Source organism: Photobacterium arenosum, assembly GCF_014841115.1.
Classification (GTDB): Bacteria; Pseudomonadota; Gammaproteobacteria; order Enterobacterales; family Vibrionaceae; genus Photobacterium; species Photobacterium arenosum.
Window position 1 is genome coordinate 344,202 of the sequence record NZ_JACYTP010000002.1, and the last position, 57,671, is coordinate 401,872.

At 50.3% G+C, this 57,671-nt stretch carries 51 protein-coding genes (2 of these 51 cut by a window edge); 31 read left to right on the top strand and 20 right to left on the bottom strand.

Annotated features, from left to right (window positions below; all coding sequences use genetic code 11):
* A protein-coding gene (gene gnd, locus IFO68_RS04830; RefSeq protein WP_192014830.1) for a decarboxylating NADP(+)-dependent phosphogluconate dehydrogenase crosses the window boundary here: on the top strand, positions 1 to 453 show its 3' end. 996 nt of this gene lie to the left of the window's left edge; the window shows 453 of its 1,449 coding nt (coding positions 997–1,449); the start codon falls outside the window, past its left edge; it ends in the stop codon at positions 451 to 453.
* A gap of 294 nt (positions 454 to 747) precedes the next feature.
* Here gnd and asnB read toward each other — a convergent pair whose 3' ends face one another.
* From asnB to nagB, 5 genes are all read right to left on the bottom strand, one after another.
* Positions 748 to 2,433 (bottom strand): asparagine synthase B, encoded by a 1,686-nt coding sequence (gene asnB, locus IFO68_RS04835; RefSeq protein ID WP_192014831.1) that lies wholly within the window; start codon positions 2,431 to 2,433, stop codon positions 748 to 750.
* Positions 2,434 to 2,708: 275 nt separating this feature from the next.
* Positions 2,709 to 4,295 carry a cation:proton antiporter family protein gene (locus IFO68_RS04840; RefSeq protein ID WP_192015054.1) on the bottom strand — a complete coding sequence of 529 codons (1,587 nt, stop codon included), beginning with the start codon at positions 4,293 to 4,295 and terminating at the stop codon, positions 2,709 to 2,711.
* A 155-nt stretch (positions 4,296 to 4,450) separates the two neighbouring features.
* Positions 4,451 to 5,665, bottom strand: coding sequence for a DNA-binding transcriptional regulator NagC (nagC, locus tag IFO68_RS04845; protein WP_192014832.1), 1,215 nt, complete (start codon positions 5,663 to 5,665; stop codon positions 4,451 to 4,453).
* 2 nt (positions 5,666 to 5,667) lie between these two features.
* Complete coding sequence (gene nagA / locus IFO68_RS04850; RefSeq protein WP_192014833.1) at positions 5,668 to 6,804, bottom strand: N-acetylglucosamine-6-phosphate deacetylase; 1,137 nt, start codon at positions 6,802 to 6,804, stop codon at positions 5,668 to 5,670.
* A 16-nt stretch (positions 6,805 to 6,820) separates the two neighbouring features.
* Complete coding sequence (gene nagB / locus IFO68_RS04855) at positions 6,821 to 7,621, bottom strand: glucosamine-6-phosphate deaminase (RefSeq protein WP_192014834.1); 801 nt, start codon at positions 7,619 to 7,621, stop codon at positions 6,821 to 6,823.
* 255 nt (positions 7,622 to 7,876) lie between these two features.
* Between nagB and nagE the strand changes: the two genes are divergently transcribed.
* Positions 7,877 to 9,367 carry an N-acetylglucosamine-specific PTS transporter subunit IIBC gene (nagE, locus tag IFO68_RS04860; protein WP_192014835.1) on the top strand — a complete coding sequence of 497 codons (1,491 nt, stop codon included), beginning with the start codon at positions 7,877 to 7,879 and terminating at the stop codon, positions 9,365 to 9,367.
* A gap of 168 nt (positions 9,368 to 9,535) precedes the next feature.
* Positions 9,536 to 11,197, top strand: coding sequence for a glutamine--tRNA ligase (glnS, locus tag IFO68_RS04865; RefSeq protein WP_192014836.1), 1,662 nt, complete (start codon positions 9,536 to 9,538; stop codon positions 11,195 to 11,197).
* Positions 11,198 to 11,277: 80 nt separating this feature from the next.
* On the opposite strand, the gene fur is transcribed toward glnS, so the two are convergent.
* Positions 11,278 to 11,727 carry a ferric iron uptake transcriptional regulator gene (fur, locus tag IFO68_RS04870; protein ID WP_192014837.1) on the bottom strand — a complete coding sequence of 150 codons (450 nt, stop codon included), beginning with the start codon at positions 11,725 to 11,727 and terminating at the stop codon, positions 11,278 to 11,280.
* Between the two features lie 202 nt (positions 11,728 to 11,929).
* Between fur and IFO68_RS04875 the strand changes: the two genes are divergently transcribed.
* On the top strand, positions 11,930 to 12,448 hold the full coding sequence (locus tag IFO68_RS04875) for a DUF4442 domain-containing protein (protein WP_192014838.1): 519 nt from the start codon (positions 11,930 to 11,932) through the stop codon (positions 12,446 to 12,448).
* 46 nt (positions 12,449 to 12,494) lie between these two features.
* Here IFO68_RS04875 and fldA read toward each other — a convergent pair whose 3' ends face one another.
* The 3 genes from fldA to IFO68_RS04890 form a co-directional block, all read right to left on the bottom strand.
* Positions 12,495 to 13,022, bottom strand: a complete 528-nt coding sequence (fldA, locus tag IFO68_RS04880) for a flavodoxin FldA (protein ID WP_192014839.1) — start codon at positions 13,020 to 13,022, stop codon at positions 12,495 to 12,497.
* A gap of 210 nt (positions 13,023 to 13,232) precedes the next feature.
* Positions 13,233 to 13,454 (bottom strand): DUF2788 domain-containing protein, encoded by a 222-nt coding sequence (locus IFO68_RS04885; RefSeq protein WP_027252641.1) that lies wholly within the window; start codon positions 13,452 to 13,454, stop codon positions 13,233 to 13,235.
* A gap of 65 nt (positions 13,455 to 13,519) precedes the next feature.
* On the bottom strand, positions 13,520 to 14,299 hold the full coding sequence (locus tag IFO68_RS04890) for an alpha/beta fold hydrolase (protein ID WP_192014840.1): 780 nt from the start codon (positions 14,297 to 14,299) through the stop codon (positions 13,520 to 13,522).
* Between the two features lie 101 nt (positions 14,300 to 14,400).
* On the opposite strand from IFO68_RS04890, the gene seqA reads away from it, so the two are divergent.
* Positions 14,401 to 14,943 (top strand): replication initiation negative regulator SeqA, encoded by a 543-nt coding sequence (gene seqA, locus IFO68_RS04895; RefSeq protein WP_192014841.1) that lies wholly within the window; start codon positions 14,401 to 14,403, stop codon positions 14,941 to 14,943.
* Between the two features lie 41 nt (positions 14,944 to 14,984).
* Positions 14,985 to 16,631 carry a phosphoglucomutase (alpha-D-glucose-1,6-bisphosphate-dependent) gene (pgm, locus tag IFO68_RS04900; RefSeq protein ID WP_192014842.1) on the top strand — a complete coding sequence of 549 codons (1,647 nt, stop codon included), beginning with the start codon at positions 14,985 to 14,987 and terminating at the stop codon, positions 16,629 to 16,631.
* Positions 16,632 to 16,702: 71 nt separating this feature from the next.
* On the opposite strand, the gene IFO68_RS04905 is transcribed toward pgm, so the two are convergent.
* The gene (locus IFO68_RS04905; RefSeq protein ID WP_192014843.1) at positions 16,703 to 17,536 is read right to left on the bottom strand and encodes a DUF1853 family protein; all 834 of its coding nucleotides are present in this window, start codon (positions 17,534 to 17,536) and stop codon (positions 16,703 to 16,705) included.
* A 124-nt stretch (positions 17,537 to 17,660) separates the two neighbouring features.
* Here IFO68_RS04905 and IFO68_RS04910 point away from each other — a divergent pair, with 124 nt between their 5' ends.
* Together IFO68_RS04910 and IFO68_RS04915 are read left to right on the top strand one after the other, a co-directional pair.
* Complete coding sequence (locus IFO68_RS04910; protein ID WP_192014844.1) at positions 17,661 to 17,867, top strand: DUF2517 family protein; 207 nt, start codon at positions 17,661 to 17,663, stop codon at positions 17,865 to 17,867.
* 165 nt (positions 17,868 to 18,032) lie between these two features.
* Entirely contained in the window at positions 18,033 to 18,791 is a 759-nt protein-coding gene (locus tag IFO68_RS04915; protein ID WP_192014845.1) for a Nif3-like dinuclear metal center hexameric protein, read from the top strand.
* An 81-nt stretch (positions 18,792 to 18,872) separates the two neighbouring features.
* Here the strand turns inward: IFO68_RS04915 and IFO68_RS04920 are convergent, their stop codons facing one another.
* Positions 18,873 to 20,162, bottom strand: a complete 1,290-nt coding sequence (locus tag IFO68_RS04920; protein WP_192014846.1) for a citrate synthase — start codon at positions 20,160 to 20,162, stop codon at positions 18,873 to 18,875.
* 417 nt (positions 20,163 to 20,579) lie between these two features.
* Between IFO68_RS04920 and sdhC the strand changes: the two genes are divergently transcribed.
* The 8 genes from sdhC (at position 20,580) to sucD (ending at position 30,127) form a co-directional block, all read left to right on the top strand.
* Positions 20,580 to 20,960 carry a succinate dehydrogenase cytochrome b556 subunit gene (gene sdhC, locus IFO68_RS04925; RefSeq protein WP_027252634.1) on the top strand — a complete coding sequence of 127 codons (381 nt, stop codon included), beginning with the start codon at positions 20,580 to 20,582 and terminating at the stop codon, positions 20,958 to 20,960.
* Complete coding sequence (gene sdhD / locus IFO68_RS04930; RefSeq protein WP_046219395.1) at positions 20,954 to 21,301, top strand: succinate dehydrogenase, hydrophobic membrane anchor protein; 348 nt, start codon at positions 20,954 to 20,956, stop codon at positions 21,299 to 21,301. The genes sdhC and sdhD overlap by 7 nt, the downstream gene beginning before the upstream one ends.
* On the top strand, positions 21,302 to 23,068 hold the full coding sequence (gene sdhA / locus IFO68_RS04935) for a succinate dehydrogenase flavoprotein subunit (RefSeq protein ID WP_192014848.1): 1,767 nt from the start codon (positions 21,302 to 21,304) through the stop codon (positions 23,066 to 23,068).
* 13 nt (positions 23,069 to 23,081) lie between these two features.
* A complete protein-coding gene (locus tag IFO68_RS04940; RefSeq protein WP_027252631.1) occupies positions 23,082 to 23,795 on the top strand; it encodes a succinate dehydrogenase iron-sulfur subunit in 714 nt (237 codons plus the stop codon).
* Between the two features lie 101 nt (positions 23,796 to 23,896).
* On the top strand, positions 23,897 to 26,710 hold the full coding sequence (sucA, locus tag IFO68_RS04945) for a 2-oxoglutarate dehydrogenase E1 component (protein WP_192014849.1): 2,814 nt from the start codon (positions 23,897 to 23,899) through the stop codon (positions 26,708 to 26,710).
* A 32-nt stretch (positions 26,711 to 26,742) separates the two neighbouring features.
* On the top strand, positions 26,743 to 27,954 hold the full coding sequence (odhB, locus tag IFO68_RS04950) for a 2-oxoglutarate dehydrogenase complex dihydrolipoyllysine-residue succinyltransferase (protein ID WP_192014850.1): 1,212 nt from the start codon (positions 26,743 to 26,745) through the stop codon (positions 27,952 to 27,954).
* Positions 27,955 to 28,085: 131 nt separating this feature from the next.
* On the top strand, positions 28,086 to 29,252 hold the full coding sequence (gene sucC, locus IFO68_RS04955) for an ADP-forming succinate--CoA ligase subunit beta (RefSeq protein WP_192014851.1): 1,167 nt from the start codon (positions 28,086 to 28,088) through the stop codon (positions 29,250 to 29,252).
* A gap of 2 nt (positions 29,253 to 29,254) precedes the next feature.
* Entirely contained in the window at positions 29,255 to 30,127 is an 873-nt protein-coding gene (gene sucD / locus IFO68_RS04960; protein WP_192014852.1) for a succinate--CoA ligase subunit alpha, read from the top strand.
* Positions 30,128 to 30,308: 181 nt separating this feature from the next.
* Here the strand turns inward: sucD and IFO68_RS04965 are convergent, their stop codons facing one another.
* A complete protein-coding gene (locus tag IFO68_RS04965) occupies positions 30,309 to 30,857 on the bottom strand; it encodes a hypothetical protein (RefSeq protein WP_192014853.1) in 549 nt (182 codons plus the stop codon).
* A gap of 191 nt (positions 30,858 to 31,048) precedes the next feature.
* Positions 31,049 to 32,041 carry a 2-hydroxyacid dehydrogenase gene (locus IFO68_RS04970; RefSeq protein WP_192014854.1) on the bottom strand — a complete coding sequence of 331 codons (993 nt, stop codon included), beginning with the start codon at positions 32,039 to 32,041 and terminating at the stop codon, positions 31,049 to 31,051.
* Between the two features lie 169 nt (positions 32,042 to 32,210).
* On the opposite strand from IFO68_RS04970, the gene IFO68_RS04975 reads away from it, so the two are divergent.
* From IFO68_RS04975 to udp, 4 genes are all read left to right on the top strand, one after another.
* Positions 32,211 to 33,530, top strand: a complete 1,320-nt coding sequence (locus IFO68_RS04975; RefSeq protein WP_192014855.1) for a DUF945 family protein — start codon at positions 32,211 to 32,213, stop codon at positions 33,528 to 33,530.
* Positions 33,531 to 33,690: 160 nt separating this feature from the next.
* A complete protein-coding gene (locus IFO68_RS04980) occupies positions 33,691 to 34,107 on the top strand; it encodes a CBS domain-containing protein (RefSeq protein WP_192014856.1) in 417 nt (138 codons plus the stop codon).
* 157 nt (positions 34,108 to 34,264) lie between these two features.
* Positions 34,265 to 36,742 carry a zinc/cadmium/mercury/lead-transporting ATPase gene (locus tag IFO68_RS04985; protein ID WP_192014857.1) on the top strand — a complete coding sequence of 826 codons (2,478 nt, stop codon included), beginning with the start codon at positions 34,265 to 34,267 and terminating at the stop codon, positions 36,740 to 36,742.
* Positions 36,743 to 37,111: 369 nt separating this feature from the next.
* On the top strand, positions 37,112 to 37,879 hold the full coding sequence (gene udp / locus IFO68_RS04990; RefSeq protein ID WP_027252621.1) for a uridine phosphorylase: 768 nt from the start codon (positions 37,112 to 37,114) through the stop codon (positions 37,877 to 37,879).
* Positions 37,880 to 37,943: 64 nt separating this feature from the next.
* Here udp and IFO68_RS04995 read toward each other — a convergent pair whose 3' ends face one another.
* Positions 37,944 to 39,110: a Card1-like endonuclease domain-containing protein gene (locus tag IFO68_RS04995; protein ID WP_192014858.1), complete on the bottom strand. Its 1,167-nt coding sequence runs from the start codon at positions 39,108 to 39,110 to the stop codon at positions 37,944 to 37,946.
* A gap of 304 nt (positions 39,111 to 39,414) precedes the next feature.
* Here IFO68_RS04995 and treR point away from each other — a divergent pair, with 304 nt between their 5' ends.
* The 3 genes from treR to treC all read left to right on the top strand — a co-directional run bounded on the left by treR (position 39,415) and on the right by treC (position 43,765).
* Complete coding sequence (gene treR / locus IFO68_RS05000; protein ID WP_192014859.1) at positions 39,415 to 40,377, top strand: trehalose operon repressor TreR; 963 nt, start codon at positions 39,415 to 39,417, stop codon at positions 40,375 to 40,377.
* A gap of 214 nt (positions 40,378 to 40,591) precedes the next feature.
* Entirely contained in the window at positions 40,592 to 42,022 is a 1,431-nt protein-coding gene (gene treB, locus IFO68_RS05005) for a PTS trehalose transporter subunit IIBC (protein WP_192014860.1), read from the top strand.
* Positions 42,023 to 42,082: 60 nt separating this feature from the next.
* On the top strand, positions 42,083 to 43,765 hold the full coding sequence (gene treC, locus IFO68_RS05010) for an alpha,alpha-phosphotrehalase (RefSeq protein WP_192014861.1): 1,683 nt from the start codon (positions 42,083 to 42,085) through the stop codon (positions 43,763 to 43,765).
* Positions 43,766 to 43,857: 92 nt separating this feature from the next.
* On the opposite strand, the gene IFO68_RS05015 is transcribed toward treC, so the two are convergent.
* Both IFO68_RS05015 and yccS read right to left on the bottom strand, forming a co-directional pair.
* On the bottom strand, positions 43,858 to 44,496 hold the full coding sequence (locus IFO68_RS05015; RefSeq protein WP_192014862.1) for a LysE family translocator: 639 nt from the start codon (positions 44,494 to 44,496) through the stop codon (positions 43,858 to 43,860).
* A gap of 124 nt (positions 44,497 to 44,620) precedes the next feature.
* Complete coding sequence (yccS, locus tag IFO68_RS05020; RefSeq protein WP_192014863.1) at positions 44,621 to 46,816, bottom strand: YccS family putative transporter; 2,196 nt, start codon at positions 46,814 to 46,816, stop codon at positions 44,621 to 44,623.
* A gap of 157 nt (positions 46,817 to 46,973) precedes the next feature.
* Between yccS and helD the strand changes: the two genes are divergently transcribed.
* Positions 46,974 to 49,058 (top strand): DNA helicase IV, encoded by a 2,085-nt coding sequence (helD, locus tag IFO68_RS05025; RefSeq protein ID WP_192014864.1) that lies wholly within the window; start codon positions 46,974 to 46,976, stop codon positions 49,056 to 49,058.
* A 20-nt stretch (positions 49,059 to 49,078) separates the two neighbouring features.
* Here the strand turns inward: helD and IFO68_RS05030 are convergent, their stop codons facing one another.
* From IFO68_RS05030 to IFO68_RS05040, 3 genes are all read right to left on the bottom strand, one after another.
* Positions 49,079 to 50,059, bottom strand: a complete 981-nt coding sequence (locus tag IFO68_RS05030; protein WP_192014865.1) for an alcohol dehydrogenase catalytic domain-containing protein — start codon at positions 50,057 to 50,059, stop codon at positions 49,079 to 49,081.
* Between the two features lie 217 nt (positions 50,060 to 50,276).
* On the bottom strand, positions 50,277 to 50,735 hold the full coding sequence (locus IFO68_RS05035) for a methylglyoxal synthase (RefSeq protein WP_192014866.1): 459 nt from the start codon (positions 50,733 to 50,735) through the stop codon (positions 50,277 to 50,279).
* 106 nt (positions 50,736 to 50,841) lie between these two features.
* Entirely contained in the window at positions 50,842 to 51,702 is an 861-nt protein-coding gene (locus tag IFO68_RS05040) for a TPR end-of-group domain-containing protein (RefSeq protein WP_192014867.1), read from the bottom strand.
* 213 nt (positions 51,703 to 51,915) lie between these two features.
* On the opposite strand from IFO68_RS05040, the gene IFO68_RS05045 reads away from it, so the two are divergent.
* Positions 51,916 to 52,380: an RNA-binding S4 domain-containing protein gene (locus tag IFO68_RS05045; protein WP_192014868.1), complete on the top strand. Its 465-nt coding sequence runs from the start codon at positions 51,916 to 51,918 to the stop codon at positions 52,378 to 52,380.
* Positions 52,381 to 52,435: 55 nt separating this feature from the next.
* On the opposite strand, the gene mobB is transcribed toward IFO68_RS05045, so the two are convergent.
* Complete coding sequence (gene mobB, locus IFO68_RS05050) at positions 52,436 to 52,963, bottom strand: molybdopterin-guanine dinucleotide biosynthesis protein B (protein ID WP_192014869.1); 528 nt, start codon at positions 52,961 to 52,963, stop codon at positions 52,436 to 52,438.
* 120 nt (positions 52,964 to 53,083) lie between these two features.
* Here mobB and IFO68_RS05055 point away from each other — a divergent pair, with 120 nt between their 5' ends.
* From IFO68_RS05055 to IFO68_RS05080, 6 genes are all read left to right on the top strand, one after another.
* Positions 53,084 to 53,593, top strand: a complete 510-nt coding sequence (locus IFO68_RS05055) for an O-acetyl-ADP-ribose deacetylase (RefSeq protein ID WP_192014870.1) — start codon at positions 53,084 to 53,086, stop codon at positions 53,591 to 53,593.
* Between the two features lie 241 nt (positions 53,594 to 53,834).
* Positions 53,835 to 54,329, top strand: coding sequence for a 3'-5' exonuclease family protein (locus IFO68_RS05060; protein WP_192014871.1), 495 nt, complete (start codon positions 53,835 to 53,837; stop codon positions 54,327 to 54,329).
* A 79-nt stretch (positions 54,330 to 54,408) separates the two neighbouring features.
* Positions 54,409 to 55,530: an endonuclease/exonuclease/phosphatase family protein gene (locus tag IFO68_RS05065; RefSeq protein ID WP_237794310.1), complete on the top strand. Its 1,122-nt coding sequence runs from the start codon at positions 54,409 to 54,411 to the stop codon at positions 55,528 to 55,530.
* A gap of 8 nt (positions 55,531 to 55,538) precedes the next feature.
* Positions 55,539 to 56,150 (top strand): alpha-ketoglutarate-dependent dioxygenase AlkB family protein, encoded by a 612-nt coding sequence (locus IFO68_RS05070; protein WP_192014872.1) that lies wholly within the window; start codon positions 55,539 to 55,541, stop codon positions 56,148 to 56,150.
* 183 nt (positions 56,151 to 56,333) lie between these two features.
* Positions 56,334 to 57,386, top strand: a complete 1,053-nt coding sequence (locus tag IFO68_RS05075; RefSeq protein ID WP_225445082.1) for a DUF3541 domain-containing protein — start codon at positions 56,334 to 56,336, stop codon at positions 57,384 to 57,386.
* A gap of 81 nt (positions 57,387 to 57,467) precedes the next feature.
* On the top strand, positions 57,468 to 57,671 hold the 5' portion of the coding sequence (locus tag IFO68_RS05080; protein ID WP_192014874.1) for an NUDIX hydrolase. It continues 414 nt past the right edge of the window; only the first 204 of its 618 coding nucleotides appear in the window; the start codon lies at positions 57,468 to 57,470; its stop codon lies off the right edge, out of view.

A 57,671-nucleotide genomic window follows, 5' to 3' on the forward strand; every position in this document is an offset into this window, starting at 1 on the left:
TATGCACAAGGCTTTATGCTGATGCGTCAGGCGTCTGACGACAATGGCTGGAATCTGAACTACGGTAACGTTGCTCTGATGTGGCGCGGTGGCTGTATCATTCGTTCAGCTTTCCTGGGCAACATTCGTGATGCATTTGAAGCGGATCCTTCACTGGCGTTCCTGGGCTCGGATCCATACTTCAAAGCAATCCTGGAAAACGGCATGAAAGCATGGCGTAAAGTGGCAGCTAAGTCACTGGAAATTGGTCTGCCAATGCCGTGTCTGACATCTGCACTGACCTTCCTGGATGGCTACACCACTGCGCGTCTGCCGGCTAATATGATTCAGGCACAGCGTGACTACTTTGGTGCGCACACCTATGAGCGTATCGACCAGCCACGCGGTCAGTATTTCCATACTAACTGGACGGGCACTGGTGGCGATACTGCCTCCACAACCTACGACGTATAATCGTAGCACGCTGTTCTACGGTTAATCGACAAATAAAAAAGGAGCCTTTGGCTCCTTTTTTATTTGTGCTATCCAGCTTTCAGCGCTTTGCTGCCTGCGCATCAGGCCGTCATGCCGCTGTTAGCTTGTGGGCACCGTTGTAACAGATACAGTGTGGACAGACATGATCTGACGGGGGGTGTGCGGGTGATAAAAAGGGGAAAGGGGCCTTCCTGGCCCCTTTTTGTTGCCTTTGCGTGCGGAGATAAGGCAGGCAAAGGCGGACGCGCTCTTGGATGGAGTAACGCTCGGTAATTAAGCCTTCTGATAGGCTTCGTTGTGGACGGCAGCAACCGCACGACCAGATGGGTCAGCACTGTTTTTAAAGCTCTCATCCCATTCAATGGCTTTGGCACTGGAGCAGGCGATAGACGGGCCACCCGGCACACATTTAGCGGCATCTTCCAGCGGGAACAACTCTTCAAAGATTTCACGATAGACGTAGGCTTCTTTGGAGGTTGGTGTGTTGTAAGGGAAGCGGAAACGGGCAGTTTCCAGCTGCTGATCCGTCACTTTCTCTGCGGCGACTTCTTTCAGCGTGTCGATCCAGTTGTAACCAACACCGTCAGAGAACTGCTCTTTCTGACGCCATGCCACAGATTCAGGCAGCATGTCACCAAAGCACTCACGGATAATGTGCTTTTCCATTTTGCCGTTGCCACACATCTTATCCTGCGGGTTGATGCTCATAGCGACTTCCAGGAACTCTTTATCCAGGAATGGCACACGCGCTTCAATCCCCCAGGCCGCCATGGATTTGTTGGCACGTGCACAGTCGAACATGTTCAGAGCCAGCAGCTTACGCACTGTCTCTTCATGGAATTCCTGCGTGTTAGGCGCTTTGTGGAAATACAGGTAACCCCCGAAGACTTCATCAGCCCCTTCGCCAGACAGTACCATTTTGATACCCATGGCGCGGATTTTACGTGACATCAGATACATAGGTGTGGAGGCGCGAATCGTTGTGACATCGTAGGTCTCAATGTGATAAATCACATCACGAATCGCGTCGAGGCCTTCCTGAACCGTATAAGTCAGTTCGTGGTGTACCGTGCCGATATGATCGGCCACTTTTTTCGCGGCTTTCAGATCCGGTGCGCCTTCCAGACCAACGGCAAAAGAGTGCAGTGTTGGCCACCAGGCATCAGATTTTTCGTCATCTTCAATACGGCGGGAGGCAAACTGCTTGGTAATTGCTGAAATCACCGAGGAATCCAGACCACCCGACAGCAGAACACCGTAAGGCACGTCTGTCATCAGCTGGCGCTTCACTGCGTTTTCCAGCGCTTTTTTCAGTTTGTCTTTGTCTGTTTTCGCATCACGAACCGCGTCATACTCCATCCAGTCGCGTTTGTAATAGCGTACAGGTGCCTGAGCCGGTTCGCCTTTCTTGCTCCACAGGTAATGACCCGGAGGGAATTCGCTGATGGTTTTACACACTGGCACCAAAGCTTTCATTTCTGACGCTACATAGTAGTTGCCGTGCTCATCATGACCATGATAGAGAGGGATGATGCCAATGTGGTCACGACCAATCAGGTAAGCATCCTGCTCTTCGTCATACAGAATAAATCCGAAGATACCGTTCAGGTAGTCGAGTAATTCAGGGCCTTTCTCTTTGTAAAGCGCCAGAATAATTTCGCAGTCAGATTCAGTCTGAAACGGGTAGTCGGCAGCCAGTTCAGCACGTAGGTCTTTGTGGTTGTAGATTTCGCCATTGACGGCCAGTACATGGGTTTTGTCTGTGTTGTACAGTGGCTGCTCGCCGCTGTTCAGGTCAACAATGGCCAGACGCTCATGAACAAGAATGGCCTTGTCTGACGAATAGATGCCTGACCAGTCTGGACCACGGTGACGCATTTTCTTTGACATTGCCAACGCGGTTTCACGCAGGGCAGATGGGTCACTTTTTATATCTAAAATCCCGAATACTGAGCACATACTGACTACTCCAACATAAAGTTAAACTTGGGAAACAAAGCGATTAAAAAAGGGTTTATTATTTTATCCCTGAGCTTTTGTTTCGTTCTGATTGTTAAAATTGCGTATTCAACAAACAAAAGCAACTAAAAATCCCATATCAATGTAATAAACTCACCTTTGGTGAATATTATTTAATTAAATTGAGTTTAACCGAATGAAATCTTAAATCAGGAGGTTTTTGGACCAAATACTGAACGGCAACTTTTGCTGCCGTGCAGTAATCTTGGGGTCAATTAAAAGGATTTGATGTCGGTAGTCACCGACTCGCAGACATGGCGAGCAAAACCGTTGCCAGCTTCACGATAGATATTAAAAGCGGCATCGACGCCCAGCTCTCTTAAGGTCGCTTCTTCATCTTCGTAGCGGGCGATAGCGGCAATCTTTCCTTTATAGCCAAGTTGCCTGATTTGCTCGAGAGCGAACGCATTTGCCTGGCTGTGCGGCATGGCCAGTAGTATTAACCGCGTCTGATGGCGAGAGACCACCCGGGCCCAGAAGTCTGGGTCGGTCGCATCACCGAGAATGACGTGGCGGCCTTCTTTGGCATGTTCTTCCACAGATTCTTCCCGGTTTTCAATACCGACGACTTGCGGACCAAAGCGGCGGATCATTTCTTCATAAGCTCCGGTACCAATTCGACCCATGCCCAGAATAAGGATCTGTTTATTGCCTAAGTCAATCAGCCTGTCATTGCTGTTGAGCTTGTCCGGCTCAAATTCTTTAAGCCAGCGGGTACTTTCCATATAGATACGATGGCTGAAACTGTTCAGCGGCGCTGATAACAGGAAAGAGAGCGACACGGCGATAGCGATAGCGACAAGAAAATCTCCCGGTAACCAGCCCAGGCTGTAGGCGAGCCCTGCGACAATCAGTCCAAATTCGCTGTAGTTAAAGAGTGTTAAAGTGCCGAGAAGCGAAGTACGTACCCGAAAATGGAAGCAATGGAAAACCAGGTAGTAAAGTAAACCTTTTAACGGCAATAAGGCCAGCAGCAATATCGCGAGCCAGAAGCCTGTCCACGTTGCAGGCTCGGCCAGGCCAATGTTGAGGAAGAAGAAAACCAGCAGAAGCTCTTTGAGGTTAAACAGTGATTTGGACAGCTCAGAGGATTTAGGATGGGCCGCCAGCATCATTCCCATTATCAGTGCGCCGAGATCGGCTTTCATGCCAACAAAAGTGAACAAACCGGCACCGGCGACAAGCGCCAGGAAAATGCCGTACAGTACCAGCATTTCACCATGACCGGCTTTATCCATAATCTTAAACAATGAGGGACGCAGCAGGGGCAATGCGAATAAGGCCAGTGCGGTGATCTCTGGTAGCTTTCCTGTTGATGCCGTAAGAAATATAACCGCGAAAATATCCTGCATGACGAGAATACCTATGGCGATAGTGCCGTAGGTTGCGTTCAGCTCCCCTTTTTCCTGCAGCGCCTTGATGGCAAATACTGTGCTGGAAAAAGAGAGGGCAAAGCCCAGCAAAGCGAGCTGTGTTAGCTCTAGCTCGCTAAAGATACCTAAACCGAGCTGCTTTAAACCGAACAGTGCCAGCGTAAAGATAAGGGTAGTGAGCAGGTTATGTATTGTGGCGCCGGCCCACACCTCTTTTTGTAGCAGGGTTCTGACATCAAGCTTTAGCCCGATGCAAAAAAGCAGAAGGGTTACGCCCAGATCAGCGAGTGTATCAATAACAGGTGTGGAGGCGTAACCGAATGAATTTAAAGTAAATCCTGCCAATAAAAATCCAACTAGTGGCGGGAGCTTGGCACGCAGTGCCAGATAGCCGGCGAGAAACGCGGCGATAATGTAAATCAGATCCATCATGAAATGTGATTTCCAGACTATTGATAAGCGTTGGTATTTCAATTAGTTGCATTGATGGGGGAATATAGCACAGGGCATGTCTGTGGCGATACATGCCCTACAAAAAACAGGGTTTTTGAGAGGTCAGCCGGGAAGGGGTTCCCGGCGTAGAATTAATCTTCCAGCAGGCGCTGCAGCAGAACGCCATTTAGCATGGCACGTTTGATCATGGAAAATGCACCAATAGTCGGCTGCGTATAGAGTTGAGACTCAACGATAGGTAACGACTGGTGGAAGGTTGACAGTGATTGGGTTTCAACACATCGGCGGATTGCGGGAAAGATAATGTCCTTGGCTAAGGTGATATTCCCTGCCACAACGATTTTCTGTGGGTTGAACAGGTTAATTGTCATCGCCAGGGCTTTACCTAGCTGGTAGCCCACTTTGACTAAGGCCTGGGTTGCCAGCTCATCACCCTGATTGGCTGCCTCGCAGATAGCAGGCATAGTGACATCTTCGAGTTTTTGCAGGCTGCTTGGGTAACCTTGTGCCAGGAGCGCTTTAACATGGCGAATAATCGCCGGATCGGCGGCAACAGTTTCCAGACAGCCAAAGTTACCGCACTGGCATTTATCACCGAGTGGGTCAATCTGAATATGGCCGATTTCACCGACGTTGCGGTTATAACCAAGAAATACCTGGCCATTGACGATAATGCCTGCTCCTGTCCCACGGTGGACACTGATCAGAATGGAGTCGCGGCAGTCCTGGCTGGCGCCAAAATAATGCTCAGCTAATGCCAGCCCGCGGATATCGTTACCGACAAAGCAGGAAACGCCATATTTATCAGTAATGATATCTGCCAGAGCCAGAGAGTCGACCGAGATGTTGGGCATGTACTCGACAATGCCTTTTTCCGGGTCAATCAGGCCTGGAAGGGTAATGCCAAAAGCAATCAGCTCTCTCAGAATGGTCTGATTGGCACCGATAAACTGCCTGATATGCTCAAGTAAGCCATCAACCAGTTCTTGTTGATTTGAGTAGGGAAAGTGATGAGCTGTGCCAGCCAGACTCTTACCACCTAAATCGTACAGGGTCAGTTCGATATAATCGCGGCCCAGACGGACAGCGACAGAGTGAAAGGGAGCTGCTTCTGTTGTCAGCGAGATGGCTCGTCGGCCACCGGTTGAAGCCTGCTGTGCGACCTCTTTAATGAGGCCGCGTTCCAGCAACTGGCGGGTTATTTTGGTCACGCTGGCCGGGGCTAATTGACTTACGTCTGCCACTTGTATGCGAGAAATTGGGCCTTGCAAGTCAATGAGTCGGTAAACCGCTGCACTATTCAGCTGTTTTACCAGGTCGACATTACCGATTTGTCCGCCATTCATAGTTATGTTTGCTCGTATTTTCCGTTAACCACTGTCGCCCGGACACGGAAATCACGTTCAAAAACTGCCAGGTTAGCCACCATGCCTTTTTTGATAGCCCCCAGTGTCTTATCCATACCTATGGCACGGGCAGGGTAAAGGGTGGCCATGCGAATCGCTTCGTCCAGGGCAATACCTACATGTTCAACACTGTTTTGAACAGCTTCAATCATTGTCAGGGCTGAACCGCCGAGTGTGCCATTTTCATCAACACACTTGCCATCGCGGTAATATACTTTCTTACCGACAAAAATAAAGTGATCTATGTCTGCTCCTGCCGGTGCTGTTGCATCTGTAACCAGAATTAATTTTTCCTTTTTAATTCTGTGGGCTATGCGAATATTGGCGTAGTCGACATGAAAGCCATCGGCGATGATACCTGTGTATACCTCGGGCGTATCATAGATGGCACCCACCATACCAGGCTCGCGGCCAGCAATGGGTGTCATGGCATTGAACAGATGGGTGGCAAAAGTAACGCCGGCGGCAAACCCTTTTCGTGCCTCTGCATAGGTCGCATTGGTGTGTCCTGCGGACACGACAATACCAGCCTCTGCGAGTCGCTCAATGTGCTCTGCCGGGGTTTGCTCCGGTGCCAGTGTCACCTTGGTGATGATGTCAGCGTTCTCGCAAAGTGTAGCGATCATGGCCTCATCTGAGCGCCGGATATGCTCGACACTGTGGATGCCTTTCTTCATGACATTGAGATAGGGGCCTTCCAGATGCAAACCCAGAGACTGGTGTTGGTAGTGCTTTTCGTAATCACGCGCTGCAGCGATCGCAGCTTTCATATCCTCATCAGAAGAGGTGATGAGCGTGGGCAAAAAACTCGTACAACCTGATTTCAGGTTTGCCAGATGCATGGTCTGTATGGTGTCTGCAGTGATTTCGTCATTAAACATCACTCCACCACAGCCATTAAGCTGAAGGTCGATGAAGCCTGGAGACAGGTTTGCTCCGTCAAGATCCTGAGTGGGCATACCGGCAGGTAGCTCTGCCTCAGGACATACAGCGTGAATGTTCACTCCGTCAATAATAACAGCGTGGTTATCCAGCACATCGCTACCTGTAAAAATGCGGCAGTTGGTCAGCGCGTACATGAACACTTCCTATCAGTTAAAGGTGTTTGATGTTTTCTGCTTCCAGTTCCTGGAAATAGCGAACGGTTTTCACTTTCAGTTCCTGTGTGGCAGGGGCATCGCACACAATCAGTGATTTCGGATGCAATTGCAGCGCAGAGACAGTCCACAAATGGTTTACACAACCCTCTACAGCAGCTTCAAGTGCCTGGGCTTTGTTATGGCCTGTCACCAGTATCATCACTTCTTCCGCGTCCAGCAGTGTGCCAACCCCGATAGTCAGTGCGTATTTAGGCACTTGTGTTATATCACCATCAAAGAATCGGGAATTGGCGATGCGGGTATCTTCGGTCAGGGTTTTGATACGTGTACGGGAGGCCAGTGAAGAAGCCGGCTCATTAAACGCAATGTGCCCGTCGTTGCCAACACCACCCATGAATAGATGGATCTTGCCGAATGATTTAATCTTATCTTCATAACGCTTACATTCTGCTTGGTGATCGTCCGTGTTACCGTTCAGCAGATTGATATTTTCTTCCTGAATATCAATGTGGTTAAAGAAGTTGTTAAACATGAAGCTGCGGTAGGACTCCGGATGGTCTGAGGATAGGCCAACGTACTCATCCATGTTGAATGTCACCACATGTCTGAAACTTACTTCGCCTGCATTATAAAGCTCAATCAGACGTTTGTAGGTGGTCAGAGGGGTACCGCCGGTGGGCAGACCTAGTACGAATGGACGGTCTGCGGTTGGTTTAAATTTGTTAATACGATCAACAATATAGCGTGCTGACCACAAACCAACTTCGTTCGCGTTGTTCAGTGGGATAAGTCTCACGGTAACACCTCGTTGCTAGAAAAGAATACTTGAGAATTTTAGCGGTATATCGCCTTTCTTTCGAATAATAAAATAAGTTTTATGACCGGGCTAGCAAAATCGCTCAAACCCGCCAAATGCTGGTGATTAGGATCACAAATGATAAGGTTTTAATTTGCGGGGCGAAATTAAAGGCATACACTGCAACTTACTTAATCGGGTAGCTAAAATAAGTTATCTCAACCGCATCTAAGAAAACCATAGGGGGAACTAAGGGTGAATATTCTTGGATATTTTCAGAAAGTAGGTAAGGCTTTGATGGTGCCGGTCGCCACGTTGCCTGCCGCCGCAATACTCATGGGTATAGGTTACTGGATTGATCCGAACGGCTGGGGTGCCAACAGTGCACTGGCAGCTTTCCTGATCAAAGCCGGTGGCGCGATTATCGAAAACATGTCTGTACTGTTTGCTGTCGGTGTCGCATACGGTATGTCAAAAGATAAAGATGGTGCAGCAGCACTTTCCGGTTTCGTTGGCTATCTTGTTGTCACCACTCTTTGTTCTCCAGCGGCCGTTGCTCAAATTCAGGGTATCGACCCAAGTGCTGTTCCTGCGGCATTCGGTAAAATTGAAAACCAGTTCGTCGGTATTCTGGTAGGTATCGTCTCGGCTGAGCTGTATAACCGTTACTCAACGGTTGAACTGCACAAGGCACTGGCTTTCTTCAGTGGCAAACGTCTGGTGCCTATCCTGACATCCATTGCCGGTATCTTCCTGGCATTTGTCCTGATGTACGTATGGCCTCACGTCTACGGCGGTCTGGTTCACTTCGGTGAAGGTATCCAGGGCCTGGGTGATGTAGGTGCGGGTCTGTACGCCTTCTTCAACCGCCTGCTGATCCCTGTTGGTCTGCACCATGCACTGAACTCAGTATTCTGGTTCGATGTTGCGGGTATTAATGACTTGCCGAACTTCCTTGGTGGCGCTAAGTCTATTGCTGACGGTGTAGCTGTACCTGGTCAGACAGGTATCTACATGGGTGGCTTCTTCCCTATTATGATGTTCGGTCTGCCTGGTGCGGCACTGGCTATGTATCACACAGCTAAACCTGAGAACAAAGAGAAAGTCGCGTCTATCATGATTGCCGCTGCCTTCGCTTCATTCTTCACAGGTGTTACTGAGCCTCTGGAATTTGCCTTCATGTTCCTGGCGCCAGCACTGTATGTGGTTCACGCCGTTCTGACCGGTATCTCTGTATATATCGCAGCCAGCATGCAGTGGATTTCCGGCTTCGGTTTCTCTGCCGGTATGGTTGATATGGTACTGCAATCGAAAAACCCGCTGGCAACTCAATGGTACATGCTGATTGTTCAGGGCCTGGTATTCTTTGCGATTTACTATGCGATCTTCCGTTTCGCTATCGTGAAGTTCAATCTTAAAACACCGGGTCGTGAAGATACTGATTCAGATGAAGTGCTGGCTTCTGGTTCTCAGGAAACTGGTGAGCTGGCAAAACAATATCTGAAAGCCCTGGGTGGTCACGGCAACCTGGAAAATATTGATGCCTGTATCACTCGTCTGCGCCTGACACTGAAAGACAGCAGTCTGGCTGACGAGAAAACACTGAAAGCACTGGGTGCTATGGGTGTTGTGAAATTAGGTTCAAATAACCTGCAAGTTATTCTTGGCCCACTGGCTGAGATCGTTGCCGGTGAGATGAAGAAAATCCCGGCGTCAGAAGACCTGTCTGCAGTTAAACTGCCATAATAGACAGTTAATCTGATAGCGAAAGATAACTGAAAGTGAGGCCGGCCCGTCAGGGTCGGCTTTTTTTTGCCCTAATCATGATTCAATGCACACTAATTGTTGAGTCATGACCTGTATTTGTGGATCATAACAGGTTCGAAGATCCTTTTAGCGCACGAGGTGTAATTGATGAGTGAATCTGAAGCTCGTCCAAGCAATTTTATCCGCCAGATTATTGATGCGGATTTAGCCAGTGGTAAGCACACCAGCGTCCACACACGTTTTCCGCCTGAGCCGAATGGTTACCTGCATATCGGCCATGCGAAGTCTATCTGCCTGAACTTTGGTATTGCTCAGGATTACCAGGGACAATGTAATCTGCGTTTTGATGACACAAACCCAGAAAAAGAAGACATCGAATACGTAGAGTCGATTAAGAAAGACGTAAACTGGCTGGGCTTTGAGTGGAGCGGTGAGATTTGCTACTCATCTAACTACTTCGATCAGCTGTATGGCTACGCTTTGGAACTGATCAACAAAGGCCTGGCGTATGTTGATGAACTCACACCAGAAGAAATGCGTGAGTATCGCGGCACGTTGACTGAGCCGGGTAAACCAAGCCCCTATCGTGACCGTCCTGTGGCCGAGAATCTGGCGCAGTTCGAGAAAATGAAAAATGGCGAAGTCGAAGAAGGCAAAATGTCGCTTCGGGCCAAGATTGATATGGCATCGCCGTTTATGGTTATGCGTGATCCTGTGCTGTACCGCGTACGCTTCGCAACTCACCATCAGACAGGTGATAAGTGGTGCATCTATCCGATGTACGATTTCACCCACTGTATCTCTGATGCGCTGGAAGGTATTACGCACTCGCTGTGTACCCTGGAATTCCAGGACAACCGTCGTCTGTACGATTGGGTGCTGGATAACATTACTATTGAGTCTCAACCTCGTCAGTATGAATTCAGCCGCCTGAACCTGGAATATACAGTCATGTCCAAGCGCAAGCTGAACCAGCTGGTGACTGAACAGCTGGTTTCAGGCTGGGATGATCCTCGCATGCCGACAATTTCGGGCTTACGTCGACGTGGCTTTACGGCTGCTTCTATTCGTGAGTTTTGTCAGCGTATTGGTGTCACCAAGCAGGACAATACCATTGAGATGAGCTCTCTTGAATCGTGTATCCGTGACGATTTGAACGAGAACGCACCTCGGGCCATGGCCGTGTTGGATCCGGTGAAGTTAGTGATCGAAAACTTTGGTGATACGGAAATTCTCACCGTGGGTAATCATCCTAATAAACCCGAAATGGGTGAGCGTGAAGTGCCATTTAGCCGTGATCTGTACATTGAACGTGAAGATTTCCGTGAAGAAGGCAATAAGAAGTACAAGCGTTTAGTCTTGGGTAAAGAAGTACGCTTACGTGGTGCGTATGTCATTAAAGCCGAGCGGGTTGAGAAAGATGCCGACGGTAAGATTACCACTATTTTCTGTACCTATGATGCTGATACGCTGGGTAAAAATCCTGAAGATGGCCGCAAAGTGAAAGGCGTGATTCACTGGGTGTCAGCAGAAAAGGCACTGCCTGCTGAAATTCGCCTGTATGATCGTTTGTTCACTGTACCTAACCCGGGTGCAGCAGAGGACTTTGCTTCGACGATTAACCCGGATTCACTGATCGTGATGAATGGTTTTGTCGAGCCGAGCCTGGCAGCAGCTGCGCCTGAGCATGCATTCCAGTTTGAACGTATGGGCTATTTCTGTGCGGATAACAAAGATTCATCGGCTGAGCACTTAGTGTTCAACCGAACTGTGGGTCTGCGTGATTCATGGGCAAAAATTGCAGACTGATGGACTCAGATTGTGATTTGATTGTTGCCTGATCTAAAAAAACCAGCCATATGGCTGGTTTTTTATCGATGTAAGCGTGATTATTTATTTTCGTTGTGCAGGCTTTCATCTTTATTACAATCACCGGCAGTGCAGTGACCATACAGATAAAGGCTGTGGTTGGTCAGACGTATGTTATAGCGTTCGGCGACCTGCTTCTGACGATCTTCAATAATATCGTCAGAGAATTCAATGACTTTACCACAGTCCAGGCAAACCAGATGATCGTGGTGGTGCTGGGTAGACAGTTCAAATACCGACTTGCCACCTTCAAAATGGTGACGGGTGACAATTCCTGCATCATCAAATTGGTTCAGCACTCGGTAAACAGTGGCCAGGCCAATCTCTTCACCAATATCGATCAACTTTTTGTATAAATCTTCGGCACTGATATGTTGGCACTCAGGATTCTGAAGTACTTCCAAAATTTTCAGACGCGGAAGTGTGACTTTTAATCCTGCTTGTTTAAGTGCTTGGTTGTTATCTGACATTCGAGTTTCCTTTGGCTAGCCGTAACAGGAAAATGGAAGGTTACGGTAGTCTTTCTCATATCTGTTCATTATAAGTGACGACAGCACAACAATAAACCTTAATGCTTAATGGGTCTAGGAAAGTTGTGACTTTTATTCGCCTGATATAAATGTTAAAAAGGCATACTATACTCATCGTACCAGATCATAAGGACGCGTTGGTGTGAATAAGTTCTATAAGCCCGGTATCGTAAAATTTGCGCTCAATATCTGGCCACCTTTCTGGGGGGCTGGCATTCGAATCCTGCACATCAGTGAAGATTTCCGGCATGTGGAAATTTGCCTGAAGTTGAGATGGTGGAATAAGAATGCCAACAGGACCCAGTATGGTGGCAGTATTTTTTCACTGACCGACCCTGTTTATGCCTTGATGCTGATGGGTATCCTCGGGAAAGAGTATTTTGTCTGGGATAAACAGGCCGAAGTGAACTTTCTTAAGCCTGGCCAGACAGATTTGAAAGCGGTGTTCACTATCTCAGATCAGTGTATTGAGGATATAAAACGCTCCACTGCCAGCGGAGATAAATATTTTCCTGAATTTGTCGTCAATGTTGCTGATAGCAAAGGTGAGGTAGTTGCCCAAGTGAAGCGCGTGCTTTATGTACGTAAGAAACCACAGTACCGGAATGCAGAGCTTGAAGAAGGTGAAAACTGTTCGAGTGAGTGTGTCAGTGAGCAATAAAAAAACGCGCCTCGGCGCGTTTTTAACAACCTAGCGGTTAGATCAGTCAGTCAGCCAGCTCGGCCAGACACATTTCTTCGTAAATTTGCTTAACCCATTTCTCGACGCGCTCGTCAGTCAGCTCAGGCTGACGGTCTTCATCGATACACAGCCCAACAAAATGTCCATCGTCTACCAATGCTTTTGATGCTTCAAACTCATAGCTTTCTGTTGGGAAGTGGCCAACGATGATGGCGCCGCGGCCTTCAACGATGTCACGCACTGTGCCCATGGCGTCGCAGAAATACTCGGCGTAATCTTCCTGATCACCACAGCCGAAAATAGCGACCAGCTTGTTTTCGAAATCAATGCCTTCCAGTTCAGGGAAGAAATCGTCCCAATCGCACTGTGCTTCGCCGTAATACCAGGTCGGGATACCCAGTAGTAACAGGTCGAAATTTTCAATGTCTTCTTTGCTGCTTTTAGCAATGTCTTTGACTTCAACCAGATTTTTACCCAGTTGCTTTTGGATCATTTTAGCGACGGCTTCTGTGTTACCAGTGTCGCTACCAAAGAAGAGTCCTACACTCGCCATAGTAGAGATTACCCGTGTTTTAGTTGTTGACCGCCAACAGACAGGCTGGCGATTTACATAAATTGAACAGGCTGCCAGTTAATTCTAGCGCTGACTGAATGCCTGATAATAACATTTGTCGATGACTCTGGCGTCAGTTAAGGGAGAAAAACCTTTATAATTAGTCTTCTCATTACGCTTTCTGAGCCAGCTAGCAGGCGTTAGCGGATATTATCCTATCCCTACGCCTTCCATTGTCATCTGAATCACACCTTTCGATATGAATCCAAAGCACCCTAAAAACAAGACCAGCCAGACGATTTTTCGACCAAATGGAGGCACATTGCCTTGCTTGAGGACATCTTTGATCGCCATACCAATGAAAAAGAAGATGGCCGCGAACAATAAATCAAGTCCGACTGACTCCAGCAGGTCCATGTGCTCGTATAACATCTGTTTCTCCTTCGCAAGAGCAGACTTGCATCCGGCGCGCACTATAGCACAGTGAGCAGTGCGTGTTAATTGTTAGGCTGTGTATCCTTCTCTAAAAAACTGAGAATGATACGGTTTACCGTGTCAGGTTTCTCGGCATGAAGCCAGTGGCCGGTATTCGCTACCATATGGGCCTTGGCGTGCGGGAACTGGCTGGCAATGTGTTCGCGGTGCTCTGCCAGAATGTATTCTGAATCCTGACCTTTAATGAATAATGTTCGGCCAGAGAAGGGCGATACAGCTGACCAGCCCATGATGGTGCTGTAGTTATTGATGAGAGCATTGACATTGAACCGCCACTGAAAAGATTCTTGCTCTTTATACAGAGACTTGAGCAGGAACTGGCGTACACCGGGCTCCATAACATGCTGCGATAAAAGCTGCTCAGCCTCTTTCCGGCTGGTGACTGTTTGTTGGTTGACAGCTTTAAGACCGGCGAACACATTTTGGTGGCGGTGGACCTGATAAGCTACTGGTGCCATGTCGAGCACAATCAGATTTTCGATCCGCTCTCCAGCCAGTTCGGTCATTGCCATTGCCACTTTGCCGCCCATGGAATGACCAATCACACTGAAATCTTGGATCTCGAGTTGATTGATCACATCAACCACATCTTGTGCCATCTCTGAATAAGTGAAGTGCTCACTATGCGGAGAACGGCCATGGTTGCGCAGATCAAGACTAATGACTTGATACTGTTCTTTGAGCACTCTGGCGAGCAGGCCGAGGTTGTCCGCACTGCCAAATAAGCCATGAATAAGAACGACCGTCTGGCCTTGACCCTGAATTTGATAATGAAGATTCACAGACTATTTCTCTTGTTGTTAACGCTTTGCCGTAGAGTATACCTTCGCTTCACGTTATAATCTCACGGTGATTTTTTAACGGAACGATAATGAACACTACGATGAAAACTATTGAGGTAGACGAAGAGCTATATCGTTATATTGCCAGCCAGACCCGGCACATTGGTGAAAGCGCGTCAGATATTCTGCGTCGTTTATTGCTGGAGGACTCCAATAGTCAACCTGTCATGCCAGCACGCCCTAAAGCTGCGCAAGGCATTGTGGTTAGCAAAGATGCAGGCAACTTGCCACAGTCGGAAGACAGGGTCAAAGCCATGCGCTCGCTGCTGATTTCTGATGAGTTTGCTGGTCAGGAAAGGGCCATTGGCCGTTTTATGCTGGTGCTGTCTACGCTCTATCGTATCGATCCTCAGGCTTTCACCGATGCGACGGCGATTAAAGGTCGAACCCGCATTTATTTCGCTGACAGTGAAGAAAAACTGTTGAACAGCGGCAAGACGACTAAACCGAAAGCCATTCCTGAAACGCCTTTTTGGGTGATCACCAATACAAATACCGACCGTAAACGTCAGATGATTGAACAGCTGATGCAAAAAATGCAGTTCACACAAGATATTGTAGAAAAAGTTTGCGGTGAAATTTAATTGTCGCTGATGCGGCTTTATTGACGTACAAGGATATGTTGATGGCGATCCATCCTCGTGCCGGGCTGCAAGCCCGGCAAGAAGACATGCATAACATTCCGGCTCTTGTGGCCAATTATTTTTTGATTGAACCCGATCATTCCAATGTTGCCCAGCGTGTAGCGTTCGGTACCTCAGGCCATCGTGGCTGTGCCGATAAGGGAACCTTCAATCAACATCATATCTGGGCAATCGCTCAGGCTGTTGCCGATGTTCGCCGTGAGCAAGGTGTTACCGGACCGCTGTTTTTAGGGAAGGATACACACGCCTTATCTGAACCGGCGCTGCTTTCTGCCCTGCAAGTGTTGGTGGCCAATGGCGTAAATGTGGTACTGCAGGCGGAGCAGGGTTACACACCCACGCCGGGTATTTCTCATGCCATTCTGACATTTAACCTCTGTCATGCTGAGAAGGCCGACGGCATAGTGATCACGCCTTCACATAATCCTCCGCAGGATGGCGGCATTAAATATAACCCGCCTCATGGTGGGCCGGCTGAAGGGGCAATTACTACAGCTATTGAAAACCGGGCTAACCAGTTGATTGCCGAAGGCTTAGCGTCAGTGAAGCGGGTGAGCGTTTCTGAGGCTTTGTCCAGCCAATGTGTGACGGAGCAGGATTTAGTTAAGCCATATGTGGCTGATCTTGTTAATGTCATCGACATAGCCGCGATTCAAAAAGCTAAGCTGAAGCTGGCGGTCGATCCTCTGGGTGGATCCGGGATCGAATACTGGCGCGAGATAGGGCGTCACTATAACCTGGATCTAACACTGGTTGATGAGTCTGTGGATCCGACGTTCCGCTTTATGAGCCTGGATAAAGATGGCGTGGTGCGGATGGATTGCTCGTCACCTTATGCGATGGCTGGCTTGCTGGCGCATAAAGACAGTTATGCTCTGGCCTTTGGTAATGACCCTGATTTTGACCGTCACGGGATTGTGACGCCGGACGGTCTGATGAATCCTAACCATTTCCTTGCGGTCTGCATCGACTATTTGTACCGTCATCGACCTGACTGGAATGACAAGGTGGCCGTGGGCAAAACACTGGTTTCCAGTGCGATCATTGACCGCGTTGTGGCTGATCTGGGACGTGAACTGTGTGAAGTACCAGTGGGTTTCAAATGGTTTGTTGATGGCCTGTACAGTGGTGAGCTTGGCTTTGGCGGTGAAGAAAGTGCGGGTGCATCCTTTTTGCGCAAGGATGGTACACCCTGGTCAACCGATAAAGACGGTATTTTACTCTGCCTGTTAGCGGCAGAAATCACTGCGGTGACAGGTATGAACCCGCAACAGTATTATCAGACCTTAACCGAAAAGCATGGTGAGTGCTGTTACAGCCGATTGCAGGCCGTAGCAAACAGCGCGCAAAAAGCCGTGTTGACCAAACTGTCTCCTGAAATGGTGAAGGCTGACACCTTGGCTGGTGATACCATTACAGCCCGTCTGACCCATGCGCCAGGTAATGGTGCTGCAATCGGTGGGTTGAAAATTACCACTGAGAATGGCTGGTTCACGGCGCGACCTTCAGGTACTGAAGAGATTTACAAGATCTACTGTGAAAGCTTCAAAGGCGAAGCGCATCTTCGCCAGATAGAAGATGAAGCGCAGAAGATTGTCAGTAACGTCTTTTCGAACGCGGGTCTGTAAGCCATCTCCGTTTGACAACCCGTAGCCTTTGCTGCGGGTTTTTTATTGCCCATTGATTGGCTTCTGAACGGTCACGAAACCGGCTGCCGATAATGCTTGTGCTTGTCTCGGTTGTGTAGTGGCCAGTGGTCAGGAACAATGAACCAGACCTGATTGTCATCAGCAATACCCTGAGTCGGAACCGTGATAGCCGAAGATGCCATCAGAGCTGACATTGATGAATAGCAGGGGGGGGTTAGCCAGTCTCTCTTGGTGAGGATTTTTAACGATAATTCTTCTGCCTGACTCTGGAAACACCAAAGCCCTTTATTAACATCAGGATTGATGGGCAAGGCGGAACCTGACTCTTCATTCCGGAAGTGATCGAAAAGTCTCCCCTGTACAATCAGTCGCTGACAGGAAGGCTGACCCAGCGATCTGGCATACTGATCTTTGTAAGCCTGATGCTGAGTCATTGCTAATTGGTGCTGAACCATTTTATTGATTTTATTATCCAGGTTATCCGCTGAGTTTGGCCCCAGCCATTGCTGTTGATAAGCCAGATAAAACTTAATGGCCACTTCCCAGTGTTCTAATTGCTTAGATTGTTTATTAAACACCAGAAAATCAATGGCCCCCAGCGTGCGCTTTGCTTCGTGCAGCTGTATCTCTTCTCCTACAAGGTCAAAATCGGGGTGGTGACTGATGAGTTGCTGCCACAGCCATTGGTAATAAAAACCGAGTCTTTGGTTACCTTCGTACTGCGCTTTCGCCGGGATGATTGCTCTGTCTCTGAACCTGCCCAGCCACGCATCATTGACCTGGTAGTCTACGCCTTGTGTCAACACCGGCATGTTCAGCACATTGCGAAAATGCCTGATGTTATCTCTGTGTTCTTTTGTTACATTTTCGTTGATATTATTCATTAAATTAAGTCTTAATCTGGATTTAACTTGCTTTTAACAACAAAATACAAAATAAAAAGTAGTAAAATTTCAAAAATACGCTAAAGTGTAGAGGTATGACCAGTTGGTTGCTCAGGAGGCTATCATGTTCACCCCTTTATCTACTCAACAAATCATTGTGCGCCGTACCTGCGTTGTGATGGCAGGCGTGCTGAGTTTTCCGGTTATGGTATTTATGCCTGCGTCTGTAAAATCACGTGCTTATAGTTATCTGCATAAAGTCTGGTTGAAAACCAGTACCAAGCCGGTTTGGCTGCAGCACGCTGAACAAGGTGCACAAGAGCTATATTGAATCTGTCGTCAATGACTAGCTTACTGGTATCACAGATGAAATGCTGCCTTTGGCAGCATTTTTTGTCGCTATTTACTCGCTTTATGCCCCCGCTTTTTCGTTCCTGCTGGTTCTGTTGCTCCCGAGTTGGTTAAAATACCAGTAACAGCTCAAAAGGAAGCAAGCATGAACAACCTCAAACTCGAATCATTGTTAAATACATTACTGAGTCCGCACTTAATCAGAGATTACTGTCCGAATGGACTGCAAGTCGAAGGCCGCTGCGAGGTACAAAAAATTGTAACCGGTGTGACTGCTTGTCAGGCATTAATCGATCAAGCCATTGAAATGAAAGCCGATGCTTTGCTGGTTCATCATGGTTACTTTTGGAAAAATGAACCTTCGGAAATTCGCGGGATGAAATACCGACGAATTAAAGCATTGATCGAGAATGGCATTAATCTTTATGCTTATCATCTGCCTTTGGATGTCCATCCGGAACTGGGAAATAATGCTCAGCTCGCCGATCAACTAGGCATAAAGCATCTGGGGGGCCTGGAGTCTGGCAATCCGCATCCTGTTGCAGTTTACGGAGAATTTTCAACGGTGCTTACTGGTGAACAACTCGCTGCGCGTATTGAGAAGGTGCTTAATCGCAAACCCTTACATATTGGCGAAAGTGGTCCTGATCTGATCAAAACTGTGGGTTGGTGTACCGGCGGTGGTCAGGATTTTATCGATCTCGCTGTTGCACAGGGTCTGGATGCCTATATTACGGGTGAGGTGTCAGAGCGGACGGTACATACGGCGCGGGAGCAGGGAATTCATTTCTTCAGTGCGGGACATCATGCGACCGAGAGGTACGGTGTTGAAGCTTTGGGTGAATGGCTGGCTGATGAGCATCATTTTGATGTCTCCTTTGTGGATATTGATAATCCGGTGTGACCTAACAAACGGATGAAACAATTAAAAAAGGTTGAGCATCAGCTCAACCTTTTTGTTTTATGTTAGCAAGCTATTAATCAATCACTCACGCTCGTGAAGCGGTTGGAAATCGCGTTGCTGATGACCGGTATACAGCTGACGCGGACGACCGATACGGTTGTTTGGATCACTGTGCATTTCATTCCAGTGTGCGATCCAGCCGATAGTACGAGACATTGCAAAGATAACGGTAAACATAGAAATTGGGATACCGATAGCTTTCAGAATGATACCTGAGTAGAAGTCCACGTTCGGGTACAGTTTCTTCTCAACAAAGTACTCATCAGACAGGGCAATACGTTCCAGCTCCATCGCGACATCCAGCAGTGGATCCTGGATTTTCAGCTCTTGCAGCACTTCGTGACAAGCTTCACGCATTACGGTTGCACGTGGGTCATAGTTCTTATACACACGGTGACCGAAGCCCATCAGACGGAACGGATCATCTTTGTCTTTGGCGCGTTCGATGAACTCTGGGATATTCTCCACGCTGCCAATCTCTTCAAGCATGCGCAGACAGGCTTCATTGGCACCACCGTGAGCTGGGCCCCAAAGCGAAGCGATACCAGCTGCAATACACGCAAACGGGTTAGCACCTGAAGAACCTGCCAGACGTACGGTAGAGGTAGACGCATTCTGCTCATGATCGGCGTGCAGGGTAAAGATTTTATCCATAGCGCGAGCAACTACCGGGCTGACTTCATATTCTTCACATGGTGTTGCAAACATCATGTGCAGGAAGTTTTCAGCGTAATCCAGATCGTTACGAGGGTAGATAAACGGCTGACCAATAGAGTACTTGTAGCACATTGAAGCCAGAGTCGGCATTTTTGACAGCAGGCGGAATGCAGTGATTTCGCGGTGCTCGTCGTTATTGATGTCCAGTGAATCATGGTAGAAGGCTGCCAGAGCACCGACAACACCACACATTACTGCCATTGGGTGAGCATCGCGACGGAAACCGTGGAAAAAGCTTGCGATTTGCTCATGCACCATAGTATGGCGGGTTACAGTTTTGCGGAATTGCTCATACTGGGCGCGGGTAGGAACTTCGCCGTATAGCAGAATGTAACAGACTTCTAAATAATCAGCGTTATTAGCTAATTGGTCGATTGGATAGCCACGGTGAAGCAGCACACCTTTCGCACCATCAATGAAAGTAATTTGAGATTCACATGATGCAGTAGCTAAGAAACCTGGGTCGAAAGTGAAATAGCCAGATGCGCCGAGTTTACGAACATCCAGTACTTCTGGACCTAGTGAGCCCCCGAGAATCGGCAGTTCGACCGGTGCTTTCCCTTCAATATGAAGAGTAGCTTTCTTGTCTGCCATAACAATCTCCTTTGTTATTTTATAATCCTAATCCGAAATCGGATGTGCCGTCTTTGTACAGCTCGGTCATGTTGTTGTCAATTCCTCTTCTCGGGAGTGTGCGCTTGTTAATAACTTTAAGTAAAAGCGGGTCAATATCTCAAACCGTGTTAGAGGTCATGTAACGGGGTTTGTAATTGATTGTTGCGAGGCGTATACTCGGCCGCAGGTCTCTGGTTCTGCCATCGCCAGAAACAATGATAAAGTTATTAGTAATATTAGCTACTTAGCTGAAACGACTTTTGCTTTGCTGTACATATGCTTGTGCTAAGTAAATGTAGCACAGTTGTTGTGCCTTTGTTGCGCTTGTTTTGGCGTACGCATACCGGAGGTTTTATAAAAATAAAACGCTTCTATGGAGCTGAGTGGGCAAAGACCGTGAAAGTTAACAAGCCAAGACCTGTCAACCTCGACCTACAGACGATACGCTTTCCGCTGACTGCGATTTCGTCAATCCTGCACCGTGTATCGGGCGTGATCACATTTGTTTCCCTTGCCATCCTGCTGTGGCTACTGAACCTGTCTCTTTCCTCTCCCCAAGGATTTGCTGAAGCCGCTGACATCGTTGACAGCTTCTTTGTCAAATTTATCCTCTGGGGTGTGCTGACAGCACTCTTCTATCACATTGTTTTGGGTATCCGTCACCTGATCATGGATATGGGATATTTTGAAGAGCTGGAATCTGGCACCACAAGTGCGAAAATCAGTTTTGCAATTGTGGCGGTTCTGTCTGTGTTTGCAGGAGGCCTGGTATGGTAAGCAACGTTTCAACTATTGGACGTAATGGTGTTCACGACTTTATTCTGATTCGTGCAACCGCAATTATCCTCACTCTTTATACCATTTATATGGTGTGCTTTTTCGCTTTTGGCCCTGAGCTGAATTTTGAAACCTGGACAGCGTTCTTTTCAAAACTAAGCACAAAAGTCTTTACTATGCTGGCGTTGGCCTCCGTTCTGATTCACGGTTGGATTGGAATGTGGCAAGTACTGACTGACTACATTAAACCTGCCTTTTTACGCGCTGGTCTGATGTTTGCAATTGTCGCTGTGCTTTTTGTTTATCTGTTATCTGGTTTCTTTATTGTGTGGGGTGCGTAAGTGAGCATTGCAGTTCGAGAGTTTGATGCCGTAGTAATCGGCGCTGGTGGTGCAGGTATGCGTGCTGCACTACAAATTTCTGAGCAGGGCCTGAAATGTGCCTTGCTGTCTAAAGTGTTTCCTACCCGTTCTCACACCGTATCTGCGCAGGGCGGTATCACAGTTGCGTTAGGTAACTCGCATCCGGATAACTGGGAATGGCACATGTACGACACGGTAAAAGGGTCGGACTATATTGGCGATCAGAATGCCATCGAATACATGTGTAAAAATGGCCCGCAGTCAGTCATTGAACTAGAAAAAATGGGTCTGCCTTTCTCCCGTTTTGATAATGGTCGTATTTATCAGCGCCCGTTTGGTGGCCAGTCAAAAGAGTTCGGTGGCGAGCAGGCCGCGCGTACAGCCGCAGCAGCAGACCGTACCGGTCACGCTTTACTGCACACGCTGTATCAGCAAAATGTTAAGCATAAGACCACGATTTTCTCTGAGTGGTATGCGCTGGATCTGGTGAAAAACCAGGACGGTGCCATTTTGGGCTGTACCGCGCTGTGTATGGAAACCGGTGAAGTCTGTTACTTCAAATCCAAGGCCACAATCCTGGCAACAGGTGGTGCAGGCCGTATCTATCAGTCAACCACTAACGCACACATTAATACCGGTGACGGTGTCGGTATGGCATTGCGTGCGGGTGTACCCATGCAGGATATCGAAATGTGGCAGTTCCACCCAACCGGTATTGCCGGCGCCGGTGTACTGGTAACTGAAGGTTGTCGTGGTGAAGGTGGCTACCTGCTGAACAAAGACGGTGAGCGTTTCATGGAACGCTATGCACCCAACGCGAAAGATCTGGCGGGCCGCGACGTTGTTGCCCGTTCAATGATGGTGGAAATCCGTGAAGGCCGCGGTTGCGATGGCCCATGGGGACCGCACATCAAACTGAAACTGGATCATCTGGGTAAAGATGTTCTGGAATCTCGTTTGCCAGGCATTCTTGAACTGTCGCGTACCTTTGCGCACGTCGATCCAGTGAAAGAGCCCATTCCGGTGATTCCAACCTGTCACTATATGATGGGTGGTGTACCGACTCAGGTTTCCGGACAAGCCATTAAGCAAAACGCAAATGGTCAGGACGAAGAAGTTCAGGGTCTGTTTGCCTGTGGTGAAATTGCCTCTGTGTCTGTACATGGTGCAAACCGCCTGGGCGGTAACTCCCTGCTTGACCTTGTTGTATTTGGTCGCGCGACTGGCTTGCATCTGGGTGAGACCCTAGCGGCTCAGGCAGAAGCACGTCCGGCCACAGAATCAGACATTGAAGCCTCTCTGACTCGTCTGAACCGTTGGAACAGCACGCAAAAAGGCGAAGATCCGGTACAAATCCGTAAAGATCTGCAATCTTGCATGCAAAACAACTTCTCAGTATTCCGTGAAGGCGAAGCCATGGCTGAAGGCCTGAGTCAGCTGAAAGAAATCCGCGAGCGTTTGAAAGAAGCACGTCTGGATGACACATCCAGCGAATTCAACACACAGCGTATCGAGTGTCTGGAACTGGATAACCTGATGGAAACCGCCTATGCGACGGCAGTAGCGGCTAACTACCGTACAGAAAGCCGTGGTGCTCACGCCCGTTTTGACTTCCCAGAGCGTGATGATGCTAACTGGCTGTGTCACTCTATTTACAACCCAGAGACAGAGCAGATGTCCAAGCGTGATGTAAATATGACACCAGTACATCGTGACGCATTCCCGCCTAAAGCGCGGACTTACTAAGGGAGGTAACAACATGAAACTGAATTTTTCGATTTACCGTTATAACCCTGATGTAGATAACGCGCCGCACATGAAAGGGTATACGCTGGAAGTGCCTGAAGGCTCTGACATGATGGTTCTGGATGCACTGATTCTGTTGAAAGAGCAGGATCCATCGCTGTCTTTCCGTCGTTCATGCCGTGAGGGTGTTTGCGGTTCTGATGGTATCAACATGAATGGCAAGAACGGCCTGGCCTGTATTACCCCGCTGTCGGCGTTGATGAATCAGAAAACGATCGTGATTCGTCCGTTGCCGGGTTTGCCTGTCATTCGTGACCTTATCATTGATATGGAGCAGTTCTACACCAACTATGCCAAGGTGAAGCCGTTCCTGATTAATGACAGCGAGCACCCGCCTGCGCGGGAAAACCTGCAGTCTCCGGAAGAGCGTGCGCATCTTGATGGCCTGTACGAATGCATTATGTGTGCCTGTTGCTCGACCTCATGTCCGTCATTCTGGTGGAACCCGGACAAGTTTATCGGTCCTGCAGGCCTGCTGGCGGCGTACCGTTGGTTAATCGACAGTCGTGACACGGCAACTGAAGAGCGCTTATCCGATCTTGATGATGCATTTAGCGTGTTCCGCTGCCACAGCATCATGAACTGTGTCAGCGTGTGTCCAAAAGGGCTCAACCCGACGAAAGCAATCGGCAATATCCGATCTATGTTGCTTAAACGTTCGGTGTAAATCTATAGAATTATCGATATGCCAGCAGAGCAATTTGCTGGCTTTTTAGCCCGGCGTAACAACCGGTGCAAGTGGCGATAACAAGTGGTTAAGGGAAAAAAATGCAGAACGGCGTTATGAAGGCTTGGCTTGAGTCTTCACATCTGGCTGGCGCCAACGCAACTTATGTAGAAGACCTCTACGAGTTGTATCTAAGCGACCCAGAATTAGTTGACGAAGAATGGCGTCACGTTTTTAGTGAACTGCCTGTTGTGAATGGTGTTGTCGTTGAGCAGCCGCATTCGCGTGTTCGTGATTACTTCCGGCGTTTAGCGAAAGAGACGACCTTTTTAAGTGCTAACGTCAGCGATCCTGATGTTGATGTCAAACAGGTTAAGGTACTGCAGCTTATCAACGCATACCGTTTCCGTGGTCATCAGCATGCAAACCTGGATCCGCTGGGATTATGGCAGCAGGAACGTGTTTCGGACCTGGATCCTGCGTTTCATAATCTCACTGCGGAAGATTTTGACCAAAGCTTCAATGTCGGTTCATTTGCCGTAGGCAAAGAGACAATGAAGCTTTCTGAGATCTATGAGGCATTGAAAAACACCTATTGTGGCTCAATTGGTGCTGAGTACATGCACATTACTGATACCGAAGAAAAACGCTGGATTCAGCAGCGTCTGGAATCAGTCGTCGGTAAAGGCGCGTTTACTCAGGAAGAAAAGCAGACATTTTTGGATGAGCTGACTGCGGCCGAAGGTCTGGAGCGTTATCTGGGGGCGAAATTCCCAGGGGCAAAACGTTTCTCACTGGAAGGCGGTGATGCGCTTATCCCTATGATGAAAGAGCTGATTCGTGCAGCCGGAAAAAGCGGTGTTCGGGAAGTAGTGGTGGGAATGGCCCACCGTGGTCGACTGAACATGCTGGTGAACGTTCTGGGTAAAAAGCCTCAGGACTTGTTCGATGAATTTGCCGGTAAGCATGGCGAATCATGGGGAACCGGTGATGTGAAATACCACCAGGGCTTCTCTGCTGATTTCGCGACACCAGGCGGCGATGTGCATCTGGCCCTTGCCTTTAACCCCTCTCACCTTGAAATCGTTAACCCGGTTGTTGTCGGCTCTGTTCGCGCACGTCAGGACCGCTTGGGTGACAAAGACGGTTCCATGGTACTGCCAATCACTATTCACGGTGACTCAGCAATCGCGGGTCAGGGTGTAGTGGCTGAAACCTTCAACATGTCCCAGTCCCGGGGTTACCGTGTTGGTGGTACGGTACGCATTGTGGTGAACAACCAGATTGGTTTCACTACGTCTAATCCGATGGATACCCGTTCAACGCAGTACTGTACTGATATCGCTAAGATGGTGCAGTCGCCGATATTCCACGTTAATGCTGATGATCCTGAAGCGGTTGCTTTTGTGACTCGTCTTGCGCTGGATTACCGCAATGAATTTAAGCGTGATGTGGTTATTGATCTGGTCTGTTACCGCCGCCATGGTCACAACGAAGCGGATGAGCCGAGCGCGACTCAGCCACTGATGTACCAAAAGATCAAAAAACACCCAACTCCACGCAAGATTTACGCAGATATTCTGGTTGACGAGAAGAGCATAGACGCTGAAACGGCGACTGTACTTGTCAATGAATACCGTGATGCACTTGACCGCGGCGAATGCGTGGTGAAAGAGTGGCGTCCGATGAAACTGCACTCAGTGGATTGGGCTCCGTACCTGGGCCACGACTGGACCAAAGAATGGGATCATAAAGTTGGTCGTCAGCGACTGCATGAACTGGGTCAGCGTGTTTGTCAGTATCCTGAAAGCCACAAACTGCAAAGCCGTGTACAGAAACTGTATAACGATCGCCAGTCTATGGTAGCGGGTGAGAAAGGTGTCGACTGGGGTATGGCCGAAACGCTGGCCTATGCAACTCTGGTTGATGATGGTCATCGCATCCGTATTACGGGCCAGGATTCCGGACGTGGTACTTTCTTCCATCGTCATGCGGTGCTGCATAATCAAGGTGATGCCAGCACATACATGCCTTTGGCGAACCTTCATGACAAACAAGGTCCGTTCCAGGTTTTCGACTCTGTGCTGTCAGAAGAAGCTGTATTGGCCTTTGAATATGGCTATGCCACGGCAGAGCCGGGTGGCCTGACAATCTGGGAAGCTCAGTTCGGTGATTTTGCGAACGGTGCTCAGGTTGTCATCGATCAGTTCATCAGTTCTGGTGAGCAGAAGTGGGGCCGTATGTGCGGTCTGACTATGTTGCTGCCGCATGGCTATGAAGGCCAGGGCCCGGAGCACTCCTCTGCGCGTCTGGAACGTTACCTGCAGCTGTGTGCTGAACAAAACATGCAGGTTGTGATTCCTTCAACGCCGGCTCAGGTTTATCACATGATTCGTCGTCAGGTGCTGCGCCCGATGCGTCGTCCTCTGATTGTCATGTCGCCTAAATCACTACTGCGTCATCCGCTGTGTACTTCAACTATGGATGACCTGGCTGAAGGTAATTTCCTGCCTGCCATCGGTGAGATTGATGCGCTGGATCCGAAACAAGTGAAACGTGTTGTACTGTGTTCAGGTAAGGTGTATTACGATCTGCTGGAACAACGTCGCAAGCGTGAGCAGACGGATGTCGCCATTATCCGAATTGAACAGCTGTACCCATTCCCGAAAGAGGATGTGGAAGCTGCACTGGCTGATTATCAGCATGTGACTGACTTCGCATGGTGTCAGGAAGAGCCGCAAAACCAGGGTGCCTGGTACAGCAGCCAGCATAATTTCCGTGCTGCCCTGCCTGCAGGCTCGCAACTAGCTTATGCCGGCCGCCCAGCGTCAGCTTCACCTGCCGTTGGTTATATGTCAGTACACTTGAAACAACAGAAAGCGTTGATTGATGACGCACTGAATACAGAACAATAAACCCAGAGCTGGAACAAAAAGGACAAACTGAGATGACAATCGAAATTCTGGTTCCCGATTTACCTGAATCAGTAGCAGACGCAACCGTAGCCACCTGGCACAAGAAACCAGGTGATGCAGTAAGCCGTGATGAAGTTCTGGTAGATATCGAAACGGATAAAGTAGTGCTGGAAGTACCTGCACCTGAAGATGGCATTCTTGAAGCTATTTTCGAGGAAGAAGGTACCACAGTGCTGACCAAGCAGCTGCTGGGTAAAATCAAAGCAGGCGCGGTTGCCGGCGAACCAACTAAAGATACGACTGCCAGTGCGGAAGCGTCACCAACAAAACGTACTACTGCTTCTTTGGCTGAAGAGACCAATGATGCGCTGAGCCCGGCTGTACGCCGTCTTATCAGCGAGCACGGTATCGATGCATCGGCTGTGAAAGGTAGTGGTGTGGGTGGCCGTATCACTCGTGAAGACGTAGAAGCCTTCGTGAAAAATGGCAAGTCTGCATCTGCAGCTCCGGTTGCTGAAGCGAAAGTGGAAGCTCCTCTGGCTCATCGCAGTGAAAAGCGTGTCCCTATGACCCGTCTGCGTAAGCGTATTGCGGAGCGTCTGCTGGAAGCGAAGAACAGCACAGCGATGCTGACGACCTTCAATGAAGTGAACATGAAGCCAATCATGGACTTGCGTAAGCAGTACCAAGGCATCTTTGAAGAGCGTCATGGTATTCGTCTGGGCTTTATGTCTTTCTATGTCAAAGCGGTTGTTGAAGCGCTGAAGCGTTTCCCGGAAGTGAATGCGTCTATTGACGGTGATGATGTTGTTTACCACAACTTCTTCGATGTCAGCATTGCCGTATCAACCCCTCGTGGTCTGGTTACCCCGGTACTGCGTGATTGTGACAAACTGAGCCTGGCTGAGATCGAAAAAGGTATCCGTGAACTGGCAATCAAGGGCCGTGACGGCAAGCTGACAGTTGATGAACTGACTGGCGGTAACTTCACTATCACCAACGGTGGTGTATTCGGCTCGCTGATGTCTACGCCAATTATCAACCCACCTCAGGGCGCTATTCTGGGTATGCATAAGATCCAGGACCGTCCAATGGCCGTTGATGGTAAGGTTGAAATCCTGCCTATGATGTACCTGGCGCTGTCTTATGACCACCGTCTGATTGATGGTAAAGAGTCGGTAGGCTACCTGGTAACCGTTAAAGAATTACTTGAAGACCCAACACGTCTGCTTCTGGACGTGTAACACTGCGCATAACGATCCGCCACTGTTCTGAGGTGGCGGTTGTTGAGCCAGATTGATTGACGAAGGAATACCCAAGAGTATTTCAATGGATATAACACGTCCCACAGGGATTAGAGAACGGATAGAACATAATGAATCTGCACGAATATCAGGCAAAACAACTTTTTGCTGAGTATGGCCTGCCAGTTCCTGAAGGCTATGCTTGTGATACCCCACAAGAGGCTGCTGAAGCAGCAGGTAAAATCGGCGGTGATAAGTGGGTCATCAAATGTCAGGTTCACGCTGGTGGCCGCGGTAAAGCGGGCGGCGTAGAACTGCATGACACCAAAGAAGACCTTAAAGAATTTGCACAAAAGTGGCTGGGTAAAAACCTGGTGACTTATCAGACTGATGCAAACGGTCAGCCAGTAACCAAAATCCTGGTTGAAGAAGCCTCTAACATTGCAAACGAACTGTATCTGGGTGCTGTTGTAGACCGTGGTACTCGCCGTATCGTTTTCATGGCATCAACTGAAGGTGGTGTGGAAATTGAGAAAGTTGCCGAAGAAACCCCTGAGCTGATCCACAAAGCGGCTATCGATCCACTGGTTGGCCCACAGGCCTATCAGGGTCGTGAACTGGCATTTAAACTGGGCCTGAAAGGCGATCAGATCAAGCAGTTTGTGAAAATCTTCATGGGTCTGGGCCAGATGTTTGCTCAGTATGACCTGGCTCTGCTGGAGATTAACCCGCTTGTGATTACCGGTGAAGGTAACCTGCTGTGCCTGGACGGTAAAATCAACATCGATTCAAACGCCATGTACCGCCAGCCCAAACTGCGTGATATGCACGATGCTTCTCAGGAAGATGCACGTGAAGCACACGCAGCACAATGGGAGCTGAACTATGTTGCTCTGGACGGTAACGTTGGCTGTATGGTGAACGGTGCGGGTCTGGCCATGGGTACCATGGACATTGTAAACCTGCACGGCGGCAAGCCGGCAAACTTCCTGGATGTTGGTGGCGGTGCGACCAAAGAGCGCGTTGCAGAAGCATTCAAGATCATCCTGTCTGACGATAATGTTAAAGCCGTACTGGTTAACATCTTCGGTGGTATCGTTCGTTGCGACATGATTGCAGAAGGTATCATCGGCGCGGTTAAAGAAGTTGGCGTGACTGTACCGGTTGTGGTTCGTCTGGAAGGTACTAACGCTGACCTGGGTCGCGAAGTACTGGCCAAGTCAGGTCTGGATATCATTGCAGCTGAGTCGCTAACCGACGCAGCTCAGAAAGTTGTTGCTGCTGCGGAGGGCAAATAAGAATGTCTGTACTAATTAATAAAGACACTAAAGTTATCTGCCAGGGTTTCACTGGCGGTCAGGGTACTTTCCACTCTGAGCAGGCAATTGCATACGGTACGCAAATGGTTGGCGGTGTGTCACCAGGTAAAGGCGGTACAACACACCTGGATTTGCCAGTGTTCAACACTGTGCGCGAAGCCGTAGAAGCAACAGGTGCAACAGCTTCTGTTATCTACGTTCCGGCACCATTTTGTAAAGATGCCATTCTGGAAGCGATTGATGCGGGTATCAAACTGATCGTTACCATCACTGAGGGTATCCCGACAACAGATATGATCGACGTGAAAGTGAAGCTGGAAGAAACCGGTGTTCGCATGATTGGTCCTAACTGCCCGGGTGTGATCACGCCTGATGAATGTAAGATCGGCATCATGCCTGGTCATATTCACAAGAAAGGTAAAGTGGGTATTGTTTCTCGTTCAGGAACCCTGACTTATGAAGCAGTAAAACAAACCACAGATGAAGGTTTCGGCCAGTCTACTTGTGTAGGTATTGGTGGTGACCCGATTCCAGGGTCAAACTTCATTGATATCCTGAAATTGTTCCAGGAAGACCCTGAGACTGAAGCAATCGTGATGATTGGTGAAATCGGTGGTACTGCGGAAGAAGAAGCAGCAGCATTTATCAAAGAGAATGTCACTAAACCGGTTGTTTCTTATATTGCGGGTGTGACTGCTCCTCCAGGTAAGCGTATGGGCCATGCCGGTGCAATTATTTCTGGTGGTAAAGGTACTGCGGAAGATAAGTTCTCAGCACTGGAATCTGCGGGAGTTAAAACCGTTAAAAGCCTGGCAGAGATCGGTAAAGCACTGAGAGAAGTTACTGGCTGGTAATAGACAAGTCAGACTACGACTGCAACAAGAAGCCCGTTATTGACGGGCTTTTTTTGATCTCAGCTCGGGTATTAGTTTTACCTGGCGTAAAGCCTTACTTGGCTGTTGAGTGAGGCGCATCAAACAAAAAAAGCCCGGCGTGATTGCGCCGGGCTTTTGTTAATGCATTACACGTATCCGCTTAGTATTTGAAGCGGGTAGTCAGTAACAGTTGATCGCCGTAAACATCGTTAAAACGACCTTCAGCGCCGATTGAAAACAGCTCAGTGGCGTGGAAACGACCATAAACAGAACCGAATGTTTCTTCGATTTTATGGACGTTAATGTGGCCGAGCTTGGCACCTACTTCAAGTTGCGGGCCTAACCATTGACGAACACCCAGGTTGATTTCCATACCTGTTTTGCCTGTGCTGTCGTTAAACTCGTCTTTGTTCTTGATGTTGCGCGCTTTAAGCTCACCCGTCAGATCAGCCCAGTTGTTAATAGGTGCATGGAAGCCAACACCTAAGGCAAGATCCCAGTCGCTTTCGAATTCAGAATCGATGCTACCGGTTAAATGTGCATTCGGGTGGATAGATTTGCTGAAACCTGCACCATAGGTTAATGGGCTCAGGCCAATTCGCACTTCTGTATAGTCGTAGCTGAAGTTGCTCATAGTATTAGCTGAATTAGCTTGAGCTGCTGAAGCCAATGATAGTAGCAGGGCACCAGCGATAAACGATTTACGCATGAATCTTCATCCAAAGAACAAAAAATGAATTGGAGCATTTTAATCAACTCGTCCCTGCAATAACAGGTTGGCCTTAGATTAAGTGCCGTATTACGGGGACAATAGAGTAAAAATGCAGCAAAAATCACATAATTGTGATCATTGACAAATTTTTAATAAGCTATTTTATCACAATAATGGATAGAACATTTTTATTGTATTAATTCGTTGCCAGATTTTGTCCCTTGCGCAAAATGATTGAGATTCGAGAGCGTGGTGTCGGCGATGTTGGCCAGCGCTTCTTCCGTTAAGAAGGCCTGATGACCGGTGAACAGCACATTGTGGCAGGAAGATAAACGACGAAAAACGTCATCCTGAATAATGTCGTTGGACTTATCCTCAAAGAATAAATCTTTTTCATTTTCGTAGACATCCACTCCGAGTGAGCCGATTTTCTGGCTTTTGAGTGCTTCAATCGCATCTTTCGAGTTAAGCAGCTCACCACGGCTGGTATTAATGATCATGACACCGTCGCGCATCTTGCTAAAAGAACGCGCGTCCAACATGTGGTAATTCTCTTTGCTCATCGGGCAGTGCAGGGTAATGACATCCGATTGGCGGTAAATCTCGTCCAGCGAGGTGTAAGTCGCCCCCAGTTTTATCGCTTCAGGGTTTTCATAAGGATCGTGGGCCAGAATGGTCATGCCCAGGCCTTTCAGGATGTGCATGGTGGCGATACCTATCCGGCCGGTGCCGATAACCCCGACGGTTTTGCCATAAAAGTTAAAACCCGTCAGGCCGTCCAATGAAAAGTTGGCATCCCGTGTGCGTTGGTATGCACGGTGAATTTTACGGTTAAGACTCAGCATTAACCCAACAGTATGTTCTGCAATGGCTTGCGGAGAGTAAGCGGGAACCCGAACAATTTGCAGACCGTACATTTTGGCGGCATCTACATCCACTTTATCAAATCCGGCACAGCGCATGGCAATGGCACGCACTCCCAGAATAGATAAAGCTTCAATCACGGGTTTGCTCAGGTCGTCGTTCACAAATGCGCAGACAGCATCATAGCCGTGGGCCAGTTTCGCGGTTTGCAGGTTGAGTTGAATATCGAAGAAACTCAGTTGGTGGCCAAAAAGCTGATTGCTTTTATTGAAAGAAATTTGATCGTATTTTTTGGCGCTGAACACGGCAACTTTCATTACTGCACTCCTTGAATCTGAAATTGCGATCACTTTCCCACAGTGCGCACCGGCTGACAAGCAGATTAATCACCCGTGCTCAGTGATAAAAGTCATTGATCCATAGAGCAAAGATGGTGTTTGTAATACACTCATTGCATTCATTACGAAATAATCATTGGAAAGAAACATGTTAGGAAAAATAGGAGCTGTTGCAGGTGCGGTAGCAGTGGTGTTGTGCTGGCCTCTGGCAGTCGGTCAGATTGGCGAACGTATTTATCAGGACACTGTGGGGGAATACAACAGCCCTTATGTTTCTGTCACCACTGAGCGCTATGACCGAGGATATCTGACCTCTCATGCTGTGTCGAAAATTGCGCTGAAGTCCAGTTGGAAAGAGATTTTCGCAGAGCAGGACTGGCCGACTGAATGGCATATTGCACATGAGATTCATCATGGAGTATTTGGGGTTACTTCCAACAGTACGCTGGTGGTTGATGATAAGGTCGCCTCTCAGGTTGAAGCCTGGTGGGGCAGTGATGCGGTGCCATTAACCTTAACTACGCACACTGCACTGACAAGAAAAACCGATCTTGATTTAACCCTGAATCCTTTTGTCTATAACGATCAGGATGGTAATGCCTTTCAGTCTGAGCCGCTGACGTTTACCGGCACTGTCTCTGCTGATGGAAACGGCACTTTCAGTTATGCGCTGAAAGATGCATTATTGCAGACAGTCGCTGATGAAAGCATGCAGGTATCTGGTGTGACAGGTGGCGGGGATGGCCGCTGGGACGGACGTTTCTGGATTGGCAACCAGCAACTGCAGATAAGCAAACTGGCGTTTGCCAATCATCAGACTCAAGAGTCTGTGGATCTGGATACCATCAAGGTAGCGTCACTCAATAGCCTGTCAGAAGCTCAGGCAGCGACAGAGGAGAGTCCGGCAGTCAGTGCGCAGTTAACGAACAGCAACCAGCTCAGCATCGCGTCTCTGACCAGTCTGGACGGCAAGCAATACCAGAGATTCAATGTCGATTTGCTGTTGTCTGATCTCGATTATGACGCGGTAACCCGGCTCAGTGCGCTGGGTGATCAGCTGGACGGCGAATTATCCCCGGCTCAGGTTCAGGATATGGCGTTAGCGCTGGATCTGCTGGTTGCCAAAGGGCTGACCGTGAACCTGAAAGATATCAGTGTGGCAGCACCGGAAGGGCCAATAAAAGGCAATGTTCGTCTTACTGTGCAGCCTGGCTTGGCGCGCGCGTCGCAGAATCTGGCACAAATTACCAGCAAACTTGATGGTGATATGTATTTTGAGTTCCCGTCCGAGTTGCTGACATGGACTGAAGGGCTGGAACCTCAGACCGACAGGCTGGTTAAAAGCGGTGTGCTGACGATTAAAGAAGACAGGGCATTTATTGCTCTGAAACTGGTGGGCGATAAGGTAATTCTGGGTAATGGCGATCAATTACCCCTGGCTATGTTTATGATGTTGCTCCTTTCTTAAGCACGCATCATAGGTAACGGCAATGAATAAAATAGAACCTATCAATTTAGACATTTTGCTGAAATCGACGACACTTAAGGTATCGGCGCAGGGATAAGCACTCAGATTGACACACTCTGAATCTGCCTGCGGTTATATAAGAAAAATTTCAGGGGGATACATGGAGTCGATTAAAGTCAGAGATTATATGAATACCCGACCGGTAACCTTTGAAGCAGGTATGTCGTTGTCTAAAGCGTTGGACAAGATGTTGTCATCCAAGCAGATTGGCGGGCCTGTTGTTGATGAGTACCGCAGAGTGGTGGGTTTTGTGTCTGAACAGGATTTTATTCAGAAGTTACTGAAAGTCGGTTATCACTGCCAGGATACCCACACAGTGGGTGATGTCATGCGTACGGATGTGCTGACAGTCAACCCGGAGACCAGCATTATTACTCTTGCTGAAACCATGTCCGGGCAAAAACCTAAGCTGTATCCGGTTGTGGAAGGCGGGAGACTGGTTGGTATTATTACCCGCCGCAATGTGCTTTCCGCTATCAGTGATCAAATTGGTGATTGCTTTAAGCACCCGGTTTAATGCTGTTTGTACAGGCGCTGCTGCGCCTGTATTTTTGAGCTCTGTATTCATCCATTCACTCAATGATTGAGATCTGTATTTATCGCTTGACCTTGGAGGTAACTCCAAGGTTTATATTTATCCAGAAGCTTACTTTGACTGAATAAGGAATAACAGTATGTGTCATCAATGCCATAATAAAAAACCGCACATCCATACCATCAAGCCTGCCAGTACCGGCAGCAGTGTATGTGTCGAACAAGGCGCAATGGCTGTCTCTGCTGCCGGTGGTGTGTCCGCTTCTGTGACAGCAGGTTGCTGTGAAGGATCGTGCGACTCAGGAGGCAGTGAAGAGAGCGACCCCGCCAGGCGGCGAGTTTTATTGTCAACACAGCCCCATGGCGATAAGGCTGCTGCCTTGTCCGGTATCCGGCAAATTACCCCCCATACGACGCCGTCAGGCTCCGCTGCCACTCATTCCTATGAGTCGGATAATCCAAACACCTTTCATCAGGCATCGCCGGCAAAGGGCGCAGCCCCTCAGCAAAGTACTGAACCAACTGCCGTTGCGCGTTTTAGCTGGCAAGTGCAGGGCATGGATTGTCCGAGCTGTGCTGCAAAGCTGGAAAAAGCTATTCTGGCTATCGACGGTGTCGAGCAGGCATCGGTGATCTTTTCCACAGAGAAGTTGGTGGTCGCCGGAACGTCATCGCGCATGATGTCTGAGGTGGAGGCCACCGCCAAAGCAACGGGCTTCCCATTGCGTCGGCCGCAGCAGAGTAAGGATGCCCCTGCTCCGGGGTTCATGCAGACTTATGGCATGCTCGCGCTGACAGCCGCCCTGGTTTTAGTGTCTTATTTAATATCCACTCAGTCTGACACGTTGGGGTTGATTGCTTTTTCAGCCACCACGCTGGTGGGCTTGACCCCGATTATTGGTAAAGCCATCAAACTGGCTAAAAACGGTTCGCCGTTTTCAATTGAAACCCTGATGAGTGTGGCCGCTGTTGGCGCGCTCTATCTGGGCGAAACGGCTGAAGCGGCGATGGTGTTATTGCTGTTTCTCATTGGTGAACAACTGGAAGGCTATGCGTCTGCCCGTGCCCGCAGCGGGGTAAAAGCCCTTATGGCGTTGGTGCCGGAGACAGCGATGCGTGTCGACACCAACGGCCAGGTACGCGAAGTGGCCGCCGATCAGCTCCGTCCCGGCGATGTTATTGCAGTGGCACCGGGTGCCCGGCTGCCCGCTGATGCCATATTGCTTGATAAGGCAGCCAGCTTTGATGAAAGTGCCTTAACCGGTGAATCAGTGCCTGTAGAGCGCTTTGCGGGAGAGCGAATTCTTGCCGGCTCACTGTCGGCCGATCATCTGGTGCGGGTCAAAGTCGAGTCTGAACAGGGTGAAAATGCCATCGACCGTATACTGCACCTGATTGAAAACGCAGAAGCCAGTAAAGCACCGATAGAACGTTTTATTGATCGTTTCAGCCGCTGGTACACCCCTGCGATGATTGCTCTGGCGACGCTGATTGTGTTGGTTCCGACTGTGTTGTTTGGCCTGTCCTGGGATGAATGGCTGTATAAAGGACTGACATTACTGCTGATTGCCTGCCCATGTGCTCTGGTGATCTCAACCCCGGCGGCTATTACCTCGGGACTGGCGGCAGCGGCGCGTCGCGGAGCCCTGATTAAAGGCGGTGCGGCACTGGAGCAATTGGGCCAGACGCAGGTGGTCGCGTTTGATAAGACAGGCACCTTAACCCAGGGTAAACCGCGGGTAACGGATGTGCTCGTCTGGCAAGGCGATGAAACAAGGCTGCTTAGCGAAGCCGCCGCAATAGAAACCGGATCGCTGCATCCGCTGGCGCAGGCTGTGATCGAAAAAGCCCGCCAGCAGGGGTTGGCGGTACCGCATGCTGAAAACCGCAAAGCGCTGCCTGGCCGCGGGATACAGGGTGTGGTTGCTGGTACTGTCATCCACCTTCTCGCCACAGATCGTCTTGATGATCCCGGCCGGATAACCCAATCCCAGCAGGCTGACATCGACAACCTGAGCGATGAAGGCAAAACCCTGGTAGTGGTGCTACGCGATAACGTGCCGGTCGGACTGATCGCCTGGCGGGATAATCTGCGTGAAGATGCCCTGGTGGCGGTCGACAGGCTCAAAACGTTAGGCATTCGCAGTGTGATGTTAACCGGAGATAACTTGCGGGCTGCTAAGGCAATCGCTTCTGAGGTCGGTGTCGATTTTCGGGCCAGCCTGTTGCCCGAAGATAAAGTCACTGAAGTCGCTCAGTGGAGCCGTGACTATAAAGTGGCTATGGTGGGCGACGGCATTAATGATGCGCCGGCGATGAAAATGGCCAGTGTCGGCATTGCAATGGGAAGCGGCACGGACGTGGCACTGGAAACCGCCGATGCGGCACTGACCCATAACCGTCTTAACGAATTACCGGACATGATTGCTTTATCGCGAATGACGCTGGCCAATATCCGTCAGAACATCAGTCTGGCCCTGGGCCTCAAGTTGATCTTCCTGTTCACCACTTTGCTGGGCTGGACAGGGCTTTGGGTTGCCGTACTGGCAGACAGCGGTGCCACAGCGCTGGTGACTGTGAATGCGCTGAGATTGCTGCGGTTTAAGCCAGGCAAGTAATGTGATGCTGGTTCAGCGCTCAGGCTGAGCTACAATCAGAAGGCTTGAGCACTGGCTCGAGCCTTTTCTCTATGCAGAGCCTTAATAAGGCAACATATAACATTGATTGCTCAAGCGAAAACCAAAACGGATGCCTTCTGTCTGGTGAAAGTGCATGGCTTCAGGAAAAGAAACCAGATTGCATAATAGTGTGATATATGATCTATTTTAGTGAATCCGTTGCATTTACATGTGCTTTTAATGTGATGTTAATCACCAATATGCTGGCAGTGATGAGCTATGGTTAGCGGGTATTCGAGAGTTCAAGTTGTTGAATAAGATCCCATAATAGGCCGCCACAAAGCAGGCCACACAATGAAGGATAGAATTATGTCTGAGACCGCGGTATTCCATCTGGGTGTTACTAAAGCTGATCTTCAGGGCGCTGAAATTGCTATTATTCCCGGTGACCCGGCACGCGTTGAAAAAATTGCCAACCTGATGGATGAGCCTGAGTTTTTAAACAGTGCCCGTGAGTACACGCTGTATCGTGCAAAGCTGGATGGTAAATCCGTTGTAGTATGTTCGACCGGTATCGGTGGCCCATCCACCTCAATTGCTGTTGAAGAGCTGGCTCAACTGGGTGTACGTACTTTCCTGCGTGTTGGTACGACAGGTGCAATTCAGCCGCATATCAACGTGGGTGACATGATAGTGACCACTGGCTCTGTGCGCCTGGACGGTGCCAGCCTGCACTTTGCGCCAATGGAATTCCCGGCAGTGGCTGATTTCGACGTGGCGACTGCGATGAAAGAAGCGTGCGATGCGGAAGACACAGGAGTGCACACAGGTGTGACGGCTTCCAGTGATACTTTCTATCCGGGACAGGAGCGCTACGACACGTTCTCTGGCCGCGTTGTCCGTCGTTTCCAGGGTTCGATGAAAGAATGGCAGGACATGGGTGTGCTGAATTTTGAAATGGAATCAGCAACCTTACTGACCATGTGTGCAAGCTCGGGTCTGCGTGCCGGCTGTGTGGCGGGTGTGATTATCAACCGTACTCAGAAAGAGACGCCTGATCACGCGACGCTGAAAGAAACAGAAGCACGTGCTATCCGTGTTGTTGTTGACGCAGCTCGTCGTATGCTGAACAAGTAATCAGTTACCGGACATAAAAAAACCGATGCCAGATGCATCGGTTTTTCTTACCGCACAAAAGTGATTACAGCAGCCGGTTGGCCTGGCCGCCGGCAGCTTTGAACCAGGTATGCAGGTGTTGCTCCAGCTCACCCAGTTGTTCAGGGCCGATAATCGCCAGCCCTAAATCTTCAGCCCGTATCAGATCATGGTGACGAAGAGGGCGGAAACTCACCAGCATGGCACGTGCCTGCAGGCCACCTAACAAATCTCGCAGGGATTCCAGTTTGTACAGGGTATCGTCGCCATCATCCCGCATGCCTTTGGTTTTACACTCAATGATATGCAGCTTGTTATTAACGACAGTCGCCACATCAAGCTCATTGCGTACTTCCCGATCGCCAATCTGACGATACACCTGAACGCCCAGTGAATGATCCTGTATGGTAGGCAGCTTGCTTTGAATAGCTCTCACGGTACTGTGAACCAGGTTCTCCAGCCATTCACCGTTGGCAAAGCGTCGGGCTTCTTCGTGTTTGAACGTCAGAATGCCATTGTCATAGTGTGCCAGGCCCGTTTCCTGCAGATCGTTGATCAGTAGAGCCAGTTCTTTGTATCCCTGCTGTTTGTCACTCAACTCGACATCCAGCTTCTGTTCTTTGCGGCACGTTGTCGCCAGATAATTCAGAGTGGCCAGCCCGGGGCCAAGTTCCAGCGCTGAGCTTGCCCAGCGTTGCCCCAGATCCCAGAGCTGCTGATTGAGGGCTTCCGGTACACTTGTTTCGGGCAACTCGGCACGCGCGCCGAAGATAGTCAGGTAATCGGTGAGCTGGATGCGGTCTTCAACCTGCTGTTGCTCCCGGCCGGCGGGATACAGCCAGCACATCTCATCACTGTAGGGCTCAATGACATAAATCGGCCATTGGTAGCTCCTGAACACCTCATAGGCAGACAGCAGGCGGTGGCGAAGGCCGCAACTGGCATTGAACCAAACTTCACTGTTTGACTCTTTCAAACGGGTTGCCAGTTCATTCAGTCGCTGGCGAAGGGTTGTAATATTGATGGAGTCGGGAATGGTGAAAAATTCAGTCTCAATATCGCGGGGTATCAGTATCGAACTCAGGCGGCTATAGGTTTCTTGCTGCGATTCTGTACCGATAAAAATCATCTTTCCGGCTGGGACACCGTGGTCTAAAAGGGAAGTGATCAGCCTGACCGGGTCCTGATCGATAATGCCAACATGAGTAATCATAATTATCCTTTTGTACTTCGGCTGATACCGGCAAAGAACAGAAAGCCAGAAACGGCCGACACCAGAAAGTGAGTAAGTATTTATTTTATATGGGTGCATGGAAAACTTATTTCAAGCACTTAAAGAAAGTATCGGATATCTCCGCCGTTTTTGTTGGGGGATTGTCAATTTGGTGCATTTTTTGTGTGAGGGGATGTTGCGGTATAAAGGCATTGCATTTGTCTCTAAGACTGTGACAATACAGCATTTATGCAGGCTGTGAACCTGAAGCCCTTCCCCGGGGACGTATTGAACTGAGGGCGCTATGACACCAAAACAGGCACAAAAACTGACTATTCTTGATATCGCTAAACTGGCCGGGGTGGGTAAATCAACCGTCTCCAGAGTGCTGACACACGATCCGCGAGTGAAACCGGCGACACGAGAAAAAGTGGAGCAGGTGATCCGGGAATCCGGCTATGTGCCGTCTAAGTCAGCCCAATCAATGCGTGGTGGTAACAGCAGGGTCATTGGTATTCTTGTTTCGCGGCTGGATTCGCCGTCAGAAAATAAAGCGGTGCGCGGTATTCTGGAAGTCATCTACGCGGCTGATTATGACGCCGTTATCATGGAAAGCCAGTTCTGTACCGATAAAACCCGCGAGCACATCGCGGTGCTGGAAAAGCGTAATGTCGACGGGGTCATCGTATTTGGTTTCTCCGGGTTTGATTGCGCTATTTTAGACAGCTTTACACAACGTGCCGTTGTGATTGCTGTTGATACCGATTCTGTCTCATCTGTCAGTTACGACAACAAGGGCATGATTTCCCTGGCGATGGCTCAGTTCACCGGCAAGGGCCTCAAACATATCAGCTATATGGGGGTTGATCCTGCCGACCGGACAACAGGGCAATTGCGTCTGGACGCTTATCTGGAAGCCTGTGCGCAACAGCACATTGAGCCTTGTTATCAAACCGGCGAGCTCAGTTATGACAGTGCTTACACATTAACAGACGCTGTGCTTTCCACGCAGACCCAGGCCATTGTCTGTGCCAGTGATACTCTGGCGATGGGGGTGGCAAAAAGACTGCAGGAGTTAAACCGGACCGACGTTCTGGTGTCTGGTGTCGGGGCGACAGATTTGCTGCAGTTTATGTTTCCCAACACCTTCAGTGTCGATCCCGGATATTTTGACGCGGGTCAGCGCGCCGCCGATCTGCTGTTACAGCACCTTCGCCAGAGTGCGGATGTCACCCATCTGGTGCAGCGTTCCTGTCTGCCATTCTGATTGTGTGCCTGAGCGTTCAGGCACATACTCCTCCGTTTACCGTCTATTCTGAATAAAATGACACGCTTCGTGAGCTGAAACACAAAATGGGAACATTCCCATTTGCAATGTTTTCTATCGGGTTCATCATTGGGGTTGTTGGTTGGGAACATTCCCAAAAATGTAAAAACAATAACAATACCCTGTGTACCTTACGACTTAGACGGATATTGGCATGAGTAAAATAGATAAGCAGCAGATAGAGCAGCTGGTCGCCAGAATAGGCGGCGAGTCAAACATCGTCAGTGTCAGCCACTGCCTGACCCGGTTGCGTTTTGTATTGAAAGACCCGAAAGCGGCGAGTGTGCCCGATCTGGAAGCCATTGCTATGGTGAAAGGTTGTTTTACTAACGCCGGGCAATTTCAGGTGGTGATTGGCACCGAAGTTGACCAGGTGTATAAGCAGCTCAATGCAATGTTAGGTGACAAAGCGGTCAGTAAAGATGAGGCAAAAGTCGCCGCCCGCCAGAATATGAGCTTGCTTGAGCGCGGTATCTCGCACCTGGCCGAAATCTTTGTTCCCCTGTTACCTGCCATTATCACCGGCGGTCTGATCCTCGGTTTCAGAAATGTCATCGGCGATATTGCGATGTTTGATGGCCAAACTCTCACCCAGATCAGCCCGTTCTGGGCGCAGGTGCATGCCTTTTTATGGCTGATTGGTGAAGCAATTTTCTTCTTCCTGCCTGTAGGTGTGTGCTGGTCAACCGTGAAAAAACTGGGCGGCACACCTATTTTGGGCATAGTACTGGGGATAACCCTGGTCTCGCCACAATTGATGAATGCTTATCTGATCGGTAAGCAAGTGCCGGAAGTGTGGGATTTCGGCTGGTTTGTGATTGAGAAAGTGGGCTATCAGGCTCAGGTGATCCCCGCCATGCTGGCCGGTATTGCGTTAGCCTTTATTGAAACCAATCTCAGACGCATTATCCCGGATTATTTGTACCTGGTTATCGTTCCTTTCATTTCGCTGGTAACGGCGGTTGTCCTGGCTCATGCCCTGATAGGTCCGTTCGGACGTATGCTGGGCGATGGTGTGGCGTATGTCGCGAAAGCGGCCATGACAGGGGATTTTGCGATTCTCGGGGCCGTGTTATTTGGCTTCCTGTACGCCCCGCTGGTAATTACCGGTATTCACCACACTACCAACGCCGTGGATTTGCAGCTGATGCAGGACATGGGCGGAACGCCTATCTGGCCTTTGATTGCGCTGTCTAATATTGCTCAGGCATCTGCCGTGGTCGGCATTATCATCATCAGCAAGAAAGAAAATGAGCGTGAGATTTCCGTACCCGCCGCGATTTCAGCTTACCTGGGGGTGACAGAGCCGGCCATGTACGGGATTAACCTCAAATATAAATTCCCTATGCTGAGTGCCATGACAGGTTCAGCACTGGCTGCGGCGATTTGCGGTGCCGCCGGTGTGATGGCCAACGGCATTGGGGTTGGTGGTCTGCCGGGTATTCTGTCTATTCAGCCCCAGTACTGGCTGATCTATCTGCTGGCGATGCTGGTGGCAATTGTGGCGCCGCTGGTGCTGACCATTGTGATGTACAAGCGTGCCGCTGCGAAAGGCAAGCTCGATCAGCAACCACAAGCCGCGTAACGGCAATCACTTTCAACGGCAGTGTTCCAGCTGCCGTTTTTTCTGTACAGGTTAAGCAACATGACTAAGACAGCTCAGCCCTGGTGGCGAACAGCGACGGTTTATCAAATTTACCCCAAGAGCTTTGCCGACAGCGGCAACAAAGGCACGGGCGATATTAAAGGCATTACGCAACGTCTGGATTACCTTCAGACGCTGGGAGTGGATGCAATCTGGCTGACCCCTGTCTACGCCTCACCCATGGTGGATAACGGTTACGATATTTCCGACTACTACAGTATCAATCCGGATTTCGGCACCATGGAAGATTTCGACCGTCTGCTGGATGCCGCCCGCCAGCGGGGAATCCGCATCATTATGGACATAGTGGTCAATCATACCTCGACTGAGCATGCCTGGTTTCAGCAGGCACTGGCTGATAAGCACAGCCCGTATCGCGATTACTATATCTGGCACGATGCCGTGGATGGCGGCGAACCGAATAACTGGCAGTCAAAATTTGGCGGCAATGCCTGGCAGTGGCACGAACCGACACAGCAGTATTACCTGCACCTGTTTGCCAAAGAGCAGGCCGACCTGAACTGGGAAAACCCGCAAGTGCGTGAGGAAGTGAAACAGGTTATCCGTTTCTGGGCCGGGAAAGGGGTGGACGGTTTCCGTCTGGATGTCATCAATCTGATTTCCAAACAGCAGGACTTCCCGAACGACGACTCAGGCGACGGCCGGCGTTTTTATACCGACGGGCCGAAAGTGCACCAATACCTTCAGGAGATCAGTGCGGATGTGTTTCAGCAGTATGGTTCGGTCACTGTGGGGGAAATGTCCTCGACCACACTGGAACATTGCCAACAGTATTCAGCCAAGGACGGCAAAGAGCTGTCGATGGTGTTTAACTTTCATCACCTGAAAGTCGACTATCCGAATGGCGAAAAATGGAAACTGGCGCCGATGGATTTTCTGGCACTGAAACAGCTGTTCAGCCACTGGCAGCAGGGTTTGCATGACAAAGGCTGGGGCGCCTTGTTCTGGTGTAACCATGATCAGCCAAGGGTGGTGAGCCGGTTCGGCGATGATGGTGTATACCGTGAACTGTCAGCCAAAATGCTCGCCACGTCACTGCATATGATGCAGGGCACCCCTTATGTGTATCAGGGCGAGGAGCTGGGTATGACCAATCCCGGGTTCTCGGATATCGCTCAGTATCGTGATGTGGAAAGCATCAATATGTACCGGATTCTGACTCAGGAGCAGGGGATCAGCGAGCGGGATGCGCTGGCGATTCTGGCCGAGCGCTCGCGGGACAATTCCCGCACCCCGATGCAGTGGGACAGCCATCCTCATGCCGGTTTTACCCAAGGGACCCCCTGGATTGACGTTGCTGCGAACTTCCCGGCTATCAATGCGGAGCAGGCGGTAGCCGATCCGGATTCCGTGTTCCACTATTACCGGCAGCTGATTGCATTGCGTAAGAAAATCGCTGTGATAGCAGACGGCGATTACACGGATTTATTACCGGACGATCAGGCTCTGCATGTGTATCGCAGGCAGTGCGATGGTCAGGTACTGATCTGCCTGAATAACTACAGTGCAGACAGAGTAGCGTTTGATTTGAGCTGTTTGTCTGATCTGCCTGTCAGCCGGGGGGAAACCTTGCTGGCGAACTATAACGATGAGCAAGCCGGTGAGATCAGCCTGACCGGAAGGCTGCGGCCTTTTGAAAGCCGGATCTGGTTATTTACCTGAATCCGCAGTCACCATAAAGGAATGGCCTCACTGGGAACAGGAGGCCATTTTTCATTGTATTGCTACACCAGCGCCTCTGGCGGTGGTGCTTGTTACACCTGCGGCAACTGAGAAAGCAGCAGCCAGATGGCCAGCACGATGAAGATGCAACCCATGAACTTATTCTGGTTAGCCCGGAAGGCCGGGTTATTCAGTAATGGCCGTCCAAGGGTGCCCGCCAGCACGACCAGCAGCAGATTAAACGTCAGCCCCATAATGTTCAGCAGTAAACCCAGCGCCAGCATCTGCTCACCTGAGCTGGCTTCAATCTGGCCGGAGACAAACTGAGGCAGAAACAGCACAAAGAAAATCAAGGCCTTCGGGTTAAGCAGATTGCTGACGACAGCGCGGCGATACAGCGCCCGGGCCAGTCCATTTTGCCTGCCAACGGTGGGGGAGTCAGCCGGTGTGCTGCGCAGACAGTCCCAGCCCATCTTTAACAGGTACGCACCGCCCAGAAAACGCAGTGCCTCCAGTGCCAGGGGATTCATGGCGATGAGCGCAGAGACCCCCATCGCAGCCAGTACGGTCAGTACCAGTCCGGACGTGGCATTGCCCAGGCTGGCAAACAGGCCGACGCGTTTGCCATAACTCAGGCTGGAGCTGGCGATAAGCAGCATATCCGGACCGGGTACCAGCAACAGGGCAACCACCGCGGTGAGGTATAAGGGCAGTGTAGTGAAATCAATCATTGTCTGTGAATGTGAATCAGGAAAGTAAGAAGGACGGGATTCTATACCATCTCAGGCGTAAATGAAGAAAATATACGCCTGAGATGGTGTGATTGACTGATTTTTTATCAGTGAAAAGGGCTGATTATCTGGTTTTCTGTGCTACCGTAATGTCGCTGGCCTGCTGCGTTCTGGCGGCCAGTTTATTGGCCAGTGAATACAGCTCCGGCATCATGCGCTGAATAAGAAACAATTGCTGCAGGATCAGGCGCACTGACTGATCATCCCCTTCCCGCCAGGTTGTCAGTGCTTGCTCTAGGCTGCTGTCTGATTCCGGCGGCGGCGCACATTGTTTGTCGGCCAGTTGCTGGGCCAGCGTATCGAGCTGAATATGGATCTGACTGTGAGCCTGCGCAATTAACTTGTGCGTTTTGTGCTCATCGATCTGCGTGCGGTGGGCACCTAAGGTCGAGATGTAGTTCAGCATCGCATGATTTAAGGTAAGAAAACGAAAGCACTCTTCAATAGCCAGCCGGTAACGGCCCGGCTCCGCCAGCATATTGCTGATGGCGGTACTGAGCTGAGCGTCGGTATTGTGGGCTTCGCGGCGGGCAACACGGTAGCTCAGGTTGTCCTTTTTGCCGATCCTGTATTGCCCGATGATCTGTGCCAGATAATCGCGGTTGGTGGTGACCGCGGCCGCCATGATTTTATGTAAACGGCGCGACTGCCAGTCCGGCAGAATAAAGACCACAGCCAGTACGGCCAGCAGACAGCCCAGTAAGGTATCACCCAAACGGGGCAGCACCACTGCAAAACCGGCCCCTAGCTGATTAAAACAAAACAGCACCAGCAGCGTGATAAACCCTGTCGCCAGGGTGTATTTGTGGTTACGGAGCACGAAAAAGGCCACCCCCGCCAGTACCATTAAGACCAGCTGGCCTTCCTGACCGGGAAACAGGTACAGCAGCGGCAGACCGACGAGCAGGCCACCAAGCGTGCCGATGATCCTCTGCGTCAGTTTCTGACGTGTCGCGCTGAAATTGGGCTGACAGACAAACAGTGTGGTGAGCAGAATCCAGTATCCGTGCTGTAAGTCCAGCACATGAATCACGCCGTAGCCTATCGTCAAAGCCGTGGCGATACGTACCGCATGGCGAAACAGCTGGCTGTCCGCATGCAGCTGGCTTTTCACCCGTTGCCATAAACCGGAGACAGTATGGGCTTCTGAATCGGCCAGTTCAGTATCTTCCTGCGCTTCAGCCACGTCAGGATTATTCAGGTTGGCGAGCTGACGTTCAATAGTCGCAAGGTTGTTGAACAGATAGTCCAGTTGTGTCAGGAAAGCGCGCCATTCGGGATTATTCTGTGATTTAAGAAAGCTGAGGGATTCTTTCAGCTCGTCCAGCGCCAGACTGTTATTCAGGCTGTGCCGGTAATAATTGCCCATTGCCAGGCTGCTGCTGATATTGCGGCATGCCGTTGCCTGCTGCTGCATCAGATCCTGAAAACGAAACAATATGTCACTGCGGCGAAATGTCGCTGCCAGATCCTGATAGCGCTGGTGAGAGGAGCTGATACGTTCGTGAATATCCTGCGCATGGAAATACAGGCTGAGAAAGCGATGGCCTCGCTGGTTGTGTTGTACCCGTTTAACCCGGTTCAGCAGCGTCTGTTTGGCCTGATTGAGTGCCGACACCACTCTGGCATTGCTGGCTGCAGCCTGAATACGCAGTTGCTGCGGATCAAGGCTGTCGACCGGGCGGAACCAGCGGCTTTTATCATCCAGATAATCGGCCAGGGCAGTAAAGACACTGGCCAGGCTGTGTTGTACTGCCTGATTCGGCCAAAGCATCTGCCACAATAGCGATAGCAAGCCATAGCCAATGGCACCGCTCAGCAACAAGGCGGGCTGAAACCATAAATTCTGGCTGCTCTCGGCACCCAGCATGGTGTAGATAGCCAGCAGCAGAGAAGCAAAGGCGATGCTGGCATACCGGGTGCCCATTGCGCCCAGCATTATGAAGCCAAAGCTGGATGAGAACAGCCCGATGGCAAAAAGCGCCGGATAATCGAACAGTAGCTCAACCGATAGCGAGGCTATCAGGAAACACAGCAAGGTCATTGCCAGGGCTTTCAGCCTGCCGGTCAGGTTGTCATCGGTTTCCGCCAGTGCGGCTGCGATGATCCCCAGCACCAGTGGTGTGACAGCCGTGGTTGCATTCAGATACCAGCAGGGTACGACAGCGCCTATCAAAGCTAATGCGACGCGGGCACTGAGGTGAAGGCGGTCTTTTGCCCAGTAACGTCGGAAAGTGGTCTGCAGAGAAAATTTTGTCATCGGGTATCCGGTCGGAGCTGATCATAAACAGGGTTGTTCATTGAAGCAGCGGGCATTTTTGTCTCAAATTTTACGTAAATAAAGCGCTTACCGCTATGGTCTGTGCGCAGTTCTTGATAATCTTCTCGCTGAGTGAATCAAGGTGTCAGGTAACACAATGCGATTAACGGCCAATTGGCTCGCACAATGGTTAGTGCAGGGCGATTATTGCAGTATTGAGCTGGATGAAGAACAGGTTGTTCTGGAAAGCCTGCAAAACAGTGAAGTCCTGTCATTTGATGACTGGGACGGTTCAGTGACGCTGCACCGCGGGGTGTTGTGGGGCGCGATGGAACTGACCTCGGCAGATCAGACGGCCAGCTGGACTGTGCATGGCTTGCCCTGGGCGGAGTGTAAAGCTTTCGCCAGCCATCTGGTGGACACTTACCGCCAATGGGCGAAAGGGCGGGTGGAAAAGCTCGATGCCCATCTGCCGCAGATGCTGTCACGCATCGACGCCTTTATTACCCAGCCTGGCTATAAACGCCGCTCGGCTCACCTGAATCTGCAATCTTCCCTGCATAACGCGCTGTCAGAGGCCGGTTTGACGGATGAGCTGGCCGCTTCTTTCCGTCCCATGGCTTTTGAGCAGATATCCCCCTGGCTCGACGATAATGCGCAATGGGTGACAGACACCAATGCCGTCTGGATGCAGGAAGAAACCGAGAAGTGGTCGTCCTGGTTCGACCGGATTGAATCGTCACCGCTTAATGACTCTCAGCGGCAGGCCGTGCTGCTGAATCAGGACCACAACCTGATACTGGCCGGGGCCGGATCAGGCAAAACCAGTGTGCTGGTAGCCCGGGCCGGTTATCTGCTGGCGAGCCAGCAAGCCCAGCCGGACGATATTCTGATGTTAGCCTTTGGCCGCAAAGCGGCGGATGAAATGAGCGAGCGCCTGAAAGACAAAGTCGGCAGGGAGATCCGGGTTGCTACTTTCCACAGCCTGGGCTGCCAGATTATTCAGGCAGTTGAAGGTGAATTACCGGGTGTGTCGCCGTTAGTGCAGGATGAGCATGCCCGCAATGAGTGGCTGTCTGCCCTGCTCAAAGATCAGTGGCAGAACGACACAGCGGCAAAGCGCTGGCAGAAGCACCTGACACAGTGGCGTATACCGGGTTTTCGTGGCGACAATTCCATTGAAGAGCAGGCACGCAGTGAACCTTTGCTGAACTGGGTGTGGCGTCATATTGAACTGATGGGCCAGCAGGGCGGTAACAAAGCCGTATTGTCAGCCTTGGTCGACAGTGCCATGGGCACGGGTGATAAAGCTCAGATGAAAAGCGAGCTGGCCTTGCTGTGGCCGTGTTACAAAGTGTACAGCCAGTACCTGAAAGCTAATCGCCAGATTGATTTTAACACCATGATTCAGACGGCCACTGAGTATGTCAGACAAGGCAAATTCATTCCGCAGTGGCGTTTTGTCATGGTGGATGAGTATCAGGATATTTCGCCTCACCGGCTGGCACTGATCGATGCCATCTGCCAGACACCGGTGACAGATAACTTAGCGCCAAGTTTGTATGCCGTTGGGGATGACTGGCAGGCGATATACCGCTTTGCCGGTGCCGATGTCAATCTGACCACTGGGTTTGAGCAGCGTTTTGGCGCCAGTCATGTCATGGAACTCGACACCACCTATCGTTTCAACAACATGATTGGTGAAGTGGCTAATATGTTTATTCAGCAAAATCCGCAGCAACTGAAAAAGTCGCTGACCAGTGTGAAAAAGCAGAAGCGAAAAGCGGTGACATTACTGGCGCAGGATCTGCTGGAACAGGAGCTGGTGCAGCTTGCTTCTAAAGTGAAAAAAGAAGCCAGCGTGTTACTGCTGGGACGCAATCATGATCAGCGACCTGAAAAGCTGGCCGACTGGCAGAGCCGGTGGCCTCAGCTTAACCTGCAGTTCATGACCTGCCATGCCAGTAAAGGACGCGAAGCTGATTTCGTGTTTGTGCTCAATGTGAACCGCGGTGTGTTTCCGGCTCAGGATCGGGACAGGGGGCTGCTGGCTTGTCTGCAGTCAGGCGGTAATGAAGGCATTGCCGATGCAGAAGAACGCCGTTTGTTTTATGTCGCGATGACAAGGGCGAAAGAGCATGTCTGGATCTGCGCCAACCCGGAAACCCTCTCACCATTTGTGAATGAACTGATTGAAGACAGGTATCAGGTCAACAATAAGATAAAAAAAATGAAAAGCTGATACGGCTCTTCACTCGTATTTTAATCCAGTACCACCACCAGTTTACCGCTGTGCTGCTGCCTGTGCAGCAGCACCAGCCCTTCCTTCAATTGCTCAAAAGAGAACAGCTTATCTATCATGGGATCCAGTTTTCCTTCGGCAATCAGGTTGCTCATACTGTTCCCCATATCAGACAGATGATGGATATCCTCGGGTGCACCGTGAGCATAGGTGCCATGCAGCGCCACTTCATGCATGCTGAGTGCTTTTGTCGTCGCCAGTAAGGGGACCTGATTGAATTGATCAGCCACCATCACTATCTGGCCGTTGAAGCGGATCAGCGCACTCATGATGCTGCCTGAACGGGCAGAAACGCAGTCAATGACAGCATGCAGCAGCTTATCTTCGGTGAATTCAATGATTTTCATGGCGACATTGTCATTATCCGAATCAATGACGGCATCGACGCCATAGCTGAGTAATCTGGCGTGATGCCTTTCAGCGGCAATGGCATACACAGTGGCCCCGGCCAGTTTGGCTAACTGGGCTGCAAAACCGCCTACACCCCCGCCAGCGCCTGTAATCGCAACTCGCTGCCCCGGCTTCAGCCTGAGTTTATCGTACACAGCCAGCCAGGCACTGTAACCGGCAGAAGGTAAAGCCGCCGCCTGTTCAACACTGACTCTTTCAGGCAGCCGGCTGACGGCGCCCGTTTTGCAGCAGACATACTCAGCAAAGCCTCCGCAATGACGCGGGTCGAGAAAGGTAAATACTCTGTCCCCCGGCTTAAACTGCCGCACTTTCCCCCCGACAGATTCAACGGTACCTGCTATGTCCATACCTACAATTTGCGGGTAATGCCAGGTGGCGTATCCCCAGTCGGCCAGCTTGTAATCAATCGGGTTAAGGCCCATCGCAGCCACTTTGATACAGATTTCTTCCGCTCCGGGTTTGGGGCGGGTGGTACGTGTCAGCTGCAGGCTGTCCAGTCCATTGGGTTCAGTCAGAGTCCATGCTTTCATAAGCCACCATGAGGGTAACAGGTTGTTTTTGGTATTGATTTAAAGCATATACCTAAACGCATGGCTTTGCTGGTGGGAAAAGCGGGAAAGAATGTGGAAATCTGAGTCGCAGTCCGGCAGGAGGTCCCCGTCTGTGCGGGGACGATAGGTTGAAGCGGGGTGTGACAGTTGCCTGAGTGTTGTTTTTACGACAGTTCGAGAGCTGATACCGGGCTTCTTAAGACAGGCGCTCGGCCAGGTAAGCTTCATAGTCCGGAATTTCTATCGACACCGCTTCTTCCATCATAGTGGACGCTATCATGAAATTGGCACTGGCACGGTTGGTGGCAACCGGGATATTCCAGACCGCGGCTATCCGGAGCAGGGCTTTTACGTCCGGGTCATGGGGCACGGCATTCAGCGGATCCCAGAAGAAAATCATCATGTCGATTTTGCCTTCGCAAATCAACGCACCCAACTGCTGATCGCCCCCCATAGGGCCGCTCAGTAAACAATTGATCGGCAGGCCGGTTTGTTTGGAAAGCAGATGCCCGGTAGTACCTGTGGCATACAGGGTATGATTTTCCAGTTTACTTTTATGCTCATTGACCCAGCGCTGTAAGTGGCTTTTACAGTTATCGTGAGCCACCAGGGCAATGTGTTTCTGGGCTTGCATCTGTCGGGTAGTGGCGTGCATGTGTTACTCCGTTAAGTCGGCATAATCTCCGTATAACCAGATACTAAGCTTGCTGTTATTCGCTTGTCCAGTGAATATCCCATGTAAGAATAATACGCAGAGAAAGTTACTCGTTATGGTGAGTGATCAGTTGTTCAAATCGCTCGTGACCGTGCAGTGTTTCAAAATCATTCTCTTCTTTCGCCAGTTCACGTAAGAAAGCACTGCCCTGAATGGCCCGTTCAAGATCAGACACGGCCTGATCTTCTGCCCCCAGGCAAGCGTACGCACAGGCTCGCTGGTATAGAGCATTGGCATTGGTATTATCCACTTCCAGCACCCGGTTACAGATACTCAGTGCCCAGTGGAACTCACGGATTTCCATCGCCGCATCCGCTTTGTGAGTCAGCGCTTCCAGATCGCCCGGTCGCAGTTTGAGGATCTCATCGTACACTTCCATTTGCTGCTCGGCGGTTTGCGAGCTTTGTGCTCTGAGCCAGAGATTATGCACTTCATTGATAATCTCAATCTCTTTGTTGTTCTGCGCGATGATCCGGGTTTTACGTTTTAAATCCCGCTCCAGCATCTGGAATTTCTTCTCGTACTGATCCGTGATTTCTTTTAACTGCTGTTCGGCCATTTTCTTGGTATTGACCTTGATTTCTTTCAGCGATTGCCAGCCCACCAGCGCGATGAGCGAGGCAGCACCGGCGATCAGATAGAAAAAATAGGTGACTGTCACATTGGCATAATTGAGCGACTTGTCGGCCACGGCCAGTTCGCGATCGGTAAAAGAGAGGGTTAAGCGACGTTCCAGATCTTGCTGATCCTGGCGAAGCGATTTCATTTCATCAAGAATATACCTTTCCATTAGAGGCTTATCTAACACTGGCTGCTCCGAGTAGGGGGGCGCTTCTTCTGTGCCCTGCGCCACGGCGGGTATGGCGAAGAGCAGGCAGAAGACAGCGGCATACAGCAGTTTCAGCATAATGTTTTCCTTGTTAATGGGAATGTACGTGAAAGTTGTAACAAGCATAACCGATTGAGTTCACTATCTCTATGTAACGGGCCAAAACCTTGTGGTCGGTACACTTGCAGGTGTCTTCAGAGAGCTGGCTCAATTGAAAGCAGGAATGATGCGCAGAGAGGGAAGGCAAAGTGGTATACTCACAGCATTCTCAGTAATAACAGGTCGAGCACCGTGAGTCAGGATCAGGAAATAGAAGTTGAAGCACTTGGGATAGAAGTTTCTGTTCAACCCATCGAGTTATATAAAGTGCTGAAAATTGCCAATGCCGTCGGAGGTGGTGGCGAGGCCAAAATGGCGATCTCTGAAGGCTATGTCGCCGTGAATGGTGAAATTGAACTGCGTAAACGCTGTAAGATTTATGACGGCGACGTCATAGAGTTTAACAGTGAGTTTTATGTTGTGCTCTGTGATCAGCCAGTGACAGAAGCGGTCAGTGAGCCTGTTGCCAAACCTACAGTCGCGAAACCGAAAAAAGAACAGCAGGCGAGCCATAGCCCGGCTAAGTCGGGTAAAAAGCCGTCAGCTAAAAATCAGTCGGCGAGCAAAGCTGCTAAGAAGAAGGCCAATACAGGTAAGTCTGCAACGATTGGCAAAGATGCCGATCAACAGACCGGCCGCAAACGCCTGATGTTCTGAATAATGCCGACTGCAGTGACTGTTATCTCTTTGTGGTCAAAACCGATAGTTGCTGTCAGTTCCGCGCCGGTTCGGCGCTTTCAAGCCACGTCAAAATAAACGCCGCCACACTGGCAGCCTGGTTTAAATCCAGCACAGGAATCGGGTGAGTGTCGCCCGGTTCGCTGGTGGCTATCGCCACTATGCTGGTATCTTTGCGATACAGCAAAGGTTTGCCGTAATCCGGCCTGTGAATCTCAATTTTGGTGATTGGCTGGTCGCGAAACCCTTCTACCAGCACTATGTCCAGACGGCTGTGATCCAACTGCTTCAGGCAATCTTCCAGCGCCGGTTCACGATCTTCATCGTCCGGGTATTCAAAAAACAGAATGTGCCGATGCGGCGTTGCCAGCAAGAGCTGATCGCTGCCGGCATGGCGCAGACGATAGCTGTCTTTTCCCGGTGTATCCGGCTCAACATCATGATGACTGTGTTTCAGCAGGCCAACACGTAACCCGTGTTGCTTTAAATACGGGATAACCTGCTCAATTAATGTGGTTTTTCCTGAGCCGCTGAAACCAGCGAAACCGATAACGGGTGCCATAGTCAGTCTTTGGTCTGTTAATGGAAGATTGGCACTAAAATAACATGATAGTCAGTGCCGACACAGTACCTTGGCCGGGACCCTGGCGTTTTGCTGTGTCAGATCAAACCGGAGAGCGAGATGGCAGATTTATTAGTATGGCAGGGTGACATAACAACCTTGAATGTGGATGCGATAGTCAACGCCGCGAACAACAGCTTATTGGGCGGCGGCGGAGTGGATGGTGCCATTCACAAAGCGGCGGGCCCGCAGTTGCTGGAAGAGTGCCGGCGCTTGCAGGGCTGCCCGACAGGGGAAGCAAAAATCACTCCCGGATACCGACTGCCGGCCCGCTGGGTGATTCACACTGTGGGGCCGGTGTGGCAGGACGGTGCGCGTAATGAGGCCGAATTGCTCGCGGGTTGTTACCGGCACTGTCTGGCGCTGGCGGATGAAGTAGGCGCCAGAACGATTGCTTTTCCCTGCATCAGCACCGGGGTATTTGGTTTCCCGGCACAGCAGGCGGCCGGTATTGCCGTGCAGACAGTCCGCCAGTCTCTGGAAGGACAAAGCTCGCCGGACAAAGTGTACTTTGTCTGCTTCAGTCAGGAAGATGCCGACATTTATCACAGTCTGCTGCGGTCTGATTAAGTGTATCAATCCTGCGTCAAGCAGATGAAATAGCGGGTAAAGTATTATCCCGGGTCTACAGTTAATGAGAAGGTAACCAGTGACACAGAGCAGATGTGTTCTCAGGGTATGAGAGTTGTCTGCAGCTATGCTGTGCGCACTGAGAGATGTCCGGCTCAGCTTACCGGCAGTCTGGATTTGCCGGTAAGGAAGGAACCAGAATGGCTGAGCCGTGGACGACATAAGCATCAGGGAGAGTGCAATGTGGGCAACATTAGATTTTGAAGCGTCAGGTTTATCGGATCAATCCTACCCCATAGAAGTGGGTTATGTACTTCCTGACGGCAGTGGGCAAAGTATCCTGATCAATCCGCTGACCGCCGGCGATGTCTGGCAGTTTTGGGACAGCTACGCCGAGCAACGTATTCACCGGATCCCCCGCTCTGAACTGGAACAGCATGGTATGCAGGTGCTGGAAGTCTGCCAGCATTTGAACAGCGTGCTGGGGCAACTGGATTATGTGTTTTGTGACAGCCAGTGGGACTTGTTCTGGCTGGGGCGGCTTTATCATGCTGCCCATATGCGGCCATCCTTTACACTGACAGAAATCGGCCATTGGCTGCAGCAGGAGAACGGCATAGAAAGAGCCCGGTTTCAGCGTGCGCTGGAAGAGCTCGGCCCGGCAAGGCACAGAGCCATGCATGACGCCAGGCAGATTTATCAGGCCATCAGCAGTCTGGTGAATATTCCAGGCTGACGACAGGCGCTGGAGCAACTGAACAACACAGCGTACAATCAATACAGGCTATTGAATTTCAGTCTGTTGGGAGTGCGTTGTGCCAACACCTACCTTAAGAGTTGCGGTATTTAATATCGCCTTGTCCGATCCTGTTCCCGGCCGGATACGGCAGAAGCTGTCGGAGCCGGGCCACGCCAGAATTGCCCGGCTGGCAGCCATGATTCAGCATGTGCAGCCTGATGTCCTGCTACTGTGCGAATTTGATCACCCCGGCGAGGGAGGCGATGACGGCGGCCTGACTGACTTTTGCCGCTATTATCTGGCCGAGCCGCAACATGGCCAGGTCGCGATTGATTATCCTTACCGTTATTGTCCCCCCACGAATACCGGCTTGCTGTGCGAGGCAGATCTGGACGGGGACGGCGAACGAACCCTGCCGCAGGATGGCCAGGGCTATGGGTTTCATCATGGTCATTTCAGCTTCGTGGTGCTGTCGCGTTATCCGCTGATTGAAGAGGATATCCGCAGCTGGCAGACCCTGTTGTGGCAGCAGATGCCGGATAACCATATGCCTGAAGGCTATTACAGCCCGGAAGCGATGGCACAGCTCAGGGTCTCTTCGAAAAATCATCTTTTACTGCCGGTACAGGTCGGTCATCAGCGATTTCAGCTGCTTTGCGCCCACCCGACGCCGCCTGTGTTTGACGGACCTGAACGGCGTAATGCCCGCCGTAACCATGATGAGCTGCGCCTTTTGACGGATATCATCAATGACGAAGCGTATCTGATGGATGATCAGGGCAATTCGGGCGGTCTGGCTAAAAACGCGCCTTTTGTGTTGCTGGGGGATCTCAATGCCGATTTGCATGACGGCGAAGGCATGGTACTGGCACTGCGGCACCTGCTGTATCACCCTCGTGTTCACCGGGCTGTCAGTGAAGGCAAACTGACCCCGAAAAGCCTTGGCGGGCGTTTTTTCCGGCCCTGGAAATTGCGCCGGGGCAGAAGTTCGGAATGGACACACCTGAGCGGACTGCGACTGGATTACGTGCTGCCCTCTGCTGATTTTGATGTCCTCAACAGCGGCGTGTTCTGGCCGGATAAAAAAGATCCACTGCGCAGACTGGTTACTGGCGAAGACGGCAAAGAGCGGGCCGATATCAGCTCTGATCACCGGCTAGTATGGGTCGATATACGTTTGCCAGCGGTGAAGGACTAGTCAAAGTTATGCACAATTTCGACTTATTCGGTGAAGCGAGCGGGCCGGGCGAGTGGCTCGCTATTGATGACGGTTTGCTGTTCTGGGCGCCGGCTTTCTTTACCGTTTCCGACTCAGACCGTTATTTCAGTGAGCTGCGTCAGACGCTCGACTGGCAGCAGGAAGCCATCACACTGTATGGCCGTCGGGTTATGCAACCGCGTTTGCAGGCATGGTGCGGTGAGGCATCCTATACCTACTCAGGGCTGACCATGCAGCCGGACCCGTGGACGTCAGCCTTACAGCAGATCAAGGCCGCCTGCGAGCAAGTGGCTAATACGCGTTTTAATTCGGTGCTGGCCAACCTGTACCGTAACGGGCAGGACAGTATGGGCTGGCATCAGGATAACGAGCCCGAACTCGGCCCGGAGCCGGTGATTGCATCGGTGACATTGGGCGATACCCGGCGTTTTTTGCTGAAACATCGCCGCACGGGGCAGAAAATTGATTTTCAGCTCAGCCACGGCTCTCTGCTCATCATGGCAGGGCAGACCCAGTCGCACTGGGTGCACAGCGTGCCAAAGACATCTCAGCCTCTTAATGAACGTATTAATCTGACTTATCGGTGGATTAATACGTAACTGCTTAGCACCGCAGAATTAAAAATGCTGATATTCCACTGGCTTAAATGACAACAGGCTGACGTGTACAGCGACGCCTTTGCTATGATTGTGTTGTTAAATGGTTGCGGGGTTGCTATGAACATTCGTCGTTTTGTTGTTTATCTTCTGATTACTCTTCTTTCACTGCCTGGCTGGGCGGCGATGCAAATTTCGCCCAGACCTGCGGAACCGACTGTACAGCAACAGGTATTGCCATCCTATGCGGATGATGCCGCGTTGATTCGGCAAACCTTTGAAACCCAGCTGTTTACATTACCGGCATTTAAAATGGGCCATTATGGCCTGAGGATGTATCGCCAGACGATGGATCCCAAATACCGGGCGGCCGTGTGGTCAGATTTGGCACGTGTGGCCAGCCGGCTCAATGCCGTGACGACAGAGATTTACACACCGGCACAGATAAAAGCCTATTCGGCTGCCCGTGAAGCCAGATATCAGCGCAAAGATGATGCCCGCAGCGATTTACGTTATCTGGCCACCCGTGATTACCCTGAGTATTACTTTTTGGGCGTCGATTTGCTTGGCTCTATGGCGCGCGCCAATGAGTACGGACTTAAACACAGGGAAGATCACAAATTGCGCGACATCATCCGCCGCTATGACTTTGCCCGTTATGCCACTGACCCTGAAATGATTCGCGCCTGGGCAGCACAGCTTGCCAATCAGGTTTACTGGCTGCGTCAGCTCGGCGAGCAGGATGTGGTTGAGCCTTTTATTGCCGCTTTCCGGGCAACTTATCCTGACAGCCAGGATAAGCAGCTCAGCGAGCAGCAGTACATGAATAAGATATACGGCATGACCCATATTATCTTTGCGGCATCCTCGTATTATCAGTATCAGCTCAAGGAAAGCGATTTTCAGTGGATTTATGATCACTTTCGCCGCCATATCGACGACATTCTGCTGCATACCAAGGAAGATGTGGTGGCCGAAGTCGGTATCAGCTTCCTGCTGGCCGGCTTATCGGATGACCCTGTGGTAGAAAAAACGCGCCAGTTCATCCAGACATCGATCGACCGGCAAGCGGGTATGGTGCCGTCGGTAAAAGGTGAAAGCGAGCTGTATGACGGTGAGCATCGCAACACGCTGGCTATCATGTTACTGGACTGGCGTGGCGTACATGCCGCCCCGACAGTCATCAACCAACCGGCCATGTTTGAGAGCTTGCCTTATGGTTTGGTGCCACGGCATTAGGCCAATGAAACCTGATTGATTATGTGTATTGGTTTATATAGGGTGAGTGAATATGATTCCCTGAATGAGAACTGCACTACGATGAAAGACGGATTAACATGGGCCAGGCAACTTCAGGCTATTGCACAAGCCGGTAAAGCTTATAGTCACGATCCATACGATCTTGAACGTTTTGATCAGATTACCGACATTTCGTATCAAATGTTTGCGCAGCTCAGTGGTCAGCCACTCAGTAAAGTGCAGCATCTGTTTATACCCGAAGAGGGTTATCCCACACCGAAAGTT

Excerpts from the sequence above, each read along its gene's own strand:
- asnB (WP_192014831.1), bottom strand. The coding sequence starts at position 2,433 with ATGTGCTCAGTATTCGGGATTTTAGATATAAAAAGTGACCCATCTGCC.
- IFO68_RS04840 (WP_192015054.1), bottom strand. The coding sequence starts at position 4,295 with ATGGATCTGATTTACATTATCGCCGCGTTTCTCGCCGGCTATCTGGCA.
- nagC (WP_192014832.1), bottom strand. The coding sequence starts at position 5,665 with ATGAATGGCGGACAAATCGGTAATGTCGACCTGGTAAAACAGCTGAAT.
- nagA (WP_192014833.1), bottom strand. The coding sequence starts at position 6,804 with ATGTACGCGCTGACCAACTGCCGCATTTTTACAGGTAGCGATGTGCTG.
- glnS (WP_192014836.1), top strand. The coding sequence starts at position 9,536 with ATGAGTGAATCTGAAGCTCGTCCAAGCAATTTTATCCGCCAGATTATT.
- fur (WP_192014837.1), bottom strand. The coding sequence starts at position 11,727 with ATGTCAGATAACAACCAAGCACTTAAACAAGCAGGATTAAAAGTCACA.
- fldA (WP_192014839.1), bottom strand. The coding sequence starts at position 13,022 with ATGGCGAGTGTAGGACTCTTCTTTGGTAGCGACACTGGTAACACAGAA.
- IFO68_RS04885 (WP_027252641.1), bottom strand. The coding sequence starts at position 13,454 with ATGTTATACGAGCACATGGACCTGCTGGAGTCAGTCGGACTTGATTTA.
- seqA (WP_192014841.1), top strand. The coding sequence starts at position 14,401 with ATGAAAACTATTGAGGTAGACGAAGAGCTATATCGTTATATTGCCAGC.
- pgm (WP_192014842.1), top strand. The coding sequence starts at position 14,985 with ATGGCGATCCATCCTCGTGCCGGGCTGCAAGCCCGGCAAGAAGACATG.
- IFO68_RS04905 (WP_192014843.1), bottom strand. The coding sequence starts at position 17,536 with ATGAATAATATCAACGAAAATGTAACAAAAGAACACAGAGATAACATC.
- IFO68_RS04910 (WP_192014844.1), top strand. The coding sequence starts at position 17,661 with ATGTTCACCCCTTTATCTACTCAACAAATCATTGTGCGCCGTACCTGC.
- IFO68_RS04915 (WP_192014845.1), top strand. The coding sequence starts at position 18,033 with ATGAACAACCTCAAACTCGAATCATTGTTAAATACATTACTGAGTCCG.
- IFO68_RS04920 (WP_192014846.1), bottom strand. The coding sequence starts at position 20,162 with ATGGCAGACAAGAAAGCTACTCTTCATATTGAAGGGAAAGCACCGGTC.
- sdhD (WP_046219395.1), top strand. The coding sequence starts at position 20,954 with ATGGTAAGCAACGTTTCAACTATTGGACGTAATGGTGTTCACGACTTT.
- IFO68_RS04940 (WP_027252631.1), top strand. The coding sequence starts at position 23,082 with ATGAAACTGAATTTTTCGATTTACCGTTATAACCCTGATGTAGATAAC.
- sucA (WP_192014849.1), top strand. The coding sequence starts at position 23,897 with ATGCAGAACGGCGTTATGAAGGCTTGGCTTGAGTCTTCACATCTGGCT.
- odhB (WP_192014850.1), top strand. The coding sequence starts at position 26,743 with ATGACAATCGAAATTCTGGTTCCCGATTTACCTGAATCAGTAGCAGAC.
- sucC (WP_192014851.1), top strand. The coding sequence starts at position 28,086 with ATGAATCTGCACGAATATCAGGCAAAACAACTTTTTGCTGAGTATGGC.
- sucD (WP_192014852.1), top strand. The coding sequence starts at position 29,255 with ATGTCTGTACTAATTAATAAAGACACTAAAGTTATCTGCCAGGGTTTC.
- IFO68_RS04965 (WP_192014853.1), bottom strand. The coding sequence starts at position 30,857 with ATGCGTAAATCGTTTATCGCTGGTGCCCTGCTACTATCATTGGCTTCA.
- IFO68_RS04970 (WP_192014854.1), bottom strand. The coding sequence starts at position 32,041 with ATGAAAGTTGCCGTGTTCAGCGCCAAAAAATACGATCAAATTTCTTTC.
- IFO68_RS04975 (WP_192014855.1), top strand. The coding sequence starts at position 32,211 with ATGTTAGGAAAAATAGGAGCTGTTGCAGGTGCGGTAGCAGTGGTGTTG.
- IFO68_RS04980 (WP_192014856.1), top strand. The coding sequence starts at position 33,691 with ATGGAGTCGATTAAAGTCAGAGATTATATGAATACCCGACCGGTAACC.
- IFO68_RS04985 (WP_192014857.1), top strand. The coding sequence starts at position 34,265 with ATGTGTCATCAATGCCATAATAAAAAACCGCACATCCATACCATCAAG.
- udp (WP_027252621.1), top strand. The coding sequence starts at position 37,112 with ATGTCTGAGACCGCGGTATTCCATCTGGGTGTTACTAAAGCTGATCTT.
- IFO68_RS04995 (WP_192014858.1), bottom strand. The coding sequence starts at position 39,110 with ATGATTACTCATGTTGGCATTATCGATCAGGACCCGGTCAGGCTGATC.
- treR (WP_192014859.1), top strand. The coding sequence starts at position 39,415 with ATGACACCAAAACAGGCACAAAAACTGACTATTCTTGATATCGCTAAA.
- treB (WP_192014860.1), top strand. The coding sequence starts at position 40,592 with ATGAGTAAAATAGATAAGCAGCAGATAGAGCAGCTGGTCGCCAGAATA.
- treC (WP_192014861.1), top strand. The coding sequence starts at position 42,083 with ATGACTAAGACAGCTCAGCCCTGGTGGCGAACAGCGACGGTTTATCAA.
- IFO68_RS05015 (WP_192014862.1), bottom strand. The coding sequence starts at position 44,496 with ATGATTGATTTCACTACACTGCCCTTATACCTCACCGCGGTGGTTGCC.
- yccS (WP_192014863.1), bottom strand. The coding sequence starts at position 46,816 with ATGACAAAATTTTCTCTGCAGACCACTTTCCGACGTTACTGGGCAAAA.
- helD (WP_192014864.1), top strand. The coding sequence starts at position 46,974 with ATGCGATTAACGGCCAATTGGCTCGCACAATGGTTAGTGCAGGGCGAT.
- IFO68_RS05030 (WP_192014865.1), bottom strand. The coding sequence starts at position 50,059 with ATGAAAGCATGGACTCTGACTGAACCCAATGGACTGGACAGCCTGCAG.
- IFO68_RS05035 (WP_192014866.1), bottom strand. The coding sequence starts at position 50,735 with ATGCACGCCACTACCCGACAGATGCAAGCCCAGAAACACATTGCCCTG.
- IFO68_RS05040 (WP_192014867.1), bottom strand. The coding sequence starts at position 51,702 with ATGCTGAAACTGCTGTATGCCGCTGTCTTCTGCCTGCTCTTCGCCATA.
- mobB (WP_192014869.1), bottom strand. The coding sequence starts at position 52,963 with ATGGCACCCGTTATCGGTTTCGCTGGTTTCAGCGGCTCAGGAAAAACC.
- IFO68_RS05055 (WP_192014870.1), top strand. The coding sequence starts at position 53,084 with ATGGCAGATTTATTAGTATGGCAGGGTGACATAACAACCTTGAATGTG.
- IFO68_RS05060 (WP_192014871.1), top strand. The coding sequence starts at position 53,835 with ATGTGGGCAACATTAGATTTTGAAGCGTCAGGTTTATCGGATCAATCC.
- IFO68_RS05070 (WP_192014872.1), top strand. The coding sequence starts at position 55,539 with ATGCACAATTTCGACTTATTCGGTGAAGCGAGCGGGCCGGGCGAGTGG.
- IFO68_RS05075 (WP_225445082.1), top strand. The coding sequence starts at position 56,334 with ATGCAAATTTCGCCCAGACCTGCGGAACCGACTGTACAGCAACAGGTA.